The sequence below is a fragment of the Mycobacterium sp. IS-1556 genome (assembly GCF_001499985.1).
Classification (GTDB): domain Bacteria; phylum Actinomycetota; class Actinomycetes; order Mycobacteriales; family Mycobacteriaceae; genus Mycobacterium.
On record NZ_LQIM01000040.1, the window covers coordinates 1 to 56,121 of the forward strand.

Sequence of the window (56,121 nt, forward strand, 5' to 3'; positions counted from 1 at the left end):
GGCAGCTCCACCGGCTTACCGGCCGCGTCCTGGAGCACCTGCTGCAGTTTGTCGAGCGGGTCGCCGGCGCCACCGCCCGTCCCGGTGTTGCCCGAACCCGACACACCCCGCGACGCCTTGCAACTGGATCCCGCCGCCGGCGACCCGCTCGACAAACTGCAGCAGGTGCTGCAGGACGCGGCCGGTTAGCCGGTGGAGGTGCCCGTCCAGTACTCGGCGAACCGTCCGTCCGCGATCCGCAGGATGTCGTTTCCGGTGAACCGCTTCGGTCCGTCCTCGGTCGCGCCCGTGCCGATCCACCTGGCCGCGAGCATGTCCCCCTCGACGAACGGCTCCACGTCGATCACGAACTTCAGGTCGTCGAGCATCTGATGGGTCTCCCCGACGACTGCCTGCAGTTCCGCCGGACCCCGCACCACACGTTGCGGCCAATGGCCGACGAAGTCGTCGGTGACCAACTCGGCCGCGACGGGTTTCCCCGACCACAACTCGTCTATCCATCGTGCATACAGATCTTTGGGCGAGGTCATGATCGTGTACTTACCGGGCGAGACGTGGATGCGCAATCCGCCTCACCAAGCGGACGGCAGAAAATGCGCGGATAGGTCTGCGGCTGCGGTCAATTCGACCTCGAACGCTTCGCGCCGCGGCGGCCCGTCAGGGCGTGGACGGCGGCTCCTCGCCGCGCAGCCGGGCCTGCAGCTGCGCCCGGTCCCGGCGTCGACCTTCGTCGAACGCGGCGATGCTCGCGGTGGCGCGGCGGCGGAGCGGGGCGAACAGCCAGATGCCCAGCGGAAGAGCGATCACCAGCGCGAAAAGCAGCGCCACGACGAGTGGAAACTCGCGAAGACCGAGCAGATGTCCCACTCCGAAGATCACCGCCGCCAGCGCCGCCACGAGCAGCAGACGCGCCAGCACATAGGCCAGCACATCGAGTACGAGCCGAGTTCCGGGACGACCGTCAGACACGAACCGAGCCTACCGACGGCGCGTATATTCGAAGAAAGGAGGTTTTGTTCCCGTGGCGTACCTGCTCCTGATTCTCGTGCTGGGCGTGCTCATGTATGTCGCCTGGCGGCTGATGCGAGTCTCTTCGAGCCGTCCGCGGACCCGCGTGATCGGGCCCGACGACGATCCAGAGTTTCTGCGTCGCCTCGGCCAGGAGGACAACCCGCGCCCCTGAACCGCGAGTTCAGCGGTGGGCGCCGGGAAACCCGGCCGCGACGGCGGCGGCGAGTTCGAGCAATGCTTGTCTGGTCTCCGGTTTCAGCCGGTCGAGGCTGATCTCGGCGCCTTCCTCCAGGTGCGGGTCGAACGGCACCTCGAGCACCGCCCGGCAACGCCGGTTGAAGTGGTCGACGACCTTGCGCATGTCGACCTTCCCCGACCGTGGTCGCACCGCGTTGATCACCGCGATCGAGTTGCGCACCATGTCCTGGTGGCCGTGGGCGTCCAGCCAGTCCAGCGTCGCCGAGGCGCTGCGGGCCCCGTCGACCGAGCCCGAACTGATCACGATCAGGGTGTCGGCCTTGGCGAGTACCGCCGCCATGGCCGAGTGCATCAGTCCGGTGCCGCAGTCGGTGAGCACCAGGCTGTAGAACCGCTCGAGAACTTCGAGGGTGCGGGTGTAGTCCTCGGAGCTGAACGCCTCCGACACCGCGGGGTCGCTCTCGGAGGCGAGCACCTCGAGTCGGCTCGGGCTCTGTGAGGTGTAGCTGCGGACGTCGCTGTAGGCCTGGATCCCTTCGGCGTCGCGCAACAGGTGACGCACGGTGGCCGGCGTCTCGAGCGGCACCTTCTCGCTGAGCGTGCCGCGGTCGGGGTTGGCGTCGACGGCTATCACGCGGTCACCCCGGATCGAGGCGAGCGTCGCGCCGAGCGTCGCGGTGATCGTGGTCTTGCCGACGCCGCCCTTCAGCGACAGCACTGCGATGCGGTGGCAGCCCCGCAGGGGCCGCTGAACCTGCGCGGTGAGCGTGCGACGGCGAACCGCCTTCGGTCCGTCGCCCAGGTTGATCAACTTGAACGACCCGAAGTACAGCCACTTGCGCCAGCCCTCGGAAGGGGCACGCTTGGGTTGGCCGAGCAAGGCGACCGTCGACAGGTCGAGATACGGCGGGGGGTCGTGCGCCGTGACCGGTGGCGGCGGCGAACTGACCGGCAGACCGTTGGGAGGTGTCGGCGCCGTCCACTCCGGCGGCGGTTCGGCCGCGGGATCGCTGAACCGGCTCTGCGCACGGAAACCGCCTGGCGCGTAAGCATTTTCGGGAATCACCGATGGGGAAGCCGCATCCTTGCCGTGACGATCCTGAGCGCGGTGCGCCGGATGTTCAGACACGCTGACGGTCCCCCATGGCTTCGCAGGCTAACGTGAGCGATCTTAGCGAAACGGTGATACGACGGCCCTCAGCCCACTCCGGCGTAGGAGTGCAGACCCACGGTGACCAGGTTGATGAAGAACAGGTTGAACACCATCGCGACGAAGCCGACGACGTTGATCCAGGCGGCCTTCTTGTCGCGCCAGCCCGCGGTCGAGCGGGCGTGCAGATAGGCGGCGTAGACCACCCACGCGATGAACGACACCGTCTCCTTGGGATCCCAGCCCCAGTAGCGGCCCCACGCCTCCTCGGCCCAGATCGCGCCGAAGATGACGCCGAAGCCGAACACCGGGAAAGCGAAGATCGTGGTGCGATAGGCGATGCGGTCGAGGGTCTGCGGATCAGGCAGGCGGTTCACGACGCGGGCGAGCACCCCGTCAGTACCGGCGTCGCCGAACCGCGACATCTTCATCAGGAACAGGATGCTGGCCACGCCGGCCACCAGGAACACCCCCGAGCCCAGGCTCACCACCGAGACGTGGATGGGCAGCCAGTAGGACTGCAGGGCGGGCATCACCGGCGCGGCGTTGGTGTACAGCCAGCGTCCGGAGACCGTCAGCAGGATCAGCACCGGAACGAGCACGAACACCCACAGCGACCGGTACTGGGGGCGCCGCAACACCACCGCCGCGGCCACCAGGCCGCAGAAGCACGTCAAGTTGATGAACTCGTACATGTTGCCCCACGGCGCCCGTGAGGTGGCCAGGCCGCGCAGCACGATGCAGCCCAGGAGCAGGCCGATCCCGACATAGGTGAGGGCGAGGCCGGCGCCGCCGATGCGCTCGTCGACCGGGCGCTTGGGGGCGTCGGCGACGACGCCCGGGGCGCCGCTGTCGGCGCCCACTCCGACCAGCTCACGGGTCTCGGCCTTGCGGCTGCGGGTGTACGCCAACTCGATCGCCAGCAACAGCAGCGCGCCCACCAGGACGAGCACCGATGAGGTGAACGCCCAGTCCGAATACCGCGCCAAGCCGATGTCGATCTGCTCGGAATTCATGTGACCTTCTCTCCTGCGGGCTGCGCCGACGTCGCATCGGGAAGGAGGCGCTGTGTCAGCCGCTCGAACTCGTCACCCCAGCCGGAGTTGTCGGTACGCGCCAGCCCGCCCAGCTCGACGGTTACCGTACCCGGACCTGCGGGGCTGATCCGAATCCAGACGCGGCGCCGGCGCACCACCAGCGACACCAGCAGGCCGGCCATCATCGTCAGCGCGAACACCAGCACCCACACCTGGGCCGGGTCGTGGGAGACCTGCACGTTGATGAACGGCACGGCGCCGTCGAACCGCACCACGGTGCCGTCGTCGAGCCGCGTCGACTCGCCCGCCCCGAGGTTGACCCGCGCCTTCTTGGTCAGCCGGCCCTGTTCGATGAGCCGCGGATCGAGGGTGAACAGCGACTGCGGCCGGCCCGTGTCCAGGCCGGTGTCGCCGCGGTAGATGTCGACGGCGACGGCGGGATCGTTGAGCGCGGGGAAGCTTGAGGACAGCAGCGTGCCGTGCAGCTGTTCGGTCGGGGCGAACAGCCCCATGATCGCGAGCTGGTTCTTGCGGCGTTCGTCGGCGTCGGGATAGGTGCCGCCGGGTGGATCGAACCGGTGCACGCCCGACGACAGCAACGTCATCTGGTCATCCGGGCGCCACTGCAGCGTTTGGGTGCGCGTCTGCCCGTCGGGGAACGTCACGGTGAATGTCGGTGCGTATCCGTGGCCCTGCAGATAGATCCGGTCGCCGCCGACCCGCAGCGGATGGTTGACCTTCAGGTGGTAGGGCCGCCAGGTGCCGGTTTCGAGGTCGGCGCCCGCTTGGTACTCGATGTCGGCGGCGAACGACGTCGCCTGTCCCGTCGGCAGATAGTCGGCTTGGAAGTCGTTGACCCGCAGACAGATCGGATGCAGAGAGGTGCCGTCGACGGTGTTGCCCGCGCGGAACGAGTCGAACGCCGCTGGCGACGCCGAGCAGAATCCCGGACCGCCGTCGGCGATCACGATTACGTTGCCCTCGTAGCCGAACAACTTGCCCGCCGCGACCGCCACGAGCAGCCCGAGTAGCGAGAAGTGGAAGACGATGTTGCCGAACTCCCGCAGATAGCCCTTCTCCGCTGAGATTTCCGTGGTTTCGCCGTTGTGGCGAGTGGTCGTGCGCCACCCGCGCAGCCGTTCGGACACCGTCGCGGCGAGGGCTTCGGGCTCGGCCGCAGTCTCCATGCTGTGGTGTTTGGGCAGCCGGCTCAGGTTCCGCGGCGCGGCCACCGGAGTCGCCCGCATGCTGCGGAAGTGTTCGATCAACCGTGGGGTCAGGCAGCCGACGAGCGAGATGAACAGCAGGACATAGATCGCGGTGAACCAGAAGCTGGAGAACACGTCGAAGGCCTGGAGGCGGTCCAGCCACGGCCCGATCGTCGGGTGTTCGGCGATGTACTGGTTGACCTTGGACTCGTTGAGGCTGCGCTGGGGCAACAGCGCGCCGGGGATCGCCGCGAGCGCCAGCAGGAACAGCAGCACCAGCGCGGTGCCCATCGACGTCAGCGTGCGCCAGGTGTTGCGTATCAGCGCGTGGGCCCCCGCGAAAGCTGGGGACAGACGTGAAATGCCCGTATTTCGCGGCTTTTTCGGGCGATTTGCGTCTGGTCGCGCCTGGGTGGTGCTCATATCGGCAACGTCACGTCACTGACGAAAGCGTCGCGCACCCAGGACACGAAGTCGTTCCACACGCCGGTCACCAGCGCGGCACCGACCAGGATCAGCAGCACCCCGCCGGCGATCTGGATGGTCCGGGTGTGCCGTCGCAGCCACGCCAATCCCTGCACGGCGCGCGCCGACCCGAATGCCAACAGCACGAACGGTATTCCCAGGCCCAAGCAGTAGGCGATGACGAGCGCGACGCCGCGGGCGACGTTGCTTCCGTCGGTCGCCGAGGCCACCGCGATCACCCCGGTCAGCGTCGGGCCGAGGCACGGCGTCCACCCGAGCGCGAACACCGCGCCCAGCAGTGGGGCGCCGCCGAGCGTGGAGATCTGCCGCGGGGTGAACCGCGCCTCGCGCTGCAGGACGGGGATGAACCCGACGAACACCAGCCCCATCACGATGGTCACCACGCCGCCGATGCGCTGCAGCAGAAGCTGATTGGTGATCAGTGACGTGGTCATCCCGAGGACCGCGACGGTGCCCAGCACGAAGACGACCGTGAAACCGGCGACGAACAACGCTGCCGCACCCGCCACCCGCAGCCGCGTCGCCTTCGCCGCAGCAGCAGTGCGATTTGTGGAGCGGGAACGGCGCTCACCGCCGCTAACACTCCACAAATCGCCGGGCGCATCGTCGGAAACCCCCACCACCGCGGCCAGATACGACAGATAGCCCGGCACCAGCGGCACCACGCACGGCGAGGCGAACGACACCAGCCCGGCCAGCGCGCTGACCAGAAGCGCCAGCAGCACCGGGCCGCCCGCGATCAACTGGTCGACCCCCTCGAGGCTCATGTGCCGGCCTCTTTGCGCTCCGCCGCCCCGCCCTTTTCGCGTGCAAGGCGTTCGACCACCGGCTGCAGATCCTCGGCGAGAAGTTCGCGCAGGAACACCGCGGCGACCCGATGCTCCCGGTCGAGCACCACCGTCGACGGGATGACCGTCGTCGGGTACCGGCCGCCGAACGCGATCATGGTCCGCATCGCGGGGTCGTAGATCGAGGGGAAGGTGATCTTCCGGTCGACGATGAAGTCCACCGCGGCCTGACGGTTGCTGTCGCGGACGTCGATGCCGACGAATGCCACACCGAGGTGACGCGTCTTGTCGTAAACCTGCTGCAGCTGGGTGATTTCGGTACGGCACGGTCCGCACCACTGTCCCCACACGTTGAGCACCACGACCTTGCCCGCGAAGTCGTCGAGGGAGATGGTTTTGGCCGGGTCCATCAGGTCGGGACCGCTCAGCGGGCCGGGCCGGCCGCGGTCCTGCGGCGGGTCGTAGAAGATGTCGGTCTGCCCGCCGGGCGCGACGAACTCGAACGTGCCGCCCTGCGCGACCGCGTCGTCGCCGGTGGAGCAGCCGGCGAGCGCGACAATCGCCGCGCACGCCAGAAGCAACCGCAGCTTCACTGCCCGGCCAACTCCGCGTAGCTCCAGCCGACGTAGGTGTCGCCGTGAAAGTAGAACGAGGTGAGCGAAGCCAGGTTGCACAGCCGTCGGGTCGGAAAGTGGTGCAGCGCATGGCCGGTCATCGACCGGCGCAACGTCTCGACGGGCAGTTGGTGGCTCACGCACACCGCCTCGTGGCCCGCCGCCTTGGCCCTGGCCCGATGCACCGCGGCGGTCATCCGCTCGGCGATCTCGCTGTACGGCTCTCCCCAGGAGGGCGTCCGCGGGTTGCGCAGATGCCACCAGTTGCGGGGGTCGCGCAGCGCACCGTCGCCCGGCGAAACCCGTTGTCCCTGGAAGATGTTCATCGACTCGATCAACGCGTCGTCGGTGTCGACCGACAGCCCCAGGCCCGCCGCGATGGGACCCGCGGTCTCCTGTGCCCGCTCCAACGGCGAGGCCACCACATAGACGATGTCGCGCGACGACAGCCAGTCCGCGACCGCCTGCGCCTGCGCCCGGCCCCGCTCGGAGAGGTGATAGTCCGGCAGGCGGCCGTACAGGATCTTGTCGGGATTGTGCACCTCGCCGTGCCGCATCATGTGCACCACGGTCTTCACGTCCTCGGTGCTCGTCATGCCGGTCTCTTGGCTTCCGCCGCGGCTCGCGCGGCTTCGGGCAGGGCTGCGGCGATCCGGTCGAACGCGTCGTCGTCCAAAGCCGTTGAGACGAACCAGGTCTCGAAGGCACTCGGCGGCGGGTACACGCCGGCGTCGAGCAGTGCATGGAAGAACGCCGGGAAGCGCCACGTCTCGGAGGCCCGCGCCGATGCGAAGTCGGTCACCGCCTCTTCGGTGAAGAAGACGCTGAACATGTTGCCGGCGCGGGGAATCCGGTGCGCCACGCCGGCTTCGGTCAACGCCCGGCTCAGCAGCTCGGTCAGGCGGTCGGCGTTGGCGTCGAGTTGGACGTAGGTGGCGTCGTCAGCGGCCCGCAACGTGGCCAGGCCCGCCGCCATCGCGACCGGGTTTCCCGACAGCGTGCCCGCCTGATACACCGGCCCCAGCGGAGCCAACCGGTCCATCACCTCGGCTCGGCCCCCGAACGCGGCCGCCGGCAATCCGCCGCTCATCACCTTGCCGAAGGTGAACAGGTCGGCGTCGACCGGATCGACGCCGTACCAGCCCGACCGGCTGACCCGGAACCCCGTCATGACCTCGTCGACGATCAACAGGGCGCCGTGCTCGGCGGTGATCCGGCGCAGCGCGGCGTTGAAGCCGGGCAGCGGCGGGACGGTGCCCATGTTGCCGGGGCTGGCCTCGGTGATCACGCAGGCGATCTCGTCGCCGAAGCGGGCGAAGATCTCCTCCACCGCCGCGACGTTGTTGTACGGCAGCACGATCGTGTCGGCGGCCGCGGCGCCCGTCACCCCCGGTGACGACGGCAGCCCGAGCGTGGCGACGCCGGAGCCCGCGTCGGCCAACAGCGCGTCGCTGTGGCCGTGGTAGCAGCCGGAGAACTTCACGATCTTGGCCCGGCCCGTGTAGCCGCGGGCCAACCGGATCGCGCTCATCGTGGACTCGGTGCCGGAGTTCACCAGCCGCAGCCGCTCGACCGGTGCGACCCGGCCGATGATCTCGGCGGCCAGTTCCGACTCCGAGGGGGTGGGGGCGCCGAACGACAAGCCGTCGGACACCACTCGCTGCACCGCCGCGACCACGTCCGGATGCGCATGGCCGAGGATCATCGGCCCCCACGAGCAGACCAGGTCGACGTAGCGGTTGCCGTCGGCGTCGGTCAGCCAGCAGCCGCTGGCCGACGTGATGAACCGCGGGGTGCCGCCGACCGCGGTGAACGCCCGCACCGGGGAGTTGACGCCGCCGGGGATGAGCGCGCACGCGTCGGCGAAGAGCTTCGCGGAGACGTCGGTGCTCGACATGGCCACCAGTGTCCCAGCAGGTTCGAAACCGTCAACTACAGGGTGTAGTGGCTCAACCGGGAGTGAGCGCGAACGTGGGGTGATCGGCATCGGACGGCAGCTGCTTCCAGTAGGCCTCGACGACCTTGCCGGCCAGCGGCCGGTAGGCGGCGATGATCGGTCCCCGCTTGTCCACCGGCACCTCCGTGGCCACATACGTCACGTCGCCGAGCTTGACGTGGGGGTCGGCGCGGACGTTCTTCACCCACTCGGCCTCGCCCCGGCTGGACACCAGATACTTGACGCCGTCGACCTCGGGGACCACGACCGGGATCTGTTGCGGCTGCTTGCTGACGCGCTTGGTCACCGTGAGTGTCTGGCTGTTGCCGACTCCGGTCGCCATCGCGATCTTGTTGAAGATCTTGCGCACGAACCACGGAGGCTTGAGGTAGGCCATGGCGTCGAGTTTGATGTCCGTATGCAGCTGCCGCAATGGCTGGCCCGATTCAACCGGCACGTGACCAATCCGATCCAGCGGCTGTGGGCCGGCTGGGCGCCGACGTTCGGCATTCTCTTGCACGTCGGCCGCAAATCGGGCAAGCCGTATCGCACCCCGTTGACGGTCTTTCCCACGGAGCATGGCGTGGCCATCCTGCTCACGTACGGACCCGACCGCGACTGGCTGAAGAACGTCACCGCCGCCGGCGGCGCCCGGATGAAGCGCTACGGCAAAACCCTCGAGCTGCGCGAGCCCCGCGTGATGCCCAAAGCCGAGGCGGCGCCGTCGGTGACGGGGTTGTGGCGGCCCGTCTTCGCCCGATTGCCCTTCGAACAGGCCGTGCTGCTGACGCGGGTGTAGCTCGACTACGTCGACGCCTCGTCCGACAGCCGGAACTCGCTCAAGATCTCGTCGATGAACCCGCCGGCTTCGAGCCCGGCGGATTCGACGTCGCCCGCCGCGATCGCCTCGACCAGGCGGCCGTGATCGATCACGGCCGTGGCCGGTTCGTCGGCTGCGGTCGCGACACTGGCCATGACCACCTCGGTGAGCCCGCGATACAGCTCGATCAGCACGACATTGTGGGAACTGCGCACCACGGCGACGTGGAACTCGGTGTCCGCCCGGGCGAAGGCCTCGGGCTCGTCGGACGGGGAAATCTCGTCCCGACGTTTCAGCAGTGCTCGTAAGTCGTCGACGTCGGCGGAGGTTCGGGCCCGGGCGGCCAGCCGCGCCCCCTCCACTTCAAGACAGCGCCTCACCTGCAGCACTTCCCGCATCTCGGTTCCGCAGAGTCGGCGCAGAGCGCCCGATACCTCACTGGTCGCCCGGACGTACGTGCCGTCACCTTGACGGACCTCCAACAAGCCGCTGTGCGCCAAGGCCCGAACCGCCTCCCGCACGGTGTTGCGCCCCACGCCGAGCGCCCCCGCGAGTTCCGGCTCGGTGGGAATGCGGGAGTTCACCGGCCATGCGCCCGACTCCACGGACGCTCGCAGCTGCTCAATGGCCTGATCCACCAGGCCGGTCCTGCGGGTGGTAGCGAGCGTCACACAATCTCCATTTCATCCGATCATCGGATGTATGAGACTCTACAACATGTGACTTCTACCGGGCTCGGCGACGCCGTCGACAAGATCAGGCAGGACGCCGATGCCTCGGGCCCCAACGAGATAGACCGGCCCCCGCTGCTGGCCGGACGGTTCCTCCTCGTCGTAGCGGTCGTTCTCACCGCACTCAACCTGCGGCCTGCGATCACCAGCATCGGGCCGTTACTGGGACCGATGCGCACGTCGCTGGACGCCTCGGCCACCTGGGCAGGCGTGCTGACCACGCTGCCCGGGCTGTGCTTCGCGGGTGCGGGGCTGGCCGCGCCGGCCTTGGCCCGCCGGTTCGGGTTGGGGCCCGGAATCGCCGGCGCGATGGCGACGCTGGTTGTCGGGCTCCTCGTCCGCCCGCTCGACGGGGCATTCGTGGTGATCGGCGGAACGCTGGTCGCCACGGCTGGCATCGCGCTCATCAACGTGCTGATCCCGGTGGTCATCAAGGACGCCTTCCCCGCCCAGATCGGCGTGATGACCGGTATCTACACCGCCGCGCTTCAAGGCGGCGGCGCGTTGGGTGCGGCGGTCACGCCGATGCTCGAGCAGGTGCTCGGGGGGTGGCGGCAGGCACTGGGCGGCTGGGCGTTGCTCGCGGCGCTGGCGTTGGCCGCTTGGCTGCTCGGCGGCAGGGAACTCGGTAAAACCGACGTTGGCGCCACCGTCGAACCACGAGAACGCCCCATGATGCGCAGCGGTCTGGCCTGGATGGTGACGTTGTTCTTCGGTTGTCAGGCCTGCCTGGCGTACATCGCAATGGGATGGCTGCCCGAGGTTCTGATCGACAGTGGCCTGACGTCGACGCGGGCCGGCCTGCTCAGCGGGCTGGTGTCGCTCATCGGGGTGCCGATCGCGCTGTTCGGCTCGCCGCTGGCGGCCCGCGCGACGAGTCAGGGACCGTGGGTCCTCGCCCTGGGCGTGACCGGGCTGACCGGCGTGCTGGGCCTGATGCTCGCACCCGCCGCCGCTCCCCTGTTGTGGAGTGCCCTGTTCGGAATTGGGTTGGGCGCCTTCTCCCTTGCGTTGACCATCATCGCGCTACGGGCGCGAAACTCGGCAGACACCGCGCGGTTGTCCGGCATGGCGCAGGGCATCGGCTATCTGCTGGCCGGGATCGGCCCCTTCCTGTTCGGCCTGCTGCACGACGCGACGGGCGGCTGGACCGTGCCGTGGGCGTTGGTACTGGCCGTCTACGTGATCCAGATCGGTGCCGGGATGGTGGCGGGCCGAAACCGCTACGTCTGAGAAGACGCGCAGCTGTATTCGCGGCAGACGGGCCGACGGCCCAGTCCTCATTTTCAACGCAATTGCACGGCGACTGGCCTTTATTTTTTTCTCGGGTATGGTCGCGCATTGATGCGGTTGCCAGTGAAAGGAGAAGTTGTGGCTGGTAAATCTCAAAGTAGGGAACTCAAAAAGCCGTCGATGACTCTCAAGGAACGCCGCGCGGCCAAGCGGGAGAAGACCGCCGAGGAGGCCATTCCGCGCCGCAAGCGCGCAAGCCGCTAGTAAAACCGAGCGCGCCGCTTCGACTGCGGGATTGCAGTTTTCGCGATCCGGCCGCGACATACGCATTTTTCGAGATCCGTAATTTCACGCACCTCTTCGACAAATTGCTGAAGAGGAAACGGCGCATGCGCGAAATTATGAAAAGGCGAAAAAGGCACGTTATGGGTCGACAGATCGACCATTCATGGGATTCGAAGGATGACACAGTGTCTTTTGAAGACAATCAGATATTGGCGTGCGGATGACCGCGACGAGCATTGACCAAGCAGACATGGGGACGGGGCATCGGGGCGCGCCCGCGGCGGCGACGAAGGCGCAGTCCACGACGACCGGCAGACCTTCGGGTACGGCGGGCACGAGGGTGCTGGTGCAACTGCTGGACGACCTGGCCGATGCGTCACCGCCGACGGATCGAAGCACCGCATATCGCAATGGCTACACGGCGGGCATCCGATTCGCACGCATCTGTGTGCTCGACGAGATCGCCCTGGCGTCAGGGAGTTTCGCGAAATCGTCGCATACCCGTGGGCGTCGCCGAGACCGGGAACGCGTACGTGCCGGTGTGGCCCTCAGCACGATAGCCGCGCGACTGTCGCGGGATGCCGTGCCGGGCGCCGAAGACGGTGCTGCGGGCCGTCGCGACGCTATTTCGCTTGCGTTGCAGCTGGTTTCCGAATGCGAGCGACAAATAAGTCACGAGCCCGGCGGCGTCTAGGTGAGCGCTTCACACGAGTAGTGAGGTTGTGTTGGCGGTTCAGGAATCCGGCGATGCGCCGGTGACGATTTACGGCCGGCTTCCGGGCGTTGCCGAAGCGATTGCTGCGGCATACCGAAGCCACGGCATTGTGGTGCGCCACGGCCGTCCACCGTGCGGACGGCCGACGGCTTCGCGCTGGCCTGGGACTGTTGCCGGGTCTGCCGCGGCGACGGGCTCCGACGACGAGCCTCTCGAGTCAGCGATCCTCATCCTCGATGCGGACGCCGTCGAATCGTTGTTCGGTGAAGGCCATCCCCGCCCGTCGCGCCGGCGTCTGCGGGCGTGTGAGAGCGACTGCTGCCAGTTGGGGCTCGCGGCAGTCGCCACCCGGGGCGCACGTCGAGTCCTGGTGGTCTGCGACGTGCGTCGGTTGTCGTTCGGCCAGAGAATGCGCGCCCGCCGATGGGTTCGGAACCTGGCACACCGAATCGACTACGAAAGCTCGATCAACGGATTCGATGAGCTTGCCACGGCGTTGGCCGAGATCGGCACCGATGAGGAAGTCGGCTTCGTCGCGGCTGCCGCCGTCGATTGGCACCGTCGGGGACAAGTCGGTAGCGCCGCACTGCCAGGCCGCCTCCCGATCTCCGGTGCCGACCGACACGCTCCGACCGCGCTGTGCGACGTCAGTCGCGCGGGCGCAGGCCGGCCCGGATCGGTCCCTTCGCGACCGTGGTGAACGGCACCTCGCACTCGAAGGTGCCATCGACAGAGCGGATCTCCATCGCGCGCACGATCGTGGCCAGCGCCAGCGTCGTCTCCAGTCGCGCGAAATGCTCGCCGATGCACGGCCGGCCACCGGCGAGGAACGGCAGAAACTGCCAGCGGTTGCGGTTCTTGACGTTCTCGGGACTGAACCGCTCGGGGTCGAACTTCATCGGATCGGGCCACAGCACCGGATCGTGGTGCAGCCCATACAGTCCCAGGGCCACCAGCGTCCCAGCTTCGACGCGGTAGCCATCGACCACGATGTCGCGGGTAGCCTGTCGGCCCACGCCGGCCGCCGGGGGGCACAACCGCAGCGCCTCGTGCAGCACCTGCACGGTGTACCCGAGGCGGGGGACATCCTCGGGGGTCAGCTGCCGATCACCGATGGCGGCGGCTTCCGCGGCGACGCGGGCCTGGATGTCGGGATGATGTCCGAGGACCCACAGCGAGTAGGTCAACGCGGTCGACGTGGTGTCGTGGCCGGCGAGCATGAAGATCAGCAGGTCGTTCGAGATGTCGTCATCGGAGATCGGCAAGCCGGTCTCCGGGTCCCTCGCCGCCATCAACGCCCGCACAAGCGGGGCGTCGCGCGACGGGTCGGTGCGACATGCGCGCACCATCTCGTCGGTGATCTCCTTCATCTCGGCGACCGCCCTGCGGGTCCGGCGGCGCGCCGGCGTCGGCAGCCAACGTGGTGCCCGCACCGGCCGCAGCGCACGGTCCGCGGTGTAAGAGGATGCGACGTGCATGCACCGGGCGATGGTGTCGGCGCGCTCGTTGAGGTCGACGCCCAACACCGACTGGCCCAACGACTGCATGGCCACCCGGCGGCACTCGACGTCGAGGTCGACATCCCCGCCGTCGCGCCAGCGGTCGACGAACGCCTGTGCCGCCCCGGACATGTGGCCGCCGAAGTTGCGGACGTTGTGTTTGGTGAACACCGGTTGCAGCGCACGTTTGCGCGGGCGCCACAGGTCGTTGGGCAGTACGAACAGGCTGTCGCCCGCCACGGCGCGGACCTCGTCGTGATAGATGCACCGGTCTGAGGAGGCATCGGAGCGTCCCAGCACGTCGCGCATGCCGTTCGGCGACATCACCGCCACGATCGGCGGGTACCACCTCTTCGGTGCGAACTGGATGCGCGTGACGGGACCGCCGGCGGCACGAATCACTTCCTGTCCGGTGTCGAGCCTGCGCACCAGTTTCAGCAGCTGCCAGACCGGCAGTGGGTTCTTCGGCACCAGCGGCAACGCCCGGACATCGCTCGTGCTGGTCATGTCACCGATCATCACTCAGGCCGAGCCTGCTCGACCCCGGTACCCGGTTCTCATGTCGAGGACCAGGTCAACGGTGCGCCTTCGCCTTTCGTCATCACGGTGCCGGGCATCACCCTGATGCGGTAGGGGCTCAACCGCAGCACCGCGAACTCATCGGAGGTCGGCCCGTCCTGCCACATCGGGATGATCTTCGGGTCGTAGCCCACCGGCTCGGGACCGGTCGCGAACTTGTCCCACACCGCGGTCCGCGTCTCGTCGTCGACGTACCACTCGACCAGGCACTCGGCGCTGCAGGTGTCGTGGTTGGTGGTCCAGTAGCTCACCGACACCTCGGGGTGCACGGCGAGATGGTTCTTCTTGAGGGGAGTCGGCACGGTGGCGATCCAGCCGAGCAGGTCGGTGCCGTCCCACTCCCATATCGGGTGCAGGATGCGGGTGCGGGGACGACCGTTGGCGTCGACGGTGGCCACCGAGGCCCACACTATTGAATGCGCCATCTCGACGAAGACGGGCGCGATCTGTTCGAGAGGGGTCACGGTTGCCTAGCGTAGGCAGCTCTACGGGCGGACCGAGACACCGAGTTCCACCTCTACGAGATGGTGGCCCCGACGCAGACGTCAGTTACCGGTGCTCTCGCCGCCTTGGCCGCCCGCGCCTTCCTCGCTGAATTTCGGTTTGCCCTCGTCGTCGAGCCAGTCGTTGACTGCGGTACCCGCGACCGCGCCGCCACTGCCCGGCATCTTGGTGGTCGGCCGGTCCTCCTCGTAGGCCTTGTGCATCTCTTTGGCCTTCTCGCGATGCTCGTCGGTGACGTCGGGCTTCTCGGTCGGCGGCGGTGTCTCCTGCTCGCTGGTGACCTGGTGGTGTTCGTCGGTTTCCGGTTCGGCTTTCCGTTGCTCGTCGGTGAGCCGATCGTCTTCCTGCTGCTTGTCGTCGGTGCTCATGGGATATATCTGCCCGAACGTGTGATCCACCAAACAGAGGCGGGCTAACCAGTCGGCGCGGTGCGCAGCGCCGGCGGCAGGCTCGGCAGGAAGTGCTGGCGGGCGAAGGTACGGATGTCGTCGGCGGACTCCAGCGGCTGTGTGCTGGGCAGCAGCAGCACCATCGCCGCGTACCGCAAGATGACGTCGGCCAGCTCCTCGATTGCCTGCTCGCCGATCCGCTCGGTGAACCCGGCTCCGAAGATGGTCCGCAGCGCTGCGGCCATCCGGGCGATCGCGGCCTCGTAGTGCGTGCGCGCGAGCTCGAGAAGCAGCGCCGGGTCATCTGTCAGCATCCGGTACAGCACCCGGTGACGGCGGAACTTCAGGATCGAGAGCGTAAATGCTTCGACGTAGTAATTCGACTGCGGCCCAACTCGTTTGACCTCGTCGGCGATGTCGGCGAACAGTGCGATGTTCTCCCGCTCGATCACCGCGGCGACGAGTTCGTCGCGGTTGGCGAATCGCCGGTAGATGGTGGTCCGGCTGACCCCGGCGCGACGGGCGACATCGTCGAGCGCGACCCGGCGCACGCCGTGCCGCTCGAACTCGATGACCGCGGCGTCGAGGATGGCTTCCGTCGTGGGCGACGAATCAGGTCCCGTCGTGGGCGACGAATCGGGTCCCGTCGCGGACTCAGGCCCGGTCGCGCGCTCAGGCCCGGGCATAGCCCTTTTGCGCATAGCCGTTGTAGCGCACAGACATTGGCAGACGGTCCCACACCCAATTGACCGGGCGGGACCGGCACAACGCGGCGAAGCGCTGGTAGCGCCGCTCCTGGCGGTCACTCCAGGGCAGCTCGAGCAGCGCGCGGGCGCGTGGCGGGAGGCCGCCGGTGGTCAGGAACGCCGCCAACGGGTTGAACACCGGGGCGATCAGCCGCCACGCCCATCGCGGAACGCCTTTCGGGCACGGGAATCCCTTGGTCACGTAGCCGACTCCGTACCGTGCGGTCTGGTGAGCGACGACGATCTCGTCGAGCATGCGGTCCCAGTAGCGTTCGAATTCGTCGTAGGTGGCTGGCATCGGCCGGTCGCTCACGCCATAGCGGCGGTACCACGTCTTCGACTCGAGGTAGATCTGTTCCTTCTCCTCGCGGCTCAACCGCTTGACGAAGGTGTCGGCGAAGTACAGCACCTGTTCGACGAACGTCGCGTGCGCCCAGAAGTAGGTGTCCGGGTCCAACGCGTGATAGCGCGTCCCGTCCGGCATTTCACCTTTGATCTCGGTGTGGAAGTCGCGTACCTGGGTGCCGGGGTGGTCGTCGTCGGAGCCGTAGACGGTGTTGAAGATCGGCGGCAGCGAGCGCTTCACCCGTGCGGCGGTGTCGTCGAAGAACACCGAGTGGTCGAGCACGCCCTGGCCGAGTTCGGCGAGCATGTTCTGCAGCACCGCGGGGCGCGGCCCGATCAGGTACATCCGGTTGTCCCCGAAGTAGCGCCACACCAGCGACTGCGGCCCCAGCGGCAGGGCGTCGCCCACGCGGCCGTCTTTTTCAACCAACTCGGTCATTGGCACAGTGTTACAAATTCTGCACTTTGTACCAAGTGGATGTGAGCGGCCTCTCACCAACCGCGAGCGGCCTCTTTGTACGCGGTGCAGCGGGCGTGTCGCTGTGCAGACACGGTCACTCGCGGGCAGCAGGAGGGCGGCGGCGGAACCGTGCCACCGCTAGCACGGCCAGCACGCCCGCGACCGTCGCCAACGCCAGCGCCAGCCCGAGCAGGGGCGCGTTGTACTCCACCGACGTCGTCGGAGGTTCACCTTCGAGCACCGGCGCCACCGCGACCGTGGTGGTGGCTGTCAGCCAGCTCAGCACGCTGCCGACTGCCGCGGCGAGGGCCAGCATCAGCACCAGCGTTGCTCGGACGGTCATGCCGGTGGGATGCGCTCTTCGATCAGCTGGGTCAGCGCCTCCCGCAGCTGCTGGTGCTTGCGTGCCCACGCCTGCGCGGTGCGGTCATTGGTCAGCTTCAGCCCGATGCCGGTACGGCCCCGCGGAACGCCGGTGAGCTCGCCGAGCGCCCGCGCCGTCTGCCACTTCGGCGTCTCGCTGCCGGTCACTTCGGGGTAGACGCGGACGATCTCGTCGGTGCGGATGCGTTCGGTGCCCTGCCGCAGGGTCTCCGGCGTCAGCTCGACCGAGGTGTGGATGCGCGCGGCCTTGACCTGGATCCCGAGGAAGCCGCTGACGAGCACGAGGAATAAGCCGGGCATAAGCACCTGGAAGCCGTAGCCGGCGGACGCCTGGATCAACCCCATGGCGATCGCCGCCGCGGGCCCTGCCGCCACCCACCACCAGCTGGCTCCCTGCTCGTGGAACAGCACCTGCGGTCGGACCTGGTTGTCGGTCACGTCGGTTCCTCTTGCTTCGCCGCACCCGGCCGGGTGACCAGGATCGCCCCTGCGATCAGCGGCAGGACCGCGATCAGCGTCACGATGTGGACGATGCCGCGCGCCGAGAGCAGCACGACAAACACGACAATCGTCAACGACAGCGCGACGCCCGCCCTGCGGAACCGGACATCACCGGTGCGGATGCGGCCGGCGAGGAACGCCATGCCGGCGCCGGCGGCGACCGTGAGCATCCCCGCGCCGCGAAACAGGGCCGGCAGGCTCACCGAGGCGGCGATCAACCCGCCGACCATCAACATCACCGAGGCGACGACCCAGCACCAGAAGGCGGCGGTGACGACGCGGGTTCGCGGCGCGGGAGCGGTCATGGTCGGGCCAGCCTAACCCGTCACCGCGTGAAGTATTCGGTGGCGTCTTTGCGGTGCAAGAGGTATGCGCCCCCAAGGATCAGCACCGACCCGAGGATGGCGGTGACGGCGTAGGCGACCGCGGCGGCCGCAGCGCGTTCAGCGTTGAACAAGCTCGTCGCCACATAGACGACCACCGCCAAGCCGGCGCCGGTCAGAACCGTACGGGCCCACCGGTAGCCGTGCCGCATCAGGATCTGGAAGGTCAGTACGACGGCCGCGAGGATCACCACGAACGTCACCGAGACCACCAGCACGGGGGCCGGTAGCCCCTGATCGCGATCGGTGACCAGTAGGTCGACGACGTGCCCGACGACCATCAGCGCAAGCGCCGCCACCCAGAGCCAGAACCCGGTGTCGACGTCCTCCGGCCGGGCACCGGGCGAGACGGGCGGTTCCGGACTCACGCCAGCCAACCGGCGACGTCGGCCGCCCAGTAGGTCAACACGATGTCAGCGCCCGCGCGCCGGATGCCCATGAGAGTCTCCAGCGCGACGGTCTGCAGGTCGATCCAACCGTTGGCGGCCGCGGCGCTGATCATCGAATACTCGCCGGACACCTGGTAGGCCGCCACCGGCACGGGCGAGAGGTCCGCGGCCGCACGCACGACGTCGAGGTAGCCCATCGCGGGCTTGACCATCACGATGTCGGCGCCCTCGTCGATGTCGAGTTCGACCTCGTGCAGCGCTTCCCGCGCGTTGCCCGGATTCTGTTGGTACGTACGGCGATCCCCACGCAGGCTCGACCCGACCGCCTCCCGGAAGGGACCGTAGAAGCCGGAAGCGAACTTCGCGGCGTAGGCCAGAATCACCGTGTCGGTGTGCCCCGCCGCGTCCAGGCCGTCCCGGATGGCAGCGACCTGGCCGTCCATCATGCCGCTCGGCCCAACCACGTGTGCACCCGAATCAGCTTGTGCCACAGCGAGTTCCACGTAGCGCCTGTTGGTCAGGTCATTATCAACCCTGCCCGACCCGTCCAAAATCCCGCAGTGCCCGTGGTCGGTGAACTCGTCGAGGCAGGTGTCGGCCATCAGCACCGTGTCGTCGCCGAGGTCCTTGGCCAGATCGCGCAGCGCGACGTTGAGAACGCCGTCCTCGGCCACCCCCACGGACCCGGTTGCGTCCTTGTCCTCGTCGCGCGGCACGCCGAACAGCATCAGGCCGCCCACGCCCGCGGCCACGGCGCCGGCGGCGGCGCGACGCAGCGAGTCACGGGTGTGCTGCACGACGCCGGGCATGGAACCGATTGCGCGTGGTTCATCGATGCCGTCGGCGACGAACATCGGCAGCACCAGTTGTCGCGGCTCCAAGGTGGTTTCGGCGACGAGTCGCCGCATCGCCGGCGTGGCGCGCAGCCTGCGAGGCCGATGTCTGGGAAAAGCCACTACCGGCTCCTCGCGGTCAGCGACGCCGGCTCTTCTTACGCGGCGGCGGCAGCGCACCCTCGGCGCGCAACCGGGCGGCGTGTTCGGCGAGCGCCTCCACCAGAGGCCCGACGGCCGCGACTTCGGGCTGCACATCCACCCGCAGGCCGAATTCGGCTGCGGTCTCGGCGGTTTTGGGCCCGATGCACGCGACGATGGTCCGCGCGTGCGGCTTACCCGCGATGCCGACCAGGTTGCGAACCGTCGAGCTCGAGGTGAAGCAAACCGCGTCGAAGCCACCGGTCTTGATCATCTCGCGGGTGTGCGCGGGTGGCGGCGCCGCGCGCACGGTGCGATAGGCCGTGACATCCTCGATCTCCCAGCCACGTTCGCGCAGCCCCTCGGCCAGCGTCTCGGTGGCGATGTCGGCGCGCGGAAGCAGCACACGGTTCACCGGATCGAAAACGTCGTCGTACGGCGGGAATTCATCAAGCAAGCCGAGCGACGATTGCTCGCCGGCCGGCACCAGTTCGGGGTTGATGCCGAACGCCCGCACCCGGTCGGCGGTGGCCTGGCCGACGCAGGCGATCTTCACCCCCGAGAAGGCCCGCGCGTCGAGACCGAATTCGTTGAACTTCTCCCACACCGCGCGTACCGCGTTGGTGGAGGTGAACACCACCCACTGGAACCGGCCGTCGACCAGACCCTTGACCGCGCGCTCCATCTGCGCCGGGCTGCGCGGCGGCTCGACCGCGATGGTGGGCACCTCGACGGGAAGCGCCCCGTGACCCACCAGCTTGTCGCTCATCTCGCCGGCTTGGTCCTTGGTGCGCGGCACCAGCACGGTCCAGCCGTACAGCGCACGGCTCTCCCACCAGTTCAGCTTGGCGCGGTTGGCCACGGTCTTGCCGATGGTCACGACCAGGGGACCGGCCAGTGGGCCGGCCGGCTCGATGCCCGCCGGCTTGTCCAGCACCGCCTTGTCGAGCAGCCCGGACAGTGTCGTCTCGACCGAACGCTGTTGGCACGTCGTGCCGCTGGCCGTCACCACCACCGGCGTGGTCGCGGTGAGCCCGTACTCGATCAGCGTTCGTGCCGCATCGGCCAGGTGCGTCGCCGTGGCGTGCAGGATCAGCGGCCCCGGAGCGGCGGCCAGCGCGGCCCAGTCGACGTGCGGGTCGCGGACATCGGCCACGGTGTGGGCCGAACCCAGCGGCAGGCCCGCGTACGTGGGCACCGCGGTGGTGTCCGGCAGGCCCGGCACGATCTCGAAGTTCAAATGCGACTTCGCCAGCGCCGACACCTCGCTGATCACCGCGTCCACCGACAGCGGATCCCCCGCGACCAGCCGCACCACGTCGACACCCGTGCGGGCCTCGGCGATCAGCGTCTTGGCCACCTCGGCCGGATCGCCGACGGCCGACCGGATGTCGGGTCCGCCGGGGATCGTCGGCGCCTCGTTCCCCGGGGCGTCGCCGTCGGCCGGCGCTGCCGCTGCGGGTTCGGGGCCCGACGGGGGCGGCAGCTCGCTACCCACCAGGGCCAGCACCGCCTCCGGCACGTCGGGATCGGTGAACACCAGGGCGGCGTTGCCGAGCACGGTGCGGGCCCGCGTCGTCAGCAGTCCGGGGTCACCGGGACCCGAACCGACGAACGTGATGCGGCCCGGCTTCGGCTTGCGCCCCCGCCCGCTGGTCTGGCCTGTCATCTCAGTCACTCATCTCTCTGCTCTTCGCTCAACGCTCATCGCAGCTCTACTGCTTCATTCGGCGTCCGCCATGAGCTCGCGCGCCCCGAGATCGAACAACTCCTCGGCCACCGAGAGCCCCAGCTCCCGGGCCCGGTCGGGAGTGCCGACACCGGACGCGCGGATCACGTCGGATCCGTTCAGCGCCGCCACGCAGCCACGCAGCGACACCTCTTCGAAGACGTTGCCGTCCTCATCGATGGACTCGACCACCTCAGCGATCGCGCCCACCGGTGCGGAACAACCCGCCTCCAGTCGGGCGAGCAGGGCCCGTTCAGCGGTGACTGCGGCGCGCGTGTCGGCGTCGTCCAACTCCGCCAGCAGCGCGGCGAGCTCGGTGTCGTCCGCGCGGCACTCGACCGCGAGCGCACCTTGAGCCGGCGCTGGCAACATCTGCACCGGCTCGAGAGTCTCGGTGACATCGGCCAGCCGCCCGATGCGGGCCAGTCCCGCCCGTGCGACTACGATGCCGTCGAGATCACCGTTGCTAACCCTGTTCAACCTGGTATCCAGGTTGCCTCTTAGGGGGCGGATTTCCAAACCGAGACCCAGTGCTCTAAGCTGTGCGGCCCGCCGCGGGCTCGACGTGCCGATCAGCGAGCCGGCCGGCAACTCCCCGAGCACCAGCCCGTCACGGGCGACCAGGGCGTCGCGCGGGTCTTCGCGCGGGGGGCTTGCAGCGATGACGAAGCGCGGGTCGGCTGCGGTCGGCAAATCCTTGAAGGAGTGCACGGCGGCGTCCACCCGGCCGTCGTCGATGGCCTCCCGCAGGGCAGCGGTGAAGACCCCCACGCCGATGTCGGCGATGGGACCCTGATTGCGGTCGCCCTCGGTGGAGATGGTGACGAGTTCTGCGGCGTGGCCATTGGCAATCAGCGCATCTCTGACCGTACCGGCCTGGGTGGTCGCCAGCAGGCTGCCCCGGGTGCCTATCCGAATTACAGTCAAGCGTTACTCGGCCTTGTCGAAATCAGTTTGTATGAAGGGCATTTCGGGCCCAGCGACGGCGTCGACGGCCTGCTGGTCGAGCTCGAACAACTCGCGCAGCGCCTCGGCGTAGCTGTCGCCGCCGGGCGCGCTGGCCAGCTGTTTGACCCGCACGGTCGGGGCGTGCAGCAGTTTGTCGACCACCCGGCGCACGGTCTTGGCGACCTCGTCGCGGTGGGCCGCGTCCAGCCCGGGCAGCCGGTTGTCCAGCCTGAGCAGTTCGGCCTCGACCACGTCGGCGGCGCGCTGCCGCAACGCGGTGACGGTCGGGGTGACCTCGGCCATTCGCTGGCCGGCCAGATAGTTGGCGACCTCGGCGGCGACGATCGCGCGCGCGGCTTCGGCGTCGGAGGCGGCGGCACGGGCCGACGGCTCACGCTGAATGCGCTCCATGTCCACGACGTAGACGCCGGGCAGCCCCGCCACCGCGGGATCGACGTCGCGGGGCATGCCGAGGTCGCAGATCACCAGCTGCTTGGGCTCTTGGCCGTGCGCCAGGCCGCGGTGCACGTCGGCCAGGGACACCACGGGCCGCACCGCGCCGGTGCAGCTGACGACCACGTCGGCGTCGGTGAGCAGCGGCGGCAGATGGTCGAACGGGAAGGCATGAGCCTCGATGCCCAGTTCGCGGACCTTCGCCGCGAGCCGCTTGGCCCGCGGCAGGCTGCGGTTCACGATGTGGATGCGATCGAGGCCGGCGCGGGTCAGATGCTTGGCGGCCAGCGAGCCCATCGCGCCCGCGCCGATCACCACCGCGGTGCGGCCGGCGAGCGAACCCAGCTTGCTTTCGGCCATGCCGAGCGCCACGGACACCACCGAGGCGCCGGCGGCGTCGATCCCGGTCTCCGTGTGCACCCGCTTGCCGACCGACAGCGCCCGCTGCGACAGCTCATGCAGCGTGCGGCCCACGGTGTGGTTGGCCTCGGCGGCCGCATAGGCGCGGCGCACCTGGCCGAGCACCTGCTGTTCGCCGATGACGGCGGAGTCCAGTCCGGAGGCGACGGCGAACAGGTGCTCGACGGCGGCTTCGGCGTAGCGCACGTAGGCGTATTTGGTGAGGTCGCCCAGGCCCATGCCGGAGTGCTCGGAAAGCACCTGGCCGATGACCGACAAGCCGCCGTGGAACGCCTCCACGACGGCGTAGACCTCGACCCGGTTGCAGGTGGATAGCACCATCGCCTCGGTGACGAGGGAGGACTGCAGCACCTTGTCGACGATCTTTGCCTGATCGGATTCATCGGTGCTGAGTTGTTCGAGCACCGACACCGGCGCGCTGCGGTGCGAAACCCCGAAAAGCAGCACGCTCACGGCTTAATCACCACGTCATCCACGGTAGTCGGTCAACAGTTAGGTGACCAAATTCCTGCAGGAGGCCGCAGTCACTTCGCCAGGTCTGCGCGCAGCCGAGGCTCGTCGACCTCCCAGTAACTGTGCTCGGCGCCGTCGAGCAACACCAGCGGCAAACGATCACCGAACTCCGCCCGCAGCGCGGGATCGCCCGCCGCGGCTGCGGCGTCGACATCGGTGATGACCAGCGTGAAGCCCAGTTCGTTCGCCAGCACGGTGAGCTGGTCGGCGACCCGTCGGCAGATCGTGCAGCCGTCGCGCGTCAGCAACTCCACCTGCCGGTCCACTCGACAAGTATCCCGCCACCGTGACTTAGGGTTGAAAACGTGTCCGAGTCCGGTCGCGTCGAAGGCGAGCAGTTGGCGGGACCAGCCTCTGCCGCCGATCAGCAGCGTGCCGGTGAGGCGAGCGCCGAGCAGGCCGTCACCGGTCTGGTTCTCGAGGAGCCCACCGCCCCGTCGCCACCGCCGCCCGACCTGACCGCGGCGGCGTTCTTCGACGTCGACAACACGCTGGTCCAGGGCTCGTCGCTGATCCACTTCGCCCGCGGGCTGGCCGCCCGCAAGTACTTCACCTACGGCGACGTCGCGAAGTTCCTCTACGCGCAGGCGAAGTTCCAGCTGACCGGCCGGGAGAACAGCGACGACGTGGCCGCCGGCCGCCGTAAGGCGCTGGCGTTCATCGAAGGCCGGTCGACGGCCGAGCTGATGGCCGTCGGCGAGGAGATCTACGACGAGATCATCGCCGACAAGATCTGGTCCGGCACCCGCTCGCTGGCGCAGATGCATCTCGATGCCGGCCAGCAGGTGTGGCTCGTCACCGCGACCCCGTACGAACTCGCCGCGACGATCGCCAAGCGGCTGGGCCTGACCGGGGCGTTGGGCACCGTCGCGGAGTCTGTCGACGGGGTGTTCACCGGACGCCTGGTCGGCGACATCCTGCACGGGACGGGCAAAGCCCACGCGGTGCGGTCACTGGCCATCCGCGAGGGCCTCAACCTGCGCCGTTGCACGGCGTACTCGGACAGCTTCAACGACGTGCCGATGCTGTCGCTGGTCGGCACCGCGGTGGCGATCAACCCCGACGCCGATCTGCGCGACCTCGCCCGTGAGCGGGGCTGGGAGATTCGCGACTTCCGCACCGCACGCAAGGCTGCGCGCATCGGGGTGCCGTCGGCGCTCGCCCTGGGCGCGGCGGGTGGGGCGTTGGCGGCCGTCGTCTCCCGTCGCCAGGACGGCCGCTGACGAGCCGCTGATAGGCTCGCGCCGCTGACTCCGACCAGAAGAGACCGTGTATGGCCATCGCAGAGAACATCATCGGCACTCATTACCGCTACCCCGATCACTTCGAGGTCGACCGGGAAAAGATCCGAGAGTTCGCGCGCGCGGTCAAAGACGAGCACCCGGCCCACTTCAGCGAAGAGGCCGCCAAGGAATGCGGTTACGACTCGTTGATCGCGCCGTTGACGTTCCTCGCGGTCGCCGGTCGCCGCGTCCAGCTCGAGATCTTCAACCAGTTCGACGTGCCGATCAACATGGAGCGGGTGCTGCACCGTGACCAGAAGATCACCTTCCACCGCCCGATCGTGGCCGGCGACAAACTGTTCTTCGATTCCTACCTCGACTCGGTGACCGAATCACACGGAGCCGTCGTCACCGAGGTCCGCGGCGAGGTCACCGACGCCGACGGCAACCCGGTCCTGACGAGCGTCGTCACCGTGATGGGCGAGGCGCAATCCGACACCGAGGCCGACGAGGTGAGCGAGCGCATCGCCGCCGCCCGCGATGAGGCGATCGCGAAAATGATTGCCAAGCAAACTAGTTCGGGTAGCTAGCCGCTAGCGCGAGCAGACGCGAAGTGTTCCTTTTCAGGCCCGTTCGAGGGCAATTTGCGTCTGCTCGCGGAGGAAAATCTCCCCGGAGACTCAGCCGAGGAACGTGTTGCGGCGCTGCGCGAGCAGCTGGTACAGCGTCTGCTGGATGGTCTCGCGCACCTGGTCGGTGAGCTCGAACGTGATCATCGGGTCCTCGGCGGCCGACTCGTCGTAGTCGGCAGTCTCGATCGGCTCGCCGAACTGGATGTGCCACTTCGACGGCAGCGGGACCATCCCCGCCGGGCCCGCGAGCGGGAAGAACGGCGTGATCGGGAAGTACGGCAACCCCAACAGCCGGGCCAGCAGCTTGACGTCGGCGATCATCGGATAGATCTCCTCGGAGCCGACGATCGAGCACGGCACGATGGGCGCCTTGGTGCGCAGCGCGGCCGAGACGAAGCCGCCGCGACCGAAGCGCTGCAGCTTGTAGCGGTCCTTGAAGTGCTTACCCAGGCCCTTGTAGCCCTCCGGGAAGACCGCGGTCAGCTCACCGGCGGCCAGCAGGCGGTGCGCATCGGCGGCGCAGGCCATGGTGTGGCCCGCCTTGCGCGCGGCCTGACCGACCATCGGCAGGTCGAAGACCATGTCGGCGGCCAGCAGGCGCAGATCGCGGTGTGTCGGGTGGTGGTCGTGCACCGCCACCGACGCCATCAACCCGTCGAACGGCAGCACCCCGGCGTGGTTGGCGACCACCAGCGCGGCACCCGTCTCGGGCAGATGCTCGACACCGCTGACCTCCACGCGGAACCACGACTTGAAGAACACTCTCAGCAAAGGCAGAAAGATTGCGTTGTTGAGGTGGGCGTCGAAGCCGAATTCGTCGACCACGTAATCGCCCATCATCCGCTTGCGGACGAATTCGGCGACCGCCCCTATTCGCTTGGCGAGTTCGGTCGGCGTCTCATCGACGGCCGGGCCGCCGGCGGCGCCGGCCCTGCGGTCGTCGATCTCACGGACGACGGCGGCGATATCCTCGGCGGAGGCGCGACCGAGCGGATCCGAGGTCTGCGAGGGATGTCGGCGGGAGCCCTGCGTGCGCGCGGCGTTGCGCCGCTGTGCCGCTGCACGGCCCGAATTCGCGTGCAGCGGGATGACTTTCGCCTTGGACTCACCCGCCACTGTCGTTACCTTCTCCCCACCCGATCAGTTGATGAGCCTAGCGTCCCCACCGCTGCGCCGCAGCGACGGCGCGACTCTCCATTGAGCGTACCCACCGCGGGTCGACGATCGGAGTCAATCCGCGGCCCCGGACGTAATCGTCGAAGGCTTCCACGGTGGTCCACTTGGGGTTGTAGCCGAGTTCGTTTCGCATTCGCGATGTGTCCATAACACGGCCGTAACTCAGGTAGTCCAATTGCTCGCGATCAAGTTCAGTGTAGCGAGTCGCGCGCCTCAGCGAATCCACTGCCCACAGCGCCGACCGAGGCACGGGAAGCGGGATCCGGCCGGCCCGCCGGATCGCCTGGCTCATCATGATGATGCCGGACGCCCCGATGTTGTAGGTGCCCGACTTGCCCGCCATCGTCGCCCGCTCGAGCGCCCCGAGCGCGTCCTGCTCGTGCAGCAGCTGTAACCGGGCGTCGTGCCCGACGACGGTCGGTACGACCGGACCAGCGAGGTAGCGCGACAGCGCGGTGTCCATCGCGGGACCGATCATGTTGGCCAGCCGCAGGATGGTGACCGCGATGTCGGGCCGCCGCCGTCCCAGTCCGCGCGCATATCCCTCGATGTCGATGCTGTCGCGGGCGAATCCTTCTCCCGGCGGGCGTCGAGCGCTGGTGTCCTCGGTGAACAGCACCGGGTCGCGAGAGGTCGAGCCGTACACCTCCGACGTCGACTTGAGTACGACGCGTTGCACCGACGGCGCCTTCTGACAGGCCGCGAACAGCTGGATTGCGCCCATCACGTTGAGCTCCTTGAGCGCCGCGCGCCCACCGGAGCGGGGCGCGTAGGACGCCGCGGCGGCGTGCACCACGGTGTCCACGTCGCCGTTGCGAATGACCTTCGCGATGAACGGGTTCCGGATGTCGGCGCGGACGAACTCTGCGCGGCCCATCCGCCGCAGCAGGTCCTTGCTCGGCGCGATCGCGTCGACGGCGATCACGTGATTGATCAACGGGTTCTGCGCCAGCCGGGCCGTCAGGTATCCGCCGAGGAATCGGCACGCCCCGGTGACCAGGACGACTTTGGGATAGTGCACGGCGTCGCGCGAGTCAGACCCGTTGGTGTGCCCAGTGGAACGACCCTCGGAATCCATGACCGGTCAGCCTAACGACCGCGCGCGGAGATTACTTGCCGAGTTTTCTGCGCTGGACCCGGGTGCGACGAAGCAGCTTGCGGTGCTTCTTCTTCGACATGCGCTTGCGTCGCTTCTTGATGACTGAACCCATGAACTCCGCTACCTGTGAATACTTGCCGAACAAGCATTGTTGATTGACCCGGCCACTTTACCGGGCTGCGCAGGTAACCGCGAAACGCGCCTGATCGCCGGTGCGGGCTCGCTACGGAGAGGACACGGAGAAGAATCAGCCGGTGATGAGCGCTCGCGCGAAGAACATCAGCTGGTGATGAGCGCTCGCGCGAAGAACATCAGCTGGTGATGAGCGCTCGCGCGAAGAACATCAGTTGGTGATGAGCGCTCGCGCGAAGAACATCAGTTGGTGATGAGCGCTCGCGCGAAGAACATCAGCCTGCGTCGAAGTACGAGCTCTCCAGCATGTCGTGAACAGCCTTGGCGTGCACCCGGAACGAGCGGCCGACGCGGACGGCGGGCAGCTCCCCGTTGTGCACCAACCGGTAGACCGTCATCTTGCTGACCCGCATCAGGCTCGCCACTTCGGCGACGGTGAGAAATTGAGCTCGTGGCTGTTGACCGTCGGATCCGGCGTCCCGAGCCGACTTTCCACTGGCCGAATCCCGCCCGGATGGCCCGTTCATAGACGTCATCGCAACCCAATCATTCAGGCACGGGCAGTCCCAGCGGCTTCCCCACCGCTGGCACCGACCCGTGCTTACACCAGGAGAATAGCGTGGCAGATGGTGTTACTGCGACGGGTGTGGGTAATTAAACGAATTACTCCGATGTAATTCCGAGCTGCTCAGAGCGCCTTTTCGCGGCCTCGACCGCTTCGGCGACGGCCGCCCGCAAACCACTTCGTTCGAGTTCCCGCAGACCAGCCGCTGTGGTACCCCCCGGCGAGGTAACGGTCGCGCGCAGCTGAGCGGGCGTGGTGTCCATCCTGATTCCCGACGACGGCCCGGCCGCTCCCCCGGCCGATGCGGCCCGGTCGAGCCGGTCCAGCAGCATCGCGGCCGACCCCGCCATCGTTTGCGCGACCAGATCGGTGGCCACCGTCCGCGACAGCCCGGCCGCGACGCCCGCGTCGATGAGCGCCTCGACCATGAGGAAGAAGTAGGCCGGCCCGGAACCCGACAGCGCGGTGACCGCGTCGAGTTGGGATTCGGGCACGGTCAGCACGCCGCCGACCGCGTCGAAGATCGCGGAGACCTCCTTCATCTGCTCCGCGGTGGCGAACCGGCCGGCGGACAGCGCGCTGACTCCCCCGCCGACGACGATCGGCGCGTTGGGCATGACACGGATAACCGGCGCCCCGGCGGGCAGCTTGTTCTCGTAGTAGGCGGTGGTGACGCCGGCGGCGACCGTTACGAAAACCTGTTCGGCCGTGTCGCTTTCGGCATGGCTGGCCGCATCGACGATCTCTTCGACGAGGCCTTCCACGTCTGCGGGCTTGACGGCCACGATGACGTAGCCGGCGTTGTCCACCGCGTTGGACACCGTCGTCACCAACACCGAGTACGTCTCGGCGAGGTGTTTCGCCCGGGCCGGATCCTTCTCCGCCACCACCAGGTCCTTGACCTGTCGCCCGGCGCGCAGCAGCCCGGACAGGAGTGCCTCACCGATACTTCCCCCGCCGACGATCGCGATTCTGGCCATGCCGGAAAGCATTGCAGAAAGCCGGTACGGCTACGCGCTCGGCACCATCGCGAGTTGGCGGCTCTGCACCACGATGCGGCCCTCACAGTCGACGACGATGTGGTCCTCGTCGAACCAGTCCTGGCCGATCTCCACCGTCGTGCAGAGCACCCGCAGCCACCCGTCGGCGGGCAGGGTACGCAGATACGCGGTCAGCTGGACGGTCGGCGCCCAGCCGAACCGGTTGACACCGAACGTCACCGGCGCCGACACATCGCCGCACAGCAGCGCGAACAGCACATCCGGCGCAACGCCTTTCGGGCGCACCCAGTACTCGATGACCGGCGGTCCGCCGTCGGACCGCGGTGCCATGGTGGTCAGCGAGGGCCGGATGTCGCAGCCGTGTGCGAGGTGCACGATGTCCGCCATCGGGTGTCCCTCGCCGATCGGCTCCAGACCGGGCGGCGGCTCGGGCTGCATCAGCGGGATCACCGGGTTGACCGACAGCAGCGGCGCCACGTGGTGCTCCGGGTCGCCGAGCGTGATTGCGGCCCGCACAGCCGTACGCTCACCCTGGTTGAGTTCGACGTCGATCAGGCTGATGCGACGTCCGCGCTTGCGCACAGTGGTGACCAGCTGCATCGGGCCGGGGTCCGGCGCCCACAGGAAGTTTCCGGACACCGCGATCGGCTGGACGTCCTCTACGCCGTGCTCGGTTCGCGCCGCGTTTGCGCACAACGCCAACATCGCGCCGCCGTGCACCTTCGGCCCGATGGTCCAATGTTCGTTCAGCTCACCGTGATACACGCCGTCACCGGCGTCCGTGAGCGCCATGGCGTCGGTGAACAGGGTGGAGCCGGTCATCTGGTGGTTCCTTCGCAAGGAGGTCAGCGCAGCAGGTGCGCGCGGGCGAACTGCAACGACTCGACCAGCAACGCCTCGCGTTCGGCGGCGGTGCGGGCGCCCGATGTGGTCACCTCAAGGATCACATGCCCGGTGAAATCGCTCGCGGCCAGCATCTCGCAGACCTCCACCGTCGGCTGCGTACCGCGGCCCGGCACCAGATGTTCGTCGGTCGAGGCGCCGCTGCCGTCGCACAGATGCAGGTGCACCAGCCCGTCGCCCATCCGACGGGCCATCTCGATCGCATCGGAGCCCGCGGTCGCGGTGTGCGACAGGTCGAGCGTGTAGTGGGCGTGGTCGCCGTCGAGCGGATCGTAGGACGGCGCGAACGCAGAGATGCCAGGCCCCGGCCTGCCGCCACGTTTGCGCATCCGCTCGATCGAGGTCTGGCCCGCGCCGAAGAACCGGTCGGCCCGAAACGGAAACATGTTCTCGACGGCGACCATCACGTCGCTGGACGCCTCGAGCTCGGCGACCTGCTCAGAGAAGCCTTCGGCGTAGCGGCGCTGCCACCGGAACGGCGGATGCACGACGACGGTCTGGGCGCCCAGCTGTTCGGCCGCGCGCACACTGCGCTCGAGTTTCGGAATCGGGTTGGCGCCCCACACGCGCTGCGAGATGAGCAGGCACGGCGCATGCACCGAAAGCACCGGCATGTGGTACTTCTCGGACAACTGCGCGACGGCTTCCACGTCCTGGCTGACGGTCTCGGCCCAGACCATCAGCTCGACGCCGTCGTAGCCCAGCCGCGCCGCGTACTCGAAGGCCGCCTCGGTTCTCAGCGGGTAGACCGACGCCGTCGACAGACCGACCTTGATGGCTGGGCGCACGAGTTATTGGGCGCCTCAGCCCGCCTGCATCAGTGCCAGCGGCCCGAACGTGACCATCGCCCCGACCGCGACGGCGATCAACGTGCTGCCGATGTCCTCGGTCTTACGCACCACACGCACTCCGACCACCAGGCCGAGGATCACCAACACGCCGAGCACCAGCGCGATGATGCTGTTCCACTTCCACAGCTGATCGAACGCGATGAACAGGCCGGCACCGAAAGCGACCGCAACCACGCACTGGGCGACGACCCAGGCTCCGCGCAGGAACGCCGACATCGGTCCCGGTGGCGCCACATCGGCGTCGTCCTCGAGGTCGATGTCCTCCGGGCCCAGGCCGCGGCCGCGCCGAACCACGTCGTCGGCGACGTCCTGGCCACCGAACAGCTCGCTGTCCTTGTCGGGGGACCGCAGGTATGACGGCAGGTCCTCGCGGTCGTCGTCGTCCGGTTCGACGAGATCGACGGCAGCGTCGGCGGCGTCCTCCTCGTCGGCCTTGGGATCGGACCAGTCGAACGGGTCCGGGCTCATCTGCTCGGCCCCCACGCCGGTGTCGGTGTCCTCGCCCACCGCGCTTCGCCCGCCGGTGTCCTCTCCCACCCCGCTGCGCCCGCCGAAACCGAACCGGCGCCGGGTGAAGTGCGAGCGGCGCGGCGGGGCGAAGAAGTCCAGGTCTTCGTCGGCGTCGCGATGCTCGACATGGGTCTGGTAGTCGGCGACGGCGTCGGCGTACTCGTCCTGCTCTTCTACGGAGGCCTCGGGTTCGACTCCGGTGTCCTCGGCGGCGGGCGATACTTCCTCGACGTGGTCAGGGGCGCCGTTCGTGGCAGCGGGTTCGGCCGCTTCGGGTACGGGTTCGAGGCGTTCGGGTTCGACGGTTTCGGCTTCGGCCTCGGCCGGGGCATCGACCACCGCGGCGGCCGACGGCCCGGTCGCGGGTGCGTCGTCCTGGTCGCGGACGACCGGGATTTCGCCGGTCAGTTCGGCGACGGAGATCGAGTCGGTGTCCCCACGGCGACGCCGGCGCCGACCGCCGATCGGCGGGGCACCGATCGTGCCGTTGCGCGCCAGCAACTCCGCAACCGAGATGGGTCGCGTGTTGCTGTGGTCGTCTTCTGGTCCTGTCATGGTGTATTGCCTTCGGCCCTCGTCACCTATCGTCCAGCATTGCGCAAAAACGTCTGTACTGAGGCCGGATTGTCAGCGCCGCCGATCGTCGTCGGATCGTCGGCACCGACGGAGCCGCTGCCGTCGGCTTCGCTGTCGAGTCTCCGCAGAATCAGCCCTTCCCGCAACGCCCAGGGGCAAATGTCCACGCTCTCGACGGCCAGGGCCTTCATGCTCGCCTCGGCGACCAACGCTCCGGCCACGATCTGTGGCGCCCGTTCGGCACTCACTCCTTCCAATTCCGCTCGGTCGGCCGCGGTCATCCTAGAGATGAATGCTATGAGCTGCCTTAACCCGGTGGCTGTGAGCGTCCGTTTGACCCGCGGACCGGCCCCGGACGGCGCGGCGCCCGTCAACCGGGCCAGCGAGCGGAACGTCTTCGACGTCGCAACGGCCAGGTCCGGGGCGCCGGCTTTGAGCAGCTCGGCCCCGGCGTCGGCCAGTTCGGTGGTCAGCCAGTCGCGCAGCATCGCGACCCGCCGACGGCCCGGTGGGTCGTCGGGCAGCCATTCGCGGGTGAGCCGGCCCGCGCCGAGCGGGAGCGACAGCGCCACCTCCGGCTCCTCGTCGACACCGTTGGACAGCTCCAGCGACCCGCCGCCGATGTCGATGTTGATGATGCGTCCGGCGCTCCACCCGTACCAGCGCCGCACGGCCAAGAACGTCAGCCTCGACTCGTCGACCCCGGCGAGTACGCGCAGCGAGACCCCCGTCTCGGCGAGCACCCGCGCGAGCAACTCCTCGGAGTTCTTGGCGTCACGCACCGCCGAGGTGGCGAACGCCATCAGCTCCGAACACCCGGAACTGGTGGCGATCTTGGCGAACTCGTCGATGGTGCCGATCAGTTTGTCCGCACCCTTGCGGGTCAGCTTGCCGGAGCCGTCGATCGCCTCGGCGAGCCGCAACGAGGCCTTGGTGGAACTCATCGGTGTCGGGTGCCCGCCCCGTCGCGCGTCCACCACCAGAAGGTGAACGGTATTGCTGCCCACGTCGAGCACGCCTAATCGCACACCTTCAACTTAATCGGTCTACCGTTGATTACCGTGAGCGCATCGCATCCCGGCGAGGTCGAACTCGATTTCGCCCGTGAGTGGGTCGAGTTCTACGACCCGGACAATCCCGAGCATCTGATCGCAGCCGATTTGACGTGGCTGTGCTCCCGCTGGACGTGTGTGTTCGGCACACCGGCCTGCCAGGGCACGGTCGAGGGGCGCCCGGACGACGGCTGCTGCTCGCACGGCGCGTTCCTGTCCGACAAGGACGACATCGCCCGCCTGGACGACGCGGTCAAGACGCTGACCGACGAGGACTGGCAGTTCCGCGAGAAGGGGCTCGGTAAGAAGGGGTACCTCGAGATGGACTCCTACGACGACAAGCCCAACCTGCGCACCCGAAAACACAAGGGCGCCTGCATCTTTCTCAACCGGCCCGGCTTTCCCGGTGGCATCGGCTGCGCACTGCACAGCAAGGCGCTCAAGCTGGGTGTCGAACCGCTGACGATGAAACCCGACGTATGCTGGCAGCTGCCGATCCGGCGCACGCAGGAGTGGGTGGAGCGGCCCGACGGGACCGAAATCCTCAAGACGTGGATCACCGAGTACGACCGTCGCGGCTGGGGTGAAGGCGGCGCGGATCTGCACTGGTACTGCACCGGCGATCCGAACGCGCACGTCGGCAGCAAGCCGGTCTGGGAGTCCTACGGGCCCGAGCTGACCGAACTGCTCGGCGAGAAGGCGTATGCGGAGCTCGCGGCGATGTGCAAGCGGCGCAGCGGTTTAGGGCTCATCGCCGTGCATCCCGCGACTCGGCTGGCCGGATGAACCTGTTCCTGTTCCGGCTGATTCCGCCGCGAGCGGATTTCGCCCAGACCATGACGCCCGCCGAGCAGCAGGCCATGGCCGCGCATCAGGAGTACTGGCAGCAACTGCTCGCCGACGGTCGCGTCGTCGTCTACGGACCGGTCGCAGATCCCGAAGGTGTCTGGGGAATGGGCGTGCTGCGCGCCACCGACCGCGCCGAGGTGCTCGCGATCGCCGAGCGCGACCCGTCGGTCACCGCCGGTGTCAACACCTTCGACGTGTTCGAGATCATGGGCGGCACGACGGGCTAGGTGCTTCGAGTGTCGGGTTGTGGCACGCGATCACGCCTCGAAGCCCAGAGAAGGTAACCCACTTTCGGCGGGCTATTTCTCGAGTTTGTCAACCGACTCGAGAGCGTCGTATCGCGCACCCGTGAGCTCGACCGACTTCTCCCACAGCTCCGCCGCCAACCGTGCATTGCGCGCTGCTGCGCTGCGCGGCGATCGGCTCACCGGCCCGCGGACCCCGAACAATCGGTTCGGACCGAGATAGTCGCCGTTGCGTACGTCGGGCATCGTTGCCGCGTACAACTGGCTCAGCGCACCGCTTTCCTCGCTGTTGGTGAACAACCGAAGCGCGATGTGCGTTAGTTGCACCGCTCCCGGAATCGGCGGAACCATCGAATCGAACAAATTGGTTGCGGCCACCCCGGGATGGGCGATCACCGACTCCAGCGCGAGCCCGGCGGCGTCACTGCGTCGCGCCAGTTCCGCCCCGAATAGCAGGTTGGCCAATTTGGATTGCGAGTAGGCCGACATGCGTCCGTATTCGCGCAGCTCGAAGTTGAGGTCGGCGAGGACGATGAGCCCCTGACGGTGGGCGATGCTGGACAGCGTGACCACCCGGGGTTCGGGGGTGGCCAGGAGCGCGGGCAGCACCCCGTCGGTGAATGTGAAGTGGCCGAAATGGTTCGTGCCGATCTGCATCTCGAAGCCATCGGCTGTACGGGCGAAGGGAATGGCCATCAGGCCGGCGTTGTTGATGAGCACGTCGATGCTCGGCGCTACCTCCACGACTTCGGCGGCGGACTCCCGCACCGAACCCAGATCGGCGAGATCGAGCGGAACGAGATGGTGCTCGGCTCCTGGCCCGGCCAATCGCACCCGGTCGAGGGCTTCGAGGCCGGTCATCTGGTTGCGGCAGGCCAAAATAATTCGCGCGCCGGCAGCCGCGAGCGCAGTCGCAGCCTGGAGACCGAGGCCGTTGTTCGCACCGGTTATCACCATGGTCTTACCGGCCTGATCGGGGATGTCCGCCGATCGGAAGTTGTCGACCTGCAGCCTCGTTCGCGTCATCGGACTTCGGCCATCCCTGACACCTCGACGGTGGTTCTCGGTGCGACCCGCGCCAGTAATCGAGCCCCCACCGTCTCGGCAAAGCTGATCGAGAACGGTTGTGCCATCCGCCGATTGATGCCCGGCGCGATGCGCAACATGAAGTACCCCAGCCATGCCTCGGTCCGCACCGGCACGACCGCGAGGTCGTAGCGGACCGCTCGCACGGCCGCCCGGGCCACCAAATCAGGGCTCATCGGCGAGAACGGAAGCTTCTCGGCGAACTCCTGCAACTGCCGGGTCAATTGCTTGCCACGCTCGATGAGTTCAGGGTCGACGCCGACGGTCACCGCCCGGTCGCCGATGTTGGTACTGATCACACCCGGACAGATCGCGCTGACACCGATACCGTGCGGGCCGAGCTCTAGGCGTAGGCATTCGCTCAGCATCTTCACCCCGGCCTTGGACACCGAGTACGGCGCCATCACCGGTGTGGGCGTGAAGGCCGCTGCCGATGCGATGTTGACGATGTGCCCGCCTCTGCCCCGCTCGACCATCATGGTGCCGAACACCCGGCAGCCGTGCACCACACCCATCAGGTTGATGCCCAGTTGCTTGTCCCAATCCTCGGCGGACAGCTTGAGGAACGGGCCGCCGACGACGATCCCGGCGTTGTTGACCACAACGTCCGGCACCCCGAAATCGGCACGCACCTCGCGAGCGAACAGTTCCCAGGCGTCGGGGTCGGTCACGTCCAGCAGCATTGCCGATGCTCGGTTGCCTACACCCTTGATCATCGCCGCTGTGGCCTCTGCGGAGTCGAGGTCGATATCCGAAACCACCACGTGGGCACCGAGTTTGGCGAAGCGGATCGCGGTCGCCCGCCCGATACCGCTACCGGCGCCGGTGACAACGACGACTTCCGGTTTGAGGTTGTTGATCTTCACAGGGCTTCTTTCGACGTAGCTGCCAGTTCGCGGACGGTTCCGGTGCCGGTACCGTAGTGGTAGACGTCGAGGTCGTAATGGCGGTTGTGCCAGTACATCTCGCCGTGCGTGGTCGGTCGGAACGGCGAGTCGCCGTGATAGTCGATGTAGTAGGTGTTGGAGCCCTCGCACGCCGGCGTGAACAGGAAGTTGCGCTCCTGGCGCCGGAGGCACTTCTGGAAGTACGCGTCGTGGACTTCTTGGCGGATCTCCACCTCCAGGGCATCGCGCCGCTTGGCTTCGGCGATCGCTCGGCTCAGATGCGCCGATGTGGCCTCGATCATCCACAGGTAAGAGCCCAGTACGAAGCCGTACGGTCCGGTGATCATGAACATGTTCGGAAAACCGGGTACCGAAACCCCTTGGTACGCCTGGAACCGGTTGACCGCCCAGAACTCCCCCGCGTCGACGCCGGCACGGCCGACGACCGGGAAGGGTGGAACCGAATCGCGCTCCCACAGTTTGAATCCGGTCGCGCAGATCAGAACGTCAACCTGGTGCTCGACGCCGTCCGCGGTCAGCACCCCGTTCGGGGTGATCCGTTCGATGGAGTCAGTGACCAGGCTGACGTCGCTGCGGTTGAATGTCGTCAGGTAGTCGTTGGACATCGACGGCCGTTTGCAGCCAAGCCCGTAGCGCGGGATCAGTTTCTCCCTGGTCACCGGGTCCTTGACCTGGCTGCGCATCCACGCCCTGACAGGTGCCTCCGCGAGCTTGCGCGTCGAGTTGACCAGCCACCCCGGGCCGGCCAGCATGCCGCTCATCCCGATCTCCGTCGCGATTGTGCCGAGACCCCGAATCGCGGAACGCAGCTGTCGCTGCTCCATCACTCTACGTACGACGCCGCGGATCTCAGCGTCCCGCTTGGGGAACACCCAGATCGGGGTGCGCTGGAAGACGGTGAGATGCTCGACCTCGTCGACGATCGCCGGAACCAATTGCAGCGACGTCGCGCCGGTCCCGATCACCGCCACCCGCTTGCCATCCAGGGTTACGTCGTGGTCCCACAGTGCGGTGTGCATCAGTACGCCACCGAAGTCGTGCAGACCTGGAATATCCGGCATCTTGGGCCGTTCCAGCCCACCGACCGCCATCACGACATACCGGCCGGTGATCTCCGCCCCGCCGTCGACGGTCAACCGCCACAGGCTGTTGCGCTCGTCGAAGGTCGCGCCGATGACCGTGGTGTTCAGTCGCAGCTTGTCCCGCAGGCCATACTTGTCCACCATTCGGTCGGCGTAGTCGCGCAGTTCGGCGCCGGGCGCGAAGACGCGTGACCAGTCGCCCCGCTGTTCGTAGGAGAAGCTGTAGATCACCGAGGGGATGTCGACCGCCACACCGGGATAGGTGTTTGCATGCCACGTGCCTCCGACGTGGTCCCACTTGTCGAGAATGACGAAGTCGTGAATGCCTTTACGCTGCAACGCGATACCGGTGCCGATTCCGCCGAATCCCGCACCGACTACCACTACCTCGTGGTCGGGGTCGATGCGCTCCGCGACCGGCGGACGCTCGATATCTGTGCTCGTCGTCATTTCACGTAACCGACGAGTTCGCCGTCGGCTCCGAACAGTTCCCGTTGCCAGCGTTCGAGTAGCTCGCCGGTCCGGACATCGTCGGGGTGAAAGCCGGGTCGTAGATACTCTCGGATCTCCGGCATGAATCCGCGCAGAAGCGGACCGCGGAAGATGTGATAGGTCTGCCGCAACACCTTGAAGGGGCGCCATGCGGTCGGATCCATCAGCATGGACACCGACACCGCAGCCGTGACGAACGGGATCGTCAGGTAGTACATGAACCACATCACCGCGATGCGGATCCGCTCCGACCCCCCGACCGCCCGATAGACATCGAAGGCGACCGACTTGTGCTCGAGTTCCTCCATGGCGTGCCAATTCAGTAGGTGCCACACCTCGGGATCGCCTGGGATCGCCTGAATTTCGTCCTTGGACAGCACCCGCGCTCCCAATACGGCGGTGTAGTGTTCGGCAGCGGCCGTCATCGCCAGGTGCACCTTCGCGGGGAACAGTTTCTCGATACGCAGCATGAGCCTCTGCCGCACACTCGTCGGTGAGAACAGCAGGAAGCGGACCAGCGGGTAGCCCAGGTCGGCCAGGTGCGCGTTGAGCTTGCGATGCTCCTGGCCGTGCACGGACTCCTGGCCGATGAAGCCCGCGACCCGCTTCTTCAAGACTGGATCGGTGATTTGGTCGGAGAAGCGGCGCACCGACCGGATGAACGACTCCTCGCCGGGGGGAAACGCTCCGGACAGCACGGCCACGAGGTGGCTCATCACGATGTCGCCTTCGACGAAGTGGCGCCGAATGGGTTCGGGCTCGCCGAATGGGAACCTCATCCTGCGGACCGTCGGGTACGCGCCGGTCGTCGAAGTGCCGCCGGTCGCCAGTGACTCCGTTGTCATGGTCGAATCCTTCCTTGTGGCTGTCTATTTCAGGTTGGCTGTCTATTTCAGGTGGTCGACGAGGACGCCGCCGGCGCCGAAGAGTTCGTCCTGCCACCGCTCGAGCAGCGCAGTGGTATCGATGTCGTCAGGATGGAATCCCGGGCGCATGTACTTGGCGAGTTCACTTGGCAGGCCCTTGAACACCGGACCGGTGAACAACTTGTACGCCTCACGCGCCAGGCGGCGCGGTTGGCGACGCGCGATCGGGTCACGACCTATCGAAACGCCCAGCGAGACTAGGGTCACCGGAACGGTCAACGCGTAGATCACGGCCATCACCGCAATACGCGTGCGCTCGGTGCCGCCGACCGCGCGGTACACGTCGAACGCCACGGACTTGTGCTCCAGTTCCTCCAGCGCATGCCAGTTGAGCAGGTGCCACATCTCCGGTTCGGCGGGGATCGACTGGATTTCCTCGCTGGAGAGCACCCGCTCGGCCAGCACGGCGGTGTAGTGCTCCGCGGCGGCGGTCATCGCCAAGTGCACCTTCGCGGGCAGCCGCTCCTCGAGACGTATCTGCCCGGCCTTCAACCGCTTCGAGTCCCACCACTGGATGGCATAGCCCATCTCGACCAGCTTCTCGTTGAGGTGGCGGTGCTCCTGGCCGTGCATCGACTCCTGGCCAATGAAGCCGGCCACCCGCTTCTTGAGGTCCGGATCGGTGATGAGGTCCGCGAAGCGGCGCACCGACCGGATGAACCCCTCTTCACCCGGAGGGAATCCCGCCGAGAGTCCGGCGACGAAATGGCTGTACACCATGTCGCCGGCGACGAAGTACTTCTTGGTGGCTTCCTCGTTGAAACGGAAGCGGATCCGCCTGGTCTTGGGATGAGGCCTGGTCTCTGGCTGAGAAAGTGTCGCGCTTCGCGCTTTCGTTACTGCCGACCCTTGCCCACTGCGTTCGTTCACGGTTGCCCGCCCTTTTCTCGAACATTCAGTAACTAGTACCGCTAGTACTAGGTGATCTCAGCCTAAGTCGCGGCGCTGCGACGCGCAAGGGTTTTGAATAATGACGTTCTTCGAGAATTGCGATCGAGCAGACGAGCCGCTTCCGGCGCGGGTCAGTCAGTTTCGAACAGCGGCAGCTGCTCGTCAGGATCTATGGCCACGCCGCGCGCAGCAGCCGTTGCCGACAATGCGCCCCAGAGCAGGGTGCTCAGCTCGTCGATCAGCTCGTCCTTGCTGATAGTCGGCTCGTTGAGCCAGCGCAATACGCCGAGCGCCACGGCCCCGAGAATGCCGTCGACCACATACTGCAGGTTGTCCCCGTTGCCGCCGCGAGCAGTCAGCATCGCCGCAACGATCGCGGTGGTCGCGTCGGACAGACCTCGGCCGCTTTCAATCAGCTCGGCACTTGACTTGCCGTCGCTGAAATGCGAACCGACCAGGAACCGAAAGAGATTGGGCCGCTCGTCCACCAGGTCGATGTAACCGACCAAAGCAGAGCGAACGAGCTCCAACGCCGTACCGGCGAGATGGAATCGCGGCACGACCCGCTCAATGATCAGCTCCTGCACCCGTTCACCGACCGCGGTGAACAGCGTCTCCTTGTCGGCGAAGAAGCGGTACAGCTTCGGCCGTGGCACGCCGGCCGTCTTGACCACGTCATCGATCGAAAGTTCCGGCCCGTACTCGTCGATGGCGCGCAGCGTCGCCTCGATCAACTCCGTCCGTACCGTTGCGCGGTGCGCGCGCCAACGGTCGGTCCGCGCGTCACCTGTCGGCTCCGACAGTCGCGCGGCGAGGCGGGTGGCATCTGCCGGCATACGGCGATCGTAATTCAGCCAGCTCTCGCCGGTCGGCGGCGCGCGAGCGCTGCCTGCCCGCGATCCGCCTGCGGAAGGTCGAAGCCCTAGAAAGTGCTCCTGCGCCGCCTGCCGACCAGCTCATGAACTTGTGTTCGTGAACGAAACCCTTACGGCGGTTTTCTGCTGAACCGCCCAGCAGACGCGCTCGTGGTGCTCGCTGCCGCCGTTGTTCGGGTTCGGATGGCGACTTTGCGCTCCAACAGAAAACTACGTGGCGACGACCTCGGTTCCACTTTCCAGCTTCTCGAGCCACATGCGGAGCGTGGCGACCATCAAACCTGCGCCCTGCTCGCCGTCGAAGAGGCCGATGGCTTGGCCGATCGCCAGCCCCGTGCCCGTGGACACGACGGCATTGATTGCATCGTCCAGCCTCGGATCCGTCTCGGAGATCCCCTCGGGAAGCGCGTCCCCGAGCACTGCCCGGACCGATTCCGTGATCCGTGCGATGACATCGCGGTTGGCTGCGACCTGGTCAGCGTCATTGAAGGTGCTCGTCAGATACTCGGCCGCGAAGGTGACCAGAGACGTCTCAGTTGCCAGCCGGGTCCACCACGCCGACAACGCTTCGAATCGCGCATCCATCGAATCACCCGCGCGGACAATGCCTTCCATCAGCGCAGTGACCTCCGACATGAACCGGATTCGCATCACCTCGCGGCAGAGCGATTCCTTGCTGTCGAAGTTGCTGTAGACCGCCCCGATGGTCCGACCGGCTTCAGCGGCGATCGCCGCGATGGATGTGGCGTGGTACCCGTTGGTGTAGAACAACTGCTCGGCGGCATCCAGGAGGGCTTGCCGGGTCTGGGCCTGACTCTCAGCGCGAGTCAGCACCTTCCGAGCAGCCACGTCACCCTCCGCCTTGCTAGTCCAGGATGAGAGACATACTACCGCTATCTGAATAGTGAGTGCGTGCTAGCCAGCAGCCTGCCGGCGGGCTTCCCGCGCCGCGCCGCGGACCATGACCGAGGTCAGGCCACGCAGCGCGAGTGCGAGCAGCGAGCCCGGCACCGGAATTGATGGCGTGCTGTCCATCCGGTAAGTCACCCGAGTCCCGTCGCCGTCGTCGGCGAAGGTGATCTCACCGATGTGGCGCCGCACCGGTGCGCCTGCGATCAGTTCGTAGGAGATCCGTTCGAGCGGCACGAGTTCGGTGATGCGCTCCTTTACGCCGATCGGACCGAGACCCAGCTGGTGCACCGCACCCACCCCCTGGCGTTCGTCGACGCCCTCCTGTACCAGGCGCATCTGAAGCGGAAGGAACCTGGAATACCCATCCCTGTCGGCGAATACGTCGTACACGATCGCGCGCGGTGCGGGTACTACCCGCGTGACTGTTGCGTTGGCCACTATGCCCTCATTTCACTCGTCGTCATGTCATTGTCCGATCTCGCGCATTCCAGCGTGACGCCGGCCGCCCTCAGTCGGTCGACGAGGACGTCACCGAGTGCGGCCACCGGTGTCAGTACGCCGGCTCTGACGGGAAGCCGGTCAGCATCGAGCACCAGTCCGAGCGCGCACTCGGCGAACATCACTGCGGTTCCCTTGTAACCGGGGTCGCCCGTGAGCTTGAACGTGGCCACGTACCGGGCGTCTGTCGATGTCCGCGTGTACGTCTCGACCCCGAGGTATCCCCTGTCCATCGTCTTATCGCTCGGGCCCGTGCCGGGCTTGGGCAACACGATATCGAGCGCTCGGCGGATCGGCGGGGTTGCCATCGATGCGAAGGCCACCGCGCAGCCGACGACAACGGCCCCGGCGACGACTGTCGACACGATGGGCAACCGGACCAGCCCGATGCCTTCGCCGTACCGGAAGTCGGGTCCGTACGCGTCGCCGAGTAAGGCGTTGGTGCGTCGCACGATCCTGGTGTTGTAGATCGACACGGGGAAAGGCGCGAGCGTCCCGCGCAGTGACGGATCAACCTTGGCCGCGTTGATAATCCTGCCGTCGAACGGTTGCTTGGTCCGCGGCCGTGATTCACCGGGGTTGCTCGTCAAGGCGTCCGGGTCCAGCACCTGACGCAGCTGTGGGCGATTCCCGACCAGCCCGGCGATAACCCGGAACGAGTCAACCGATCCGCCCGACACCCAACCCCAGATCTGACGGAGGATCATGGTTGTGTCGCCGAGCGTGCCTTCACCGTCGGCCGTGGCGGCGCGGTGCAACAGATACGCCGTCACATCCGAAGGCACGGAATCGAATCCGCACGAATGGATGATCCTCGTCCCGTTCTGCGCCGCCTGGTCGTGAAACTTGTCGATGGACCAGCGCACGAACGGCGTCTCGGCGGTCAGGTCGAGGTAGTGGGTGCCGGCGTTCACCGCCGAAGCGACCAGGTTCTCGCCATACCGTAGCCACGGGCCCACGGTCGTCATGACCACCCGCGTCCGCGTGGCCATGGCGTCCATTGACGCCGGCGATCCTGCGTCGGCCTCGATGAGCGTCCAATCGGCCGCCCGGTCGGGCAGCGAGCGGCGAACCTGTTCTAACTTCGCGCGATTGCGTCCGGCCAGCGCGACCGAAACACCCTGCGGCGCACGGTCAGCCAGATACCTCGCCGTCGCGGCACCCGCGACCCCGGTAGCGCCGAAAACAACGATGTCGAACTCGCGCTTCCCACGCCGGGACGCCAAAGACTTCTTCACCGGACGCGGTCCACGAGGTCGCCGTTGGCGCCGAACAGCTTGAGCTGCCACTCCTGAACGAGGTCCTCGGTGTCGATGTCGTCCGGGTGAAAGCCGAGGCGGGTGAACTTGGCGAGTTCGCGCACCAATTTCGGGGACATGGGCACCGGTTCGCCGAAGCGAAAGCGCATGCGCCGCAACTTCGGTAGCACCAAACTCAACGGCGACCGATGGCTCCTCGCATTGCGTATGAGTAGAGATTCCAGGACTGCCACGGTGGTTCCTCTCGCCTACGCGAATGCCGCGACGTCGGACGGGGAGGCCGCGTCGACGGCCACCTCGTATCGGTAGTCGTCGAGCGGGAACTTGCGGTTGCCGCGGCTGGCCTCGAAGAAGCCTGACGGCCGGATATAGGTACTGTCCCCCTGCGAGTTCCGGTAGTACGTGGGAACGTGGCCGTTGAGGTCGGCCAAGTAGTAGCGCAGGGCCGCGCCTCGCTCGTACATCGCACGGTGGTAGCGCTCGGCCGCCTCCTTGCGTATCTCGCATATCGTCGCCCCGCGTCTGCGCGTCTCGGTGATCGCCCGCACCGCGTGATCCGCAGTCATCTCCACGAAGGAATGCCAGCCCGATCCCGTCCACGAGTAGGGTCCGACGAGGGTCCACCGATTGGGCAGCCCGGGCACCGAGACGCTCTCGTAGGCCTGTAATCCCTCGTCGCGGTAGAACGTGGCGAGGTCGAATCCGCCACGGCCAACGACTGTTCCAGGCCGATACGTCTCCGGGTCGGAGAACACCTCGTATCCAGTGGCCAGAATCAGAGCGTCGAGCTTGTGCAGCGCACCGTCGCGGGTCTTCACCCCCGTCGCGGTGATCTTCTCGATGGGCTCGGTGATGAGGGCGACATTGTCCTTGTTGTAGGCCCTCAAGTACGCACTCGACAAGGTCGGTCGCTTGGCCAGGAGGCCGAAGTTCGGCGTGAGCTTGTCCGCAGTCACCGGATCCTTGATCACGCGTCCGACGTAGCGCCGGTAGCCGTTGATCGTCCACGCGTCGAACTTGTCCATCACTGGCCGAACGGCCCGTGCGGGCGGTTTGGTAAGCGAACGCAGCAATAGATCCATGACCACCAGTGCGCCGCCGTGGATGGTCGCCGCCAGTCCCGGTATCGACAGCACGAGCTGCACGGCCCGAGGTACGGCGAAGTCCGGCTTCGGCACCGACCACACCGGAGTGCGCTGAAACACCGTGAGATTCTTCACTTCCGGTGCGATGGACGGAATGATCTGCACCGCGCTGGCACCGGTACCGATGATGCCCACGGCCTTACCGCTCAGGTCATAGTCGTGGTCCCACGAGCTCGGCCGTAACACCTTGCCCTTGAACGACTTCGCCCCGGGGATCCCGACGTCCTCCTTCGGCCGCACGAAAGCACCGACGGCGCTGACCAGGAAGCGTGCGGTGACGATCGAGCCGTCGTGCATGTGCAACTTCCAGAACCGGCCTTCGTCATCCCACACCTCCTTCTCGACGTTGCAGTTGAACCGGGTTCGTTCGTACAGCCCGAACCGGGCGGCCACATCGGCGTGATACTGCTTGACTTCGGCGCCGTGCGGAAAGAGCCGGGACCACTTCGCGTTCCGCGCGAACGAGTACTGGTAGGCCAGCGCCGGAACGTCGACGCCGAGGCCCGGATAGTGGTTTTCGTGCCAGCTGCCGCCCATGTCGTCGGCCCGCTCGATGATGACGAAGTCATCGATGTCGGCCATGCGCAGCTTTGCGCCGATGGCGATTCCGGCCGGCCCAGCACCGATGATCGCCACCTCGTACTGCGGCCGGCTAATTGCCTGCGTCATGCCGTTTTCCCTTCATTGGGTTGCACCGATGTGTCGACAAGGTCGCCGTCGGCGTCGTAGATCCGCACCTCGATGGGTTCTCCGGCTGCCTCGCGGTCGCGATTGAGCAGGGTCAGGAGCCGCGCTCCGCCGGCCTCCAGCCGGGAGACTGGGAACTGCCGCACGATCGCCCTGGTGAGCGACGGCGCCACCCGCGACAATCCGTAGGTCAGCCAGGCTTCGGTTCGCACCGGCACAACGTTGAGGTCAAAGCGCACCGCCCTGACCGCAGCGCGTGCGACGAGGTCCGGGCTGAGCGGCTGGACCGGCAGTTTCGCAGCGAAGTCACGGACCTGCTGCAGGACGTCCTTGCCCTGACCGATCAAGTCGGCGTCGATTCCGACCGTGTCCGCGTTCTTGAACAGGTTGGTGTTGATCACCCCGGGGCAGACGGCGCTGACCCCGATTCCTTTGGGGCCCAGCTCGACTCGAAGGCACTCGGTGAACATCCTGACGCCGGCCTTCGAGACGCAGTACGCGGACGTTCCGGGCAAGGGCGCGTAGGAGGCCGCGGACGCGATGTTGACGATGTGCCCGCCTTCGCCGTGCTCGACCATCTGCCTGCCGAACACACGGCAGCCGTGGACGACCCCCGTCAGGTTAGGACCGAGTTGGCGGTCCCACGCCTCAGCCGTCATGTCGAGGAAGTCACCGGCAACCACGATGCCGGCATTGTTGACCAGAACGTCGGCGACGCCGAATTCCTCGCGCACGCCATCGGCGAACGACTCCCACGCGTCCGGGTCGGTCACGTCCAGCCGGGCCGCCGACGCCGAATGGCCATTGGCCCGAATCGTTTCGGTGGTCACCTCGGCTGCGGCGAGGTCGATATCGGACGCCACCACGTGGGCGCCGCGCTTTGCGAATCTGATCGCGGTCGCGCGGCCGACGCCGCTACCGGCACCGGTGACAACGACGAGCTTGGGTTGCAGGCGGTTGAGCTTCACGGTTGTCTCCTCATCGGACGCGATCCACCAGATCGCCGTTGGCGCCGAACAACTTCAGTTGCCACTCCTGGACCAGGTCTTCGGTGTCGATGTCCTCGGGATGCCAACCCGGCTTCAGGAATTCACCGAGCTCGAGGATCACCCCCGGTCCGAGCGGTCCACGGAGCACACTGATCAGATCCCGCAGGAACTTCATCGGTTGCCGCCGCGCGGCGGGATCGCCAAGTGCCGAGGCCAGGGTGAGACCGAACAAGAACGGGTAGAACAACAACACCGTGGGCAGACCCACAACCACGACGCGCACCAACTCAGATCCACCCTTGTGTTGGTACAGGTCGAACAACACCGACTTGTGTTCCAGCTCTTCCAGAGCATGCCAATTGAGGATCCCTCGCACGTTGGGATCCGTTAGCATCGACTGCAATTCCTCGCTGGTCAACAAGCGTCGCGTCGCCGTGGCGGTGCCGTGCTCGAGCATCGCCATGAAGCCCAGGTGCAACATCCGGCCCGCGAATTCTTCGAGCCGGGTGTATGTCCTTTCCAGGAATTCTTCCCTGGTGAAGAGCCAGGAGGCGATCGGGTAGGTGCCCATCTCGTGGATCGTTTGGTTCAGTCGATTGTGCTCTTGGCCGTGCGTGGACTCCTGGCCGATGAAGCCCGCAACCCGCTTCTTCATCACCGGATCGTCGATCTCACCGCTGAACCTGCGCGCTGACCGGATCAGCGAGTCCTCTCCCGTCGGAAAAACTCCCGAAATCACTGCGGCTAGGTGGCTCAGAGCGATGTTGCCGTTGGCGAAGAAGTGATCCATCGGCTTCTCTTCGCCGAAGGGCAACCGGACCCGTCGCACCTTCGGCGGCACCAAGCTCAGCTCACTACGAACCCGGTTGGCATTCTTCTGCAAGATGTTCATGGCCATACCCACGGTCGATCCCCTTCGTCAGGATGAAACGGACTCGGCTGTCGGAGAGTGGCTTTCGATGGTCACGTCGTTCTCCCTGTCGTTGCGGTCGATCAAGGTCAACAGTCGAGCGAGTGAGGCCTGCAGTCTGGACGGCGGGAACTGACGGGTAATCATCCTGGTGAGCGATGGCGCCGTCCGGGACAACCCGTAGAACAGCCAGGCTTCGGTGCGAACGGGCACCACGTTCAGGTCCAACCGCACCGCTCGGACGGCGGCGCGAGCGACGAGGTCCGGGCTGAGCGGCTGGACCGGCAGCTTCGCGACAAAGTCACGGACCTGTTGCAAGACGTCCTTGCCGCGGTCGATCAACTCGGCATCCAGTCCGACCGTCTCACCGTTGTTGCCGATGTTGGTGTTGATCAAACCCGGGCAGATGGCACTGGCGCCGATTCCCTTGGGACCCAGTTCAACTCGCAAGCATTCGGTGAGCATCCTGACCCCGATCTTCGAGACGCAGTACGCGGACCCGCCGGCGAGCGGAATGTAAGAGGCGGCCGAGGCAATGTTGACGATGTGACCGCCCTGGCCGCGCTCCACCATCTGCTTACCGAACACGCGGCAGCCGTACACAACCCCCATCAGGTTGGGACCAAGCTGGCGGTCCCACGCCTCAGGCGTCAGGTCCAGGAAGGCGCCGCCGACGCCGATGCCTGCGTTGTTGACCAGGACGTCGGCGACCCCGAACTCCTGCCGCACGTCGTTGGCGAACGACTCCCACGCATCCGGGTCGGTCACGTCCAGCCGCGCCGCCGACGCCGAATGGCCCTTGGCCCGAATCGTTTCGGTGGTCACCTCGGCGGCGTCGAGGTCGATGTCCGAGACGACGACGTGCGCGCCGTTCATCGCGAATCTGATCGCCGTAGCGCGTCCGATGCCGCTGCCGGCGCCGGTGACGACGACGAGCTTGGGTTGTAGGCGGTTGAGCTTCACAGTTTTCTCCTGGGATCGTCTCAGTCAGCCCACGGCGCCAGCGGGGACGGGCTCGAGTTCAGTGTCCCGGCTGCGTCGCGGGCGAAGGCGCGAGTATGCGTAGTGATCGAGCGGGAAATGCTTGTTTCCCCACCACATCTCGAGGTGCGTGCTCGGGCGGATGGCGGCGGGATCGCCCTGGTAGTTCACGTAGTACGTGTTGGAACCTTCGCAGGCCGGGGACAGCCACAACGTCTGCAGGGCGCGCCGCCGACTCTTGTTGTAGTAGGCATCGTGGGGTTGCTGCTTGATCTCCACACGCGTGGCCTCGCGCCGCCGCGCCTCGGTGATCGCGCGCGCCGCGTGCCGGCTGGTGCATTCGATCATGGCGATGTACGACCCGGCGGCGAACCCGTAAGGGCCGGTGATCAGGAAGCTGTTCGGGACCTTCGGCACCGAAACACCCTGGTAAGCCTGGAAGCGGTTGTCGTGGAAGAATTCTCCGATGTCCAGGCCGTCGACGCCGCGCAGCGGGAAGGGCGGTGTGTAGCCCTTGGCCATCACCTTGAACCCGGTGGCACACACCAGAACGTCGACGTCGCGGGACACGCCGTCCTCGGTGACCACACCGGTCGCGGTGATTTCCCGAATCGGCGCCGTGACAAGGTCCACGTGCGGTTCTGTGAACGTCTTGAGATATCGGTTGGACACCGACGGCCGCTTGCAGCCAGGCGCATAGGTCGGCGTCAGTTGCTCGGCCAGCTCGGGATTCCCCCGCAGCCACGCCCGGTAGCCCACCGCTCCGCCCCGCCGAAGCGAATCCGCGAGGAACGGCACGCGCTCGTGGAACACCCCGATGCCGGTGATCCCGAAGTCGATTCCCAGGGTGACCGCCGCTCGGATTGTGCGCCGCAGCAACGACATCCTCAGCAGGGCGACGCTGACGAACGTCGGAATCGGAAGTCCGGCTTCGGTGCCACCCAGTTTGGTGTGCGCTGGAAGACGCTGAGATGACCTGCCACATCGGCGAGTTCGGGGATCAGCTGCAGCGCCGTCGCGCCGGTCCCGATAACCGCGATGCGCTTGCCCGCATAATCGAAGTCGTGGTCCCAGTTGGCGGTGTGGACCACCTTGCCCGAAAACTGGTCGATGCCGGCGATGTCCGGGAGGTTCGGCACCTCCAGGCCGCCCACGGCACCGATGACGAATCTCGCGACGAGAGTCTCCCCGGACTGCAGCTGGATCCGCCAGACGTGCTGCTCCTCGTCCCAGTCGGCAGCGACGACGGCTGTGCTTAACCTGATTCGCGAGCGTAGGCCGAACGAATCGACCACCTGCTCGGCGTACTGCTGCACCTCGGCTCCTGGTGCGAACATCCGCGTCCACTTCTTGGGTGGCGCATACGAGAAGCTGTAGTAGATGGACGGAATGTCGACCGCCACACCCGGATACGTGTTCGCCCACCAGGTCCCGCCGATCCCGTCGTTCTTGTCGACGATGACAAAGTCGTCGATGCCGGCCTTCGTCAGTTCGACAGCTGCTCCAATCCCGCCAAAGCCGGCGCCGACGATCAGGACCTCGTGGTCGATGCGCTGCGTCACGCGTTCGCCTTTCGATTCGCCAGACGTTTGAGGAGTGGTTGGGCAACACCGAGCAGTCGTTCGGCCCGGTCATAGGACGCGACCGAGGTGACCGTCCGCATCAGGCTCGGCGACAGGCGAATCACGAAATATCCCAACCACGCTTCCGGGGTGACCGGAACCACGGCCCAGTTGCGACGCACCGAGCGCTCGATGGCCCGGGCAACCCGGTCCGGCCCGGCCAGCGCGACACCCTGCTGGACCACCCTCATCTGCGCCCGCCATTCGGACTGCTGTTCCTCGGTGAGGCCGTTTCGCTCACCATGCGCCAGTAGTTCGGTCCGGATCACACCCGGGCAGATCGCCGTGACGCCAATGCCGTGCCGACGCAGTTCAATCCGCAATGACTGCGAGGCCATCAACACAGCGGCTTTCGCGACACTGTATGCGGGCGCCAACTGCGTCGGCAGGAACGCCGCCCCCGACGAGATGTTGACGATGTGGCCGCGCACGCCTGAATCGATCATCTGCTGCGCGAACACGCGTGAGCCGTACACGACGCTCATCACGTCGATATCGACCAGACGCTGCCACTGCGGAACGGTGGTTTCGACAAAGCCGCCGATATCCATCACGCCCGCGTTGTTGACGAGAACGTCTGCGGCCTTGAACTCGGCCCGCACCCAGGCGGCGAAATCTTCCCATTGATCCTCGCGACTCACGTCGAGTCGATATGGGACGGCCTGGCCGCCGTCGATCTTGATCTCCCCAGCGGTCGCCTCGGCCCCGACTTCGTCGATGTCGGCGATGATCACGCGATCTCCTCTGCGGGCGAACACTTTTGCAGTCTCCTTGCCGATCCCCGCGGCGGCTCCGGTGATGATCACGGTCTTCATCGCGCACCTCCAAAGACCTTTCCTGCCAAGGCCGTCGCTCGGTCGGCCAACGGCATTTGCAGGAAACCGCTCAGACCCCGCACCAACGACGGCGATAGGCGGTACAGGTACCAACTGGCCCACGCCTCAACGCCGACCGGAACAGTCGAGATGTTCCACCGCACGGCACGCTGGATTGCCGCCGCCACCCGGTCGGGTGAGCGTCCGATATACCGATGTGCTGCGCCAAGCTTTGCCGCCCACTCTGCACTGTCGTCCGCACCGACACCGGCTCTGGTGCCGTTGCCCGCCAACCCGGTACGGATCAGACCCGGACAAATCGCGCTGACACCAATCCCTTTGCCGCCGAACTCCTGCCGCAATGCCTGGGTTCCGAGCCAGACGCCGGCTTTCGCGGTCACATAGGACGGCGCCAGCGCCGTCGGAAGGAACGCACCACAGGACGCAACATTCACGATGTGGCCGCGCGTGCCCGCATCCACCATTCGCTCGACGAAAAGTCGCGACCCGATCAGCGGGCTCATCATGTTGATCTGGATCATCCGACGCCAGTCGTCCCCGGACTGCTCGAGAAATCCCCCGCCGATCAGGATCCCGGCGTTGTTCACCACCACGTCGGGCACGCCGAACTCTGCGCAGGTCCACGAGGTGAAGTTCTCCCAGTCGTCGACGTCGGCGACATCGAGGCGACGAAACACGGCGTTGCCGCCCTTGGCCCTGATCGCATCGACCGTTTCGTTCCCCGTCGTTTCGTTGATGTCGGAGACGATCACCGTCGCACCCTTGCGAGCGAATCGTTGCGCGGTCGCCCTGCCGATCCCGCTCCCCGAGCCCGTCACCACTGCCAATGTCATTCATCGACTCCTTGTCGTGTGCGCGGGATCACTCCCACTGACAGAATAATACTATTCAGATAGCAATGCAATCTCGATTGAAGCGCTCTTCTGTACCGCCACCGTGGTCGGACACCGCAGCACCATCCGCTAACACGCGCGCGGATTGGCCGTCGGGGTCGCTGAACTTCGTTGTGCGGGAAAGTAAATTGCGAAAGCTGCCGCGTCCCTCGCCGACGCATCTCGGTAGTCGTAGGTCGGCTGTGCCAGGCGGCTCGCCCGGTCCGCGCGCCTCCGGGAGTCGGCGGACCTACGCCATGCAGTACTGACGAGCCACAGTCAACTGATGCCGCGCCCTGCCGAGGTCGCTCGTGAGTTGGCCGGGGGCCGTCAATCGATATGGGTCGCTGCCGTCGATATCCGAAGCCACCGCGCCGGACCACAGCCGGAGGTCGACCGCGGCCGCACCACTCAACCCAAACAGCGGAGCCAGCGCGCTGCGAATCTGGCCTGCCACGGACGGCGGAGTTCCGGACGCCGAAACCATGTTGAACGTCTTGTCCAGCCGATCAGCTGACCGCAGGAGGATGTCGCATTCCCCATCGCTGGCGGTCGCCACTGCCGCAGTCCCCAAGCCCACTGCGACTGCAGCGATCGACAGTGTCACCCTGAGCATTGGTCGACGCATTGATCCACCCTCGCATCGCGTTCGTCGCCTCACCACCATTACCTCCGAGCCGAAAACCCCGGGCCAACCTACGCGGCCAGTTCGAGCACACCCCGCGGGTTCCACGGCATGGGACCGGTGGGGAAGCTGAACCGCAGCATGCGGTGCGCACCGCTGGCTTCGAAATGTGCGGTGAACGGCGGGAGGAATCCCGCTATCACCTTGTCGAGCAATCCGTTGATATGAGCGAAACCAGGTCGAATGCGGACCTGCCAGGCATCGAACGATCCTGCTGCCACGTCGACGGTCGTGCGCTTCTCGACCTTGACCTCGAGCGGCCAATAGAGCGAAAAGGCAAGCCACAGATCGTGTTTCGACTTGTGGCCGCGGCGGAAATCGATGCCGCGCATCAATGTCAGGCCGCCGATCAGGGGCATCACCCCTTGCGGAAAGGGGTCGATTCGGCCACCGAACTGGACATGCCGGGTTCCGATGAAGTAGCCCTCTTCCCGCGAGACAAGCCGCCCTTCGTAACGTGCTTCTGATCGGTAGCTTTCCGCGATCAAGGCGCCGTCCTGACGGCGGATGCGCTGCTCGACCCTCATCCTGAACGAGTCGTCCGAACCCGCTTCGAACGACGACAGGTAGGCGTCACCATCATGCTCTACCAGAATGGACACTTGGCGGACTGTCGAGTCGCCGTCGACCCGCAGCGAGTAGATCGACTTCTCCCCATCCGCGATTGCGGGGTCGCGGAACGGGCTCGTCATCTCAGTGATCCTGGTTCAGGCCGAGAGATCAGTAGCGGCATTGGAATCCGCCGGCGCCGCCATGAGCACCAGGCGACTCGGCTGACCCGGATCGAGCACTATCTCTTGCGCGCGGCGCATCTTCCACGCGACCCGCGGCGTGAGGTAGAACCGCGGCCAGCTCGTGCGCGCGACTGCAACGCGTAGGCGGTGGCCGGCTCGCAGAACTGCCTCGGTCGGGTTGATGTCGATGTCCAACTCGTGCGGTATCCCGGGCTGCACCGGAAGCACCGCTTCGGCAGTGAGCGGATGACGTGCGGCAAGCAGTTCGCCACCGACGCGCAGACTGGAATCCTCGTCGATCGCACGACGGCTCGAGCGCAACGCACCGCGCGCGATCACCGACGACACACCGTCCGGCGCCACGTCGCAGACGGTGGCGAGCCAGAACGCGTCGATGCCGAGGGTACGGACCCGAAGATGCAGGTTGATCGGACCTGAGATCAGCATGTCTTCGGGGAGTGGGTCACTGGTGAAGGTCACTGCGCCCTTTTCGTGGCCACGGTCGTCGACCGCCCACTTGCTGCCGAGCACAGCGGTCAACCCCATCAGTCCCCAACTCGTGGTTTGGGACGCGATGCCCGGCCGCCTGCGCGGAAGGCGCACTTCGGTCGTCGCCTCGTCGGGGCTGGCGCTCAGCGAGCCGTCGTAGGCCGAATGGTCGGCGCTCCCAGTAGATTTTGCCGACAGATACCAGGAGTGCACGGTGGCGCGTGGTGCTGGGAACTCGGCGCGAGAGACCCAGCCCGCCCCCTGCTGACGGATGGTGATCGGTCCGTAGGCATCAATACCGTTGTCGAACCCCTTCACCCAACGTTCGAAGAATGCGCACTGGAGCTCATCGAGCCGTTGCGGGTAGTCGGCAGCGCCGAAACCCGTCCCCGGCGCGATGTGATAGGTGTCCTCGACGACGAGTTGGCCCGCCCCGGGCGCCAGCTGCATGCGTTCGAACAACGTGGTCGCCGAATGGACGAAGACGTCGTGCCAGCCCGCCTGAAGCCACGTCGCCGCGGTGATGTCTTCGATTCGTGGGCAGCGCATCACGCTGTCTTCGTGGTACCAGTGCTCGACATGATCATCGGACAGGATCGACCGAGTGACGTCACCGAATCTGGTTCCAGGACTGGCAATCCGGTCGCGCACATAGCTTCGGAGCGCTCCGGTACGCACGAGCGCCGGCACCGATGGCAGCCACTTCACTGCATTCACCGCGGCAAGCCAGCCGATGGTGAACATCGACTGCACACCGCCGGTGAGCATCAGATCTTTCGTGAGATCGGCAGATCCCATCATCGCGAAGACAGCCTTGAGCCCTTCGGGCCGACGACCCGCGGCGTGCAAAGCGGTGATTGCCAGATACGAAATGCCCGTCATGGCGAGGTCGCCGTCGCACCACGGTTGTGCTCGAACCCAGGAAAGCACTTCCTGAGCGTCCTGTTGTTCGCGTTCGGAGAAGGCCTCCAACCGCCCTGTCGAGGTCCCGGTGCCCCGCACGTCCACTGCGACGTGAACAAAGCCGCGGGAGATGAGCGTGCGGTTGGCGCTGACTGCTTCCAACGCTCCGCCGCCGAGCGTCCGCAGCACTTCCCGGCCGCCGGCCCGGCCGTGTCGTGATCTAGGGACCAGCCGGTAGACGGCGGGCCCGAAGTGCCCGAGCAGACCGATAAGCGGTGCGGCCCGCGTCAACAGCGTCTTGTTGTAGGGGGTCAAAGAGACGACCACCGGCAGCGGCTCGTCGACGGCCACACCACGCCGATAGGCAGGACGCGTGATGTCAGCAGAAAGAATCACGCCGTCCGACATCCGGATTCCCTCCCCGCGGTCGACGCGCACCTTCGGGTACCGTTGCGGACCGAGAGAGAATCGAGCGTTCGGCGGTAGACCAACCACACCCGGTCGCAGTGGCTCGCCGAATGAAACCTGTTGCGAAATGGTCACTGCCGCTCCTTTCGAGTCGAGTTGATCACCGTCGTGCCGCCCGCTGCGGCACCGCTACGGTGGATGTCAATCCCCCGTCCACGGGCCGAGACGCCGTGTACCGGTAGTGATCGAGCGGGAAGTGCCGATTGCTCCAGTACATGTTGAACTGCGTCGTCGCGCGTAGAGCCGGAGCATGGCCCTGATAGTTGATGTAGTACGTCTTCGATTCCGCGCACCCCAGATCGAACAGATACGTGTTGTTGTTGCGGGCGAACATCTTCTGGAAGTACTCGTCGTGTGGTTCTCTGCGGATCTCGGCGCGGGTCGCGCCGCGGCGACGTGCTTCGGCGATCACGCGCGCGGCGTGGGTGGACGTGGCTTCGATGAGCGGGATGACCGAGCCGGGCGCGTATCCGTAGGGGCCGAAGATGTGGAACACGTTGGGATACCCCGGAACGGAGACACCTTCGTAGGATTGGAAGAGGCTCTCGTCCCAGAACTTGCCCAACTCCTCACCTCCTGACCCGTAGATCGGGTACGGCGGAGTAGCGCCCTTGTCCATGACCTTGAACCCCGTTGCGGCGACGACCATGTCGAACTCCCGTCGTTCACCGTCGGCAGTGACGATGCCGTTCTCTGTAAAGCTCTCGATGGGAGTCGTCACCAACTCGACATGCGGAAGGGTGAATGTCTTGAAGTACGAGTTCGACACCGAGGGCCGCTTGCACCCCAGTCGATAGCTCGGTATCAGCTTGCGGCGCAGCTCGCGATCACGTACCTGCGTGAACAGGTAGCCCTTGATGAGTTTCTCACCCAGCCCCAGCAGGGCCGATGTCACGCGCGGGTAGTCCGAGAGCGCAAATGCGAGTCCTAAGAAGGCGTTGACGGCCACGTTGCCGATCAACCGAACCCCGCTCTGCACGGGCCGGACGTCAAGCACCCGGTTCCAACCGGTTCCCATCGGGAAGTCCGGCTTTGGGGCGACCCAGATCGCCGTGCGCTGGTAGACCGTGAGTTGCTCGACGTGTTTGGCGAGTTCCGGAATCGCCTGCAGGGCAGTCGCACCTGTGCCGATCACGGCAACTCGTTTACCGCTGAAGTCGTAGGAGTGATCCCATCGCGCGGTGTGCATCATCTTGCCTGCGTAGTTCTCGATGCCATCGATCGGCGGCAGCTTGGGCTGCTCCAGGACTCCTACTGCGCTCACCAGGTATCGCGCCGTGATCACGTCCCCTGCGTCAGTCGTGACCCGCCACATGTCGGCGGAGTCGTCGAATCTGGCGTCCGTCGCGCCGCAGCCCAACCGCAGTTTGCCTCGGAGACCTTGCTTGTCGACGACTTCCTCGGCGTAGCGCTGGATTTCGGCTCCCGGCGCAAAGAACCGCGACCATTGCGACCGCTGCTGAAAGGAGAAGTTGTAGATGGGCGATGGCACGTCCACCGCAACGCCGGGATAGGTGTTGGCGTTCCAGGTGCCGCCGACGGTGTCCCACTGGTCGATGAGCACGAAGTTCTCGACGCCGACGCGGCGAAGCGCCACCCCGGTTGCGATGCCGCCGAAGCCGGCTCCGA

At 66.6% G+C, this 56,121-nt stretch carries 62 protein-coding genes and 4 pseudogenes (1 of these 66 only partly in view); 10 read left to right on the forward strand and 56 right to left on the reverse strand.

Features of this window, described 5'->3' with window-relative positions; all coding sequences use genetic code 11:
- Positions 1–189 (forward strand): annotated as a pseudogene (locus AU187_RS25810) (hypothetical protein); the annotation flags it as partial.
- Here AU187_RS25810 and AU187_RS21635 read toward each other — a convergent pair.
- Both AU187_RS21635 and AU187_RS21640 read right to left on the reverse strand, forming a co-directional pair.
- Positions 186–530 carry an ester cyclase gene (locus AU187_RS21635; protein WP_059167323.1) on the reverse strand — a complete coding sequence of 115 codons (345 nt, stop codon included), beginning with the start codon at positions 528–530 and terminating at the stop codon, positions 186–188. The pseudogene AU187_RS25810 and the gene AU187_RS21635 sit on opposite strands and share 4 nt — an antisense overlap.
- Positions 531–657: 127 nt before the next feature.
- Positions 658–969: a DUF4229 domain-containing protein gene (locus AU187_RS21640; RefSeq protein WP_059099104.1), complete on the reverse strand. Its 312-nt coding sequence runs from the start codon at positions 967–969 to the stop codon at positions 658–660.
- A 52-nt stretch (positions 970–1,021) separates the two neighbouring features.
- Between AU187_RS21640 and AU187_RS25730 the strand changes: the two genes are divergently transcribed.
- Complete coding sequence (locus tag AU187_RS25730) at positions 1,022–1,183, forward strand: hypothetical protein (protein ID WP_172799537.1); 162 nt, start codon at positions 1,022–1,024, stop codon at positions 1,181–1,183.
- A gap of 9 nt (positions 1,184–1,192) precedes the next feature.
- Here the strand turns inward: AU187_RS25730 and AU187_RS21645 are convergent, their stop codons facing one another.
- The 8 genes from AU187_RS21645 to AU187_RS21680 form a co-directional block, all read right to left on the reverse strand.
- Complete coding sequence (locus tag AU187_RS21645) at positions 1,193–2,272, reverse strand: MinD/ParA family ATP-binding protein (protein ID WP_059167324.1); 1,080 nt, start codon at positions 2,270–2,272, stop codon at positions 1,193–1,195.
- A 134-nt stretch (positions 2,273–2,406) separates the two neighbouring features.
- Positions 2,407–3,375, reverse strand: a complete 969-nt coding sequence (ccsB, locus tag AU187_RS21650) for a c-type cytochrome biogenesis protein CcsB (RefSeq protein ID WP_059167250.1) — start codon at positions 3,373–3,375, stop codon at positions 2,407–2,409.
- Positions 3,372–4,895 carry a cytochrome c biogenesis protein ResB gene (locus AU187_RS21655; protein WP_172800335.1) on the reverse strand — a complete coding sequence of 508 codons (1,524 nt, stop codon included), beginning with the start codon at positions 4,893–4,895 and terminating at the stop codon, positions 3,372–3,374. Before AU187_RS21655 ends, ccsB begins: the two co-directional genes overlap by 4 nt.
- A gap of 128 nt (positions 4,896–5,023) precedes the next feature.
- Positions 5,024–5,857 carry a cytochrome c biogenesis CcdA family protein gene (locus AU187_RS21660; protein ID WP_059167251.1) on the reverse strand — a complete coding sequence of 278 codons (834 nt, stop codon included), beginning with the start codon at positions 5,855–5,857 and terminating at the stop codon, positions 5,024–5,026.
- On the reverse strand, positions 5,854–6,471 hold the full coding sequence (locus tag AU187_RS21665) for a TlpA disulfide reductase family protein (protein WP_156442393.1): 618 nt from the start codon (positions 6,469–6,471) through the stop codon (positions 5,854–5,856). Before AU187_RS21665 ends, AU187_RS21660 begins: the two co-directional genes overlap by 4 nt.
- Positions 6,468–7,088: a histidine phosphatase family protein gene (locus AU187_RS21670; RefSeq protein WP_059167252.1), complete on the reverse strand. Its 621-nt coding sequence runs from the start codon at positions 7,086–7,088 to the stop codon at positions 6,468–6,470. The genes AU187_RS21665 and AU187_RS21670 overlap by 4 nt, the downstream gene beginning before the upstream one ends.
- Positions 7,085–8,389: a glutamate-1-semialdehyde 2,1-aminomutase gene (gene hemL / locus AU187_RS21675; RefSeq protein ID WP_059167253.1), complete on the reverse strand. Its 1,305-nt coding sequence runs from the start codon at positions 8,387–8,389 to the stop codon at positions 7,085–7,087. Before hemL ends, AU187_RS21670 begins: the two co-directional genes overlap by 4 nt.
- Positions 8,390–8,441: 52 nt before the next feature.
- Positions 8,442–8,825 carry a nitroreductase/quinone reductase family protein gene (locus AU187_RS21680; protein ID WP_059099213.1) on the reverse strand — a complete coding sequence of 128 codons (384 nt, stop codon included), beginning with the start codon at positions 8,823–8,825 and terminating at the stop codon, positions 8,442–8,444.
- A gap of 21 nt (positions 8,826–8,846) precedes the next feature.
- Here AU187_RS21680 and AU187_RS21685 point away from each other — a divergent pair, with 21 nt between their 5' ends.
- Positions 8,847–9,227, forward strand: coding sequence for a nitroreductase family deazaflavin-dependent oxidoreductase (locus AU187_RS21685; protein WP_059167254.1), 381 nt, complete (start codon positions 8,847–8,849; stop codon positions 9,225–9,227).
- A 5-nt stretch (positions 9,228–9,232) separates the two neighbouring features.
- On the opposite strand, the gene AU187_RS21690 is transcribed toward AU187_RS21685, so the two are convergent.
- On the reverse strand, positions 9,233–9,919 hold the full coding sequence (locus AU187_RS21690) for a FadR/GntR family transcriptional regulator (protein WP_059167255.1): 687 nt from the start codon (positions 9,917–9,919) through the stop codon (positions 9,233–9,235).
- Between the two features lie 135 nt (positions 9,920–10,054).
- On the opposite strand from AU187_RS21690, the gene AU187_RS21695 reads away from it, so the two are divergent.
- From AU187_RS21695 to AU187_RS21700, 3 genes are all read left to right on the forward strand, one after another.
- Positions 10,055–11,212, forward strand: coding sequence for a CynX/NimT family MFS transporter (locus AU187_RS21695; protein WP_059167327.1), 1,158 nt, complete (start codon positions 10,055–10,057; stop codon positions 11,210–11,212).
- A gap of 138 nt (positions 11,213–11,350) precedes the next feature.
- Positions 11,351–11,476 (forward strand): hypothetical protein, encoded by a 126-nt coding sequence (locus AU187_RS26075; RefSeq protein ID WP_286132109.1) that lies wholly within the window; start codon positions 11,351–11,353, stop codon positions 11,474–11,476.
- 271 nt (positions 11,477–11,747) lie between these two features.
- Positions 11,748–12,191 (forward strand): hypothetical protein, encoded by a 444-nt coding sequence (locus AU187_RS21700; RefSeq protein WP_156442394.1) that lies wholly within the window; start codon positions 11,748–11,750, stop codon positions 12,189–12,191.
- Between the two features lie 238 nt (positions 12,192–12,429).
- Here AU187_RS21700 and AU187_RS25570 read toward each other — a convergent pair whose 3' ends face one another.
- The 15 genes from AU187_RS25570 to AU187_RS21775 all read right to left on the reverse strand — a co-directional run bounded on the left by AU187_RS25570 (position 12,430) and on the right by AU187_RS21775 (position 23,694).
- Positions 12,430–12,837 (reverse strand): hypothetical protein, encoded by a 408-nt coding sequence (locus AU187_RS25570; RefSeq protein ID WP_156442395.1) that lies wholly within the window; start codon positions 12,835–12,837, stop codon positions 12,430–12,432.
- A 22-nt stretch (positions 12,838–12,859) separates the two neighbouring features.
- The gene (locus tag AU187_RS21710; protein ID WP_059167328.1) at positions 12,860–14,218 is read right to left on the reverse strand and encodes a cytochrome P450; all 1,359 of its coding nucleotides are present in this window, start codon (positions 14,216–14,218) and stop codon (positions 12,860–12,862) included.
- Between the two features lie 50 nt (positions 14,219–14,268).
- On the reverse strand, positions 14,269–14,754 hold the full coding sequence (locus AU187_RS21715; protein ID WP_059167258.1) for a pyridoxamine 5'-phosphate oxidase family protein: 486 nt from the start codon (positions 14,752–14,754) through the stop codon (positions 14,269–14,271).
- Between the two features lie 81 nt (positions 14,755–14,835).
- Positions 14,836–15,162, reverse strand: coding sequence for a hypothetical protein (locus tag AU187_RS21720; RefSeq protein WP_059099216.1), 327 nt, complete (start codon positions 15,160–15,162; stop codon positions 14,836–14,838).
- 44 nt (positions 15,163–15,206) lie between these two features.
- Positions 15,207–15,869: a TetR/AcrR family transcriptional regulator gene (locus tag AU187_RS21725; RefSeq protein WP_082691865.1), complete on the reverse strand. Its 663-nt coding sequence runs from the start codon at positions 15,867–15,869 to the stop codon at positions 15,207–15,209.
- On the reverse strand, positions 15,856–16,713 hold the full coding sequence (locus AU187_RS21730; RefSeq protein WP_059167259.1) for an oxygenase MpaB family protein: 858 nt from the start codon (positions 16,711–16,713) through the stop codon (positions 15,856–15,858). Before AU187_RS21730 ends, AU187_RS21725 begins: the two co-directional genes overlap by 14 nt.
- Positions 16,714–16,828: 115 nt before the next feature.
- Entirely contained in the window at positions 16,829–17,077 is a 249-nt protein-coding gene (locus AU187_RS21735) for a hypothetical protein (protein ID WP_059167260.1), read from the reverse strand.
- Entirely contained in the window at positions 17,074–17,556 is a 483-nt protein-coding gene (gene mce1N / locus AU187_RS21740; protein WP_059099117.1) for a transport-regulating membrane protein Mce1N, read from the reverse strand. Before mce1N ends, AU187_RS21735 begins: the two co-directional genes overlap by 4 nt.
- A complete protein-coding gene (locus AU187_RS21745) occupies positions 17,553–17,924 on the reverse strand; it encodes a hypothetical protein (RefSeq protein ID WP_059099118.1) in 372 nt (123 codons plus the stop codon). The genes mce1N and AU187_RS21745 overlap by 4 nt, the downstream gene beginning before the upstream one ends.
- A 20-nt stretch (positions 17,925–17,944) precedes the next feature.
- A complete protein-coding gene (locus AU187_RS21750) occupies positions 17,945–18,379 on the reverse strand; it encodes a hypothetical protein (protein WP_059167261.1) in 435 nt (144 codons plus the stop codon).
- Complete coding sequence (gene hemB, locus AU187_RS21755; protein ID WP_082691867.1) at positions 18,367–19,347, reverse strand: porphobilinogen synthase; 981 nt, start codon at positions 19,345–19,347, stop codon at positions 18,367–18,369. Before hemB ends, AU187_RS21750 begins: the two co-directional genes overlap by 13 nt.
- Positions 19,348–19,363: 16 nt before the next feature.
- A complete protein-coding gene (locus tag AU187_RS21760; RefSeq protein ID WP_059167263.1) occupies positions 19,364–21,034 on the reverse strand; it encodes a bifunctional uroporphyrinogen-III C-methyltransferase/uroporphyrinogen-III synthase in 1,671 nt (556 codons plus the stop codon).
- A 54-nt stretch (positions 21,035–21,088) separates the two neighbouring features.
- A complete protein-coding gene (gene hemC, locus AU187_RS21765) occupies positions 21,089–22,021 on the reverse strand; it encodes a hydroxymethylbilane synthase (RefSeq protein WP_059099122.1) in 933 nt (310 codons plus the stop codon).
- A gap of 3 nt (positions 22,022–22,024) precedes the next feature.
- The gene (locus AU187_RS21770; protein ID WP_059167264.1) at positions 22,025–23,368 is read right to left on the reverse strand and encodes a glutamyl-tRNA reductase; all 1,344 of its coding nucleotides are present in this window, start codon (positions 23,366–23,368) and stop codon (positions 22,025–22,027) included.
- 71 nt (positions 23,369–23,439) lie between these two features.
- Complete coding sequence (locus AU187_RS21775; protein ID WP_059167265.1) at positions 23,440–23,694, reverse strand: glutaredoxin family protein; 255 nt, start codon at positions 23,692–23,694, stop codon at positions 23,440–23,442.
- 39 nt (positions 23,695–23,733) lie between these two features.
- Between AU187_RS21775 and AU187_RS21780 the strand changes: the two genes are divergently transcribed.
- Together AU187_RS21780 and AU187_RS21785 are read left to right on the forward strand one after the other, a co-directional pair.
- A complete protein-coding gene (locus AU187_RS21780) occupies positions 23,734–24,651 on the forward strand; it encodes an HAD family hydrolase (RefSeq protein WP_059167266.1) in 918 nt (305 codons plus the stop codon).
- Between the two features lie 50 nt (positions 24,652–24,701).
- Positions 24,702–25,241, forward strand: coding sequence for an FAS1-like dehydratase domain-containing protein (locus AU187_RS21785; protein ID WP_059099126.1), 540 nt, complete (start codon positions 24,702–24,704; stop codon positions 25,239–25,241).
- 90 nt (positions 25,242–25,331) lie between these two features.
- On the opposite strand, the gene AU187_RS21790 is transcribed toward AU187_RS21785, so the two are convergent.
- The 9 genes from AU187_RS21790 to AU187_RS21825 all read right to left on the reverse strand — a co-directional run bounded on the left by AU187_RS21790 (position 25,332) and on the right by AU187_RS21825 (position 33,124).
- A complete protein-coding gene (locus AU187_RS21790; RefSeq protein ID WP_059167267.1) occupies positions 25,332–26,399 on the reverse strand; it encodes a lysophospholipid acyltransferase family protein in 1,068 nt (355 codons plus the stop codon).
- A 37-nt stretch (positions 26,400–26,436) separates the two neighbouring features.
- Positions 26,437–27,537, reverse strand: coding sequence for an SDR family oxidoreductase (locus AU187_RS21795; protein ID WP_059099128.1), 1,101 nt, complete (start codon positions 27,535–27,537; stop codon positions 26,437–26,439).
- A 31-nt stretch (positions 27,538–27,568) separates the two neighbouring features.
- Positions 27,569–27,670: a 30S ribosomal protein bS22 gene (locus tag AU187_RS25260; protein ID WP_003402602.1), complete on the reverse strand. Its 102-nt coding sequence runs from the start codon at positions 27,668–27,670 to the stop codon at positions 27,569–27,571.
- A 295-nt stretch (positions 27,671–27,965) separates the two neighbouring features.
- Positions 27,966–28,226: a helix-turn-helix domain-containing protein gene (locus tag AU187_RS21800; RefSeq protein ID WP_059099129.1), complete on the reverse strand. Its 261-nt coding sequence runs from the start codon at positions 28,224–28,226 to the stop codon at positions 27,966–27,968.
- Positions 28,227–28,353: 127 nt separating this feature from the next.
- Complete coding sequence (gene proC, locus AU187_RS21805) at positions 28,354–29,235, reverse strand: pyrroline-5-carboxylate reductase (protein WP_156425586.1); 882 nt, start codon at positions 29,233–29,235, stop codon at positions 28,354–28,356.
- Positions 29,236–29,265: 30 nt separating this feature from the next.
- Positions 29,266–30,078 carry a thioesterase family protein gene (locus tag AU187_RS21810; protein ID WP_059167268.1) on the reverse strand — a complete coding sequence of 271 codons (813 nt, stop codon included), beginning with the start codon at positions 30,076–30,078 and terminating at the stop codon, positions 29,266–29,268.
- Between the two features lie 23 nt (positions 30,079–30,101).
- On the reverse strand, positions 30,102–30,947 hold the full coding sequence (locus AU187_RS21815; RefSeq protein WP_059099132.1) for a sugar phosphate isomerase/epimerase family protein: 846 nt from the start codon (positions 30,945–30,947) through the stop codon (positions 30,102–30,104).
- A 15-nt stretch (positions 30,948–30,962) separates the two neighbouring features.
- A complete protein-coding gene (locus AU187_RS21820) occupies positions 30,963–32,075 on the reverse strand; it encodes an Rv0497 family membrane protein (protein ID WP_059167269.1) in 1,113 nt (370 codons plus the stop codon).
- Positions 32,076–32,101: 26 nt separating this feature from the next.
- Positions 32,102–33,124 (reverse strand): Ppx/GppA family phosphatase, encoded by a 1,023-nt coding sequence (locus tag AU187_RS21825; RefSeq protein WP_059164939.1) that lies wholly within the window; start codon positions 33,122–33,124, stop codon positions 32,102–32,104.
- Between the two features lie 33 nt (positions 33,125–33,157).
- Here AU187_RS21825 and AU187_RS21830 point away from each other — a divergent pair, with 33 nt between their 5' ends.
- Entirely contained in the window at positions 33,158–33,934 is a 777-nt protein-coding gene (locus AU187_RS21830; RefSeq protein ID WP_059099135.1) for a DUF3109 family protein, read from the forward strand.
- Positions 33,931–34,224, forward strand: coding sequence for a YciI family protein (locus AU187_RS21835; protein WP_172800336.1), 294 nt, complete (start codon positions 33,931–33,933; stop codon positions 34,222–34,224). The genes AU187_RS21830 and AU187_RS21835 overlap by 4 nt, the downstream gene beginning before the upstream one ends.
- Before the next feature lie 72 nt (positions 34,225–34,296).
- Here the strand turns inward: AU187_RS21835 and AU187_RS21840 are convergent, their stop codons facing one another.
- The 21 genes and pseudogenes from AU187_RS21840 to AU187_RS21940 all read right to left on the reverse strand — a co-directional run.
- A complete protein-coding gene (locus AU187_RS21840) occupies positions 34,297–35,268 on the reverse strand; it encodes an oxidoreductase (RefSeq protein WP_059167270.1) in 972 nt (323 codons plus the stop codon).
- On the reverse strand, positions 35,265–36,194 hold the full coding sequence (locus AU187_RS21845) for an SDR family NAD(P)-dependent oxidoreductase (protein WP_059099137.1): 930 nt from the start codon (positions 36,192–36,194) through the stop codon (positions 35,265–35,267). Before AU187_RS21845 ends, AU187_RS21840 begins: the two co-directional genes overlap by 4 nt.
- A complete protein-coding gene (locus tag AU187_RS21850; RefSeq protein ID WP_059099138.1) occupies positions 36,191–37,768 on the reverse strand; it encodes a flavin-containing monooxygenase in 1,578 nt (525 codons plus the stop codon). The genes AU187_RS21845 and AU187_RS21850 overlap by 4 nt, the downstream gene beginning before the upstream one ends.
- Entirely contained in the window at positions 37,765–38,655 is an 891-nt protein-coding gene (locus AU187_RS21855; protein WP_059099139.1) for a metal-dependent hydrolase, read from the reverse strand. The genes AU187_RS21850 and AU187_RS21855 overlap by 4 nt, the downstream gene beginning before the upstream one ends.
- Positions 38,656–38,697: 42 nt before the next feature.
- Positions 38,698–39,510 carry a metal-dependent hydrolase gene (locus AU187_RS21860; RefSeq protein ID WP_059167330.1) on the reverse strand — a complete coding sequence of 271 codons (813 nt, stop codon included), beginning with the start codon at positions 39,508–39,510 and terminating at the stop codon, positions 38,698–38,700.
- Positions 39,511–39,758: 248 nt separating this feature from the next.
- On the reverse strand, positions 39,759–40,463 hold the full coding sequence (locus AU187_RS21865; protein WP_059099140.1) for a TetR/AcrR family transcriptional regulator: 705 nt from the start codon (positions 40,461–40,463) through the stop codon (positions 39,759–39,761).
- Between the two features lie 249 nt (positions 40,464–40,712).
- Entirely contained in the window at positions 40,713–41,351 is a 639-nt protein-coding gene (locus tag AU187_RS21870) for a TetR/AcrR family transcriptional regulator (protein WP_231740292.1), read from the reverse strand.
- Positions 41,352–41,417: 66 nt separating this feature from the next.
- The gene (locus tag AU187_RS21875; RefSeq protein ID WP_059099141.1) at positions 41,418–41,852 is read right to left on the reverse strand and encodes an SRPBCC family protein; all 435 of its coding nucleotides are present in this window, start codon (positions 41,850–41,852) and stop codon (positions 41,418–41,420) included.
- Positions 41,852–43,150, reverse strand: coding sequence for a saccharopine dehydrogenase family protein (locus AU187_RS21880; protein ID WP_059167271.1), 1,299 nt, complete (start codon positions 43,148–43,150; stop codon positions 41,852–41,854). The genes AU187_RS21875 and AU187_RS21880 overlap by 1 nt, the downstream gene beginning before the upstream one ends.
- Positions 43,147–43,254: pseudogene (locus AU187_RS21885) on the reverse strand (metal-dependent hydrolase); the annotation flags it as partial. The gene AU187_RS21880 and the pseudogene AU187_RS21885, both read right to left, overlap by 4 nt.
- 165 nt (positions 43,255–43,419) lie before the next feature.
- A complete protein-coding gene (locus AU187_RS21890; RefSeq protein ID WP_059167273.1) occupies positions 43,420–44,985 on the reverse strand; it encodes a flavin-containing monooxygenase in 1,566 nt (521 codons plus the stop codon).
- The gene (locus AU187_RS21895; protein ID WP_082691869.1) at positions 44,982–45,971 is read right to left on the reverse strand and encodes an SDR family NAD(P)-dependent oxidoreductase; all 990 of its coding nucleotides are present in this window, start codon (positions 45,969–45,971) and stop codon (positions 44,982–44,984) included. Before AU187_RS21895 ends, AU187_RS21890 begins: the two co-directional genes overlap by 4 nt.
- 10 nt (positions 45,972–45,981) lie before the next feature.
- Positions 45,982–46,884 carry a metal-dependent hydrolase gene (locus tag AU187_RS21900; protein WP_059167274.1) on the reverse strand — a complete coding sequence of 301 codons (903 nt, stop codon included), beginning with the start codon at positions 46,882–46,884 and terminating at the stop codon, positions 45,982–45,984.
- A pseudogene (locus AU187_RS21905) lies at positions 46,847–47,865 on the reverse strand (SDR family NAD(P)-dependent oxidoreductase). The gene AU187_RS21900 and the pseudogene AU187_RS21905 overlap by 38 nt, the downstream one beginning before the upstream one ends.
- 24 nt (positions 47,866–47,889) lie before the next feature.
- A pseudogene (locus tag AU187_RS26230) lies at positions 47,890–49,445 on the reverse strand (flavin-containing monooxygenase).
- Positions 49,442–50,320: an SDR family NAD(P)-dependent oxidoreductase gene (locus AU187_RS21915; RefSeq protein ID WP_059164931.1), complete on the reverse strand. Its 879-nt coding sequence runs from the start codon at positions 50,318–50,320 to the stop codon at positions 49,442–49,444. The pseudogene AU187_RS26230 and the gene AU187_RS21915 overlap by 4 nt, the downstream one beginning before the upstream one ends.
- Complete coding sequence (locus tag AU187_RS21920; protein WP_059167275.1) at positions 50,317–51,174, reverse strand: SDR family NAD(P)-dependent oxidoreductase; 858 nt, start codon at positions 51,172–51,174, stop codon at positions 50,317–50,319. Before AU187_RS21920 ends, AU187_RS21915 begins: the two co-directional genes overlap by 4 nt.
- Positions 51,175–51,463: 289 nt before the next feature.
- Positions 51,464–51,841 carry a hypothetical protein gene (locus tag AU187_RS21925; protein ID WP_156442397.1) on the reverse strand — a complete coding sequence of 126 codons (378 nt, stop codon included), beginning with the start codon at positions 51,839–51,841 and terminating at the stop codon, positions 51,464–51,466.
- Positions 51,842–51,909: 68 nt separating this feature from the next.
- Positions 51,910–52,590 carry a DUF3108 domain-containing protein gene (locus AU187_RS21930; protein WP_059167277.1) on the reverse strand — a complete coding sequence of 227 codons (681 nt, stop codon included), beginning with the start codon at positions 52,588–52,590 and terminating at the stop codon, positions 51,910–51,912.
- Positions 52,591–52,605: 15 nt separating this feature from the next.
- Positions 52,606–54,462, reverse strand: coding sequence for a CocE/NonD family hydrolase (locus AU187_RS21935; protein ID WP_156442398.1), 1,857 nt, complete (start codon positions 54,460–54,462; stop codon positions 52,606–52,608).
- A 130-nt stretch (positions 54,463–54,592) separates the two neighbouring features.
- Positions 54,593–56,121: the 3' portion of a flavin-containing monooxygenase gene (locus AU187_RS21940; protein ID WP_059167279.1), read on the reverse strand. It continues 49 nt past the right edge of the window; the window shows 1,529 of its 1,578 coding nt (coding positions 50–1,578); the start codon falls outside the window, past its right edge — the gene reads right to left on this strand; its stop codon occupies positions 54,593–54,595.

Coding starts and splice junctions, on each gene's coding strand:
- AU187_RS21915 (WP_059164931.1), bottom strand. CDS start 50,320: ATGAAGACCGTGATCATCACCGGAGCCGCCGCGGGGATCGGCAAGGAG.
- AU187_RS21840 (WP_059167270.1), bottom strand. CDS start 35,268: ATGACGCGAACGAGGCTGCAGGTCGACAACTTCCGATCGGCGGACATC.
- AU187_RS21635 (WP_059167323.1), bottom strand. CDS start 530: ATGACCTCGCCCAAAGATCTGTATGCACGATGGATAGACGAGTTGTGG.
- AU187_RS21890 (WP_059167273.1), bottom strand. CDS start 44,985: ATGACGCAGGCAATTAGCCGGCCGCAGTACGAGGTGGCGATCATCGGT.
- AU187_RS21710 (WP_059167328.1), bottom strand. CDS start 14,218: ATGACCAGCACGAGCGATGTCCGGGCGTTGCCGCTGGTGCCGAAGAAC.
- AU187_RS21865 (WP_059099140.1), bottom strand. CDS start 40,463: ATGCCGGCAGATGCCACCCGCCTCGCCGCGCGACTGTCGGAGCCGACA.
- AU187_RS21850 (WP_059099138.1), bottom strand. CDS start 37,768: ATGACGACGAGCACAGATATCGAGCGTCCGCCGGTCGCGGAGCGCATC.
- proC (WP_156425586.1), bottom strand. CDS start 29,235: ATGGCCAGAATCGCGATCGTCGGCGGGGGAAGTATCGGTGAGGCACTC.
- AU187_RS21670 (WP_059167252.1), bottom strand. CDS start 7,088: ATGACGAGCACCGAGGACGTGAAGACCGTGGTGCACATGATGCGGCAC.
- AU187_RS21900 (WP_059167274.1), bottom strand. CDS start 46,884: ATGAACATCTTGCAGAAGAATGCCAACCGGGTTCGTAGTGAGCTGAGC.
- AU187_RS21795 (WP_059099128.1), bottom strand. CDS start 27,537: ATGGATTCCGAGGGTCGTTCCACTGGGCACACCAACGGGTCTGACTCG.
- AU187_RS21925 (WP_156442397.1), bottom strand. CDS start 51,841: ATGCGTCGACCAATGCTCAGGGTGACACTGTCGATCGCTGCAGTCGCA.
- AU187_RS21655 (WP_172800335.1), bottom strand. CDS start 4,895: ATGGGCACCGCGCTGGTGCTGCTGTTCCTGCTGGCGCTCGCGGCGATC.
- AU187_RS21700 (WP_156442394.1), top strand. CDS start 11,748: ATGGGGACGGGGCATCGGGGCGCGCCCGCGGCGGCGACGAAGGCGCAG.
- AU187_RS21745 (WP_059099118.1), bottom strand. CDS start 17,924: ATGACCGCTCCCGCGCCGCGAACCCGCGTCGTCACCGCCGCCTTCTGG.
- AU187_RS21855 (WP_059099139.1), bottom strand. CDS start 38,655: ATGACAACGGAGTCACTGGCGACCGGCGGCACTTCGACGACCGGCGCG.
- AU187_RS21930 (WP_059167277.1), bottom strand. CDS start 52,590: ATGACGAGCCCGTTCCGCGACCCCGCAATCGCGGATGGGGAGAAGTCG.
- AU187_RS21720 (WP_059099216.1), bottom strand. CDS start 15,162: ATGAGCACCGACGACAAGCAGCAGGAAGACGATCGGCTCACCGACGAG.
- AU187_RS21810 (WP_059167268.1), bottom strand. CDS start 30,078: ATGACCGGCTCCACCCTGTTCACCGACGCCATGGCGCTCACGGACGCC.
- ccsB (WP_059167250.1), bottom strand. CDS start 3,375: ATGAATTCCGAGCAGATCGACATCGGCTTGGCGCGGTATTCGGACTGG.
- AU187_RS21835 (WP_172800336.1), top strand. CDS start 33,931: ATGAACCTGTTCCTGTTCCGGCTGATTCCGCCGCGAGCGGATTTCGCC.
- AU187_RS21685 (WP_059167254.1), top strand. CDS start 8,847: ATGCAGCTGCCGCAATGGCTGGCCCGATTCAACCGGCACGTGACCAAT.
- AU187_RS21660 (WP_059167251.1), bottom strand. CDS start 5,857: ATGAGCCTCGAGGGGGTCGACCAGTTGATCGCGGGCGGCCCGGTGCTG.
- AU187_RS21800 (WP_059099129.1), bottom strand. CDS start 28,226: ATGACGTCTATGAACGGGCCATCCGGGCGGGATTCGGCCAGTGGAAAG.
- AU187_RS21785 (WP_059099126.1), top strand. CDS start 24,702: ATGGCCATCGCAGAGAACATCATCGGCACTCATTACCGCTACCCCGAT.
- AU187_RS21735 (WP_059167260.1), bottom strand. CDS start 17,077: ATGACCGTCCGAGCAACGCTGGTGCTGATGCTGGCCCTCGCCGCGGCA.
- AU187_RS25260 (WP_003402602.1), bottom strand. CDS start 27,670: ATGGGTTCAGTCATCAAGAAGCGACGCAAGCGCATGTCGAAGAAGAAG.
- AU187_RS21725 (WP_082691865.1), bottom strand. CDS start 15,869: ATGCCCGGGCCTGAGCGCGCGACCGGGCCTGAGTCCGCGACGGGACCC.
- AU187_RS21920 (WP_059167275.1), bottom strand. CDS start 51,174: ATGACATTGGCAGTGGTGACGGGCTCGGGGAGCGGGATCGGCAGGGCG.
- AU187_RS21730 (WP_059167259.1), bottom strand. CDS start 16,713: ATGACCGAGTTGGTTGAAAAAGACGGCCGCGTGGGCGACGCCCTGCCG.
- AU187_RS21820 (WP_059167269.1), bottom strand. CDS start 32,075: ATGACAGGACCAGAAGACGACCACAGCAACACGCGACCCATCTCGGTT.
- AU187_RS21760 (WP_059167263.1), bottom strand. CDS start 21,034: ATGACAGGCCAGACCAGCGGGCGGGGGCGCAAGCCGAAGCCGGGCCGC.
- hemL (WP_059167253.1), bottom strand. CDS start 8,389: ATGTCGAGCACCGACGTCTCCGCGAAGCTCTTCGCCGACGCGTGCGCG.
- AU187_RS21680 (WP_059099213.1), bottom strand. CDS start 8,825: ATGGCCTACCTCAAGCCTCCGTGGTTCGTGCGCAAGATCTTCAACAAG.